Below are 55,771 nucleotides of genomic sequence, written 5' to 3' on the forward strand. Positions count from 1 at the left end.
GCCGGCAGGGAATTCGATTTTCTTCGTGAGGCCTGCGTCGATCACGCCCACGCCGCCGGCGATCATGATGGGCTTGTGGTAGCCGCGCTGCACGCCGCCGACTTCCTGCTCGTACTCGCGGAAGTAGCCTGCCAGGTTGGGGCGGCCGAATTCGTTGTTGAACGCCGCGCCGCCCAGGGGCCCTTCGACCATGATCTGCAGCGGGCTGGCGATGTGCTCGGGCTTGCCCACGGTGCTGCCCCAGAGCTTGGACACGGTGAAGCCCGTGAGGCCGGCCTTGGGCTTGGAGCCCCGGCCGGTCGCGCCTTCGTCGCGGATCTCGCCGCCCGCGCCCGTCGATGCGCCCGGGAAGGGCGAGATGGCCGTGGGGTGGTTGTGCGTTTCCACCTTCATCAGCACGTGCTGGGTGGCGCTACTCTTTTGATAGCTGGTAGCGCCCGCTGAATCAGCGGTAGAGGCCATTTTGGCCACAAACCGCTCGACCTCGCCGCCTTCCATGACAGAGGCGTTGTCCGAATACGCGATCACCGTGTGCTGGGGCGCCAGCTGGTGGGTGTTGCGGATCATGCCGAACAGCGATTTTTCCTGCGCCACGCCGTCGATGGTGAACTGGGCGTTGAAGATCTTGTGGCGGCAGTGCTCGCTGTTGGCCTGCGCGAACATCATCAGCTCCACGTCGGTGGGGTTGCGCGCGAGGCCGGTGAAGGCGTTGACCAGGTAGTCGATCTCGTCCTCGGCCAGGGCCAGGCCGAAACGGGTGTTGGCGGCCTCCAGCGCACCGCGGCCACCGCCGAGCACGTTGACATGCTCCATGGCGGCGGGCTGCAGCTCGGTGAACAGCGCTGCGGCGGCGGCGCGGTCGGCCACCACGGACTCGGTCATGCGGTCGTGCAGCAGGGCCGCCACCTCGGCCAGTTGCTCGGCGGTCAGCTCGGGCGTGCGGCCCAGCAGGCCGGACTTCAGGCTGATGCGGTATTCGGTGATGCGCTCCACGCGGCGGATGGCGATGCCGCAGTTGCGCGCGATATCGGTGGCCTTGGAGGCCCAAGGCGACAGCGTGCCCAGGCGCGGCGTGACGACGATGGCAGCGCCGTCTTCGGGCCCGGCGTAGGGGTCGCCGTAGGTGAGCAGGGCCGACAGGCGCTCTTGCTCGGCAGGGGTGGGGGCCGCATCCGTGGCGACCAGGTGCACGAAGCGCGCTGCAATGCCGTCGATTTTGGGGTGGATGGCTTGCAGGGCCGGTTGGAGTTGCTGGGCGCGGAAGGTGCTGAGGGCGTTGCCGCCCGCCAGCGTGGTCATGTGCAAGGTCACTGTAGCGGCCTGTTGGGTGTGAGGGTACGTGGTGGCGCTGACGCGAAGCCCCCGGCCGGTGGGCGGGAGCCAAGTGGTCAGCCCGGTATTTTACCGGGCTCACCGGGCGCCGCTGCAGCCGGCGGGGTGCGATGGGATAATTGCGGCATGAGCATCACCATCAAAAGCGCCGCGGACATCGAAGGCATGCGCCTGGCGTGCCGCCTGGCCTCCGAAGTGCTGGACTACATCGCCCCGCACATCAAACCCGGCATCACCACCAAAGAGATCGACCGCCTGGGCGCCGAATGCATGGCGCAGCAAGGCACCATCTCAGCCACCGTGGGCTACCAGCCCCCCGGCTACCCGCCCTACCCGGCCTCGCTGTGCACCTCGGTCAACCACGTGGTGTGCCACGGCATCCCCAACGACAAGCCTTTGAAGAAGGGCGACATCGTCAACGTGGACGTGACCGTGATCACCAAGGACGGCTGGTACGGCGACAACAGCCGCATGTACATCATCGGCGAAGGCTCCATCGCGGCCAAGCGCCTGTGTGCCATCACCTTCGACGCCATGTGGCACGGCATCGTGCAGGTCAAGCCCGGCGCCCACCTGGGCGACATCGGCCACGCCATCCAGAAGTTCGCCGAGGCCCAGGGTTTCTCGATCGTGCGCGAGTTCTGCGGCCACGGCATCGGGCAGAAGTTCCACGAAGAGCCCCAGGTGCTGCACTACGGCCGCCCCGGCACGCTGGACGAGCTGGTGCCCGGCATGGTCTTCACCATCGAGCCCATGATCAACGCCGGCCGCCGCGAGGTGAAGGAATTCGGCAACGACGGCTGGACCATCGTGACCAAGGACCACAGCCTGTCCGCACAGTGGGAGCACACGGTGCTGGTCACCGAAACGGGGTACGAAGTGATGACGCTGTCGGCCGGCTCACCGCCGCTGCCGTCCTTCGTGACCGCGACCAGGACCTGACCCCACGCCGGCCCCTGCCCGTCGGCGCGCACAACTCTTGCATGGCTTTTTGCATGGCCCTTCTTCATCGCGACGCCCGACGACCATGACCGACATCCAAGCCCTGCCCGAGGTGCGCCCCCTGGCCGACGTGCATGCCCTGCGGGATGCCTACCGCCGCGACAAGACCGCCCTGCTGACCGACCTGCAGGCCACGGGCGCCTCCACGCGCGGCATCCGCGTGCTGCTGCGCAGGCTCTCCACCCTGGCGGGCAACCTGCTGCAGACGCTGTGGCAGCGCGCCGAACTGCCGGCCGACATGGCGCTGGTGGCGGTGGGCGGGTTCGGGCGCGACCAGCTTTTTCCGTATTCGGACGTCGATGTGCTGCTGCTGCTGCCCGAGGGCGCGGCGCCGGAGGCCGGCAGCGTGCTGCGCACCCAGCTCGAAGGCTTCATCGGCAGCTGCTGGGATGCGGGGCTGGAGATCGGCTCGAGCGTGCGCACCGTGGCCGAATGCCTGGCCGAGAGCGCGGGCGACGTCACGGTGCAGACCTCGCTGCTCGAATCGCGCCTGGTGTGCGGCAACGCGGCGCTGTTCGCCGAGTTCCAGCGCCAGTACCGGCTGCAGATGGACCCGCAGGCGTTTTTGGTGGCCAAGACGCTGGAGATGCGCCAGCGCCACAACAAGTACGAGAACACGCCCTACTCGCTGGAGCCCAACTGCAAGGAGTCGCCCGGCGGGCTGCGCGACCTGCAGATGATCCTGTGGGTGTCCCAGGCCGCGGGCCTAGGCCGCAACTGGAAGGAACTGGCCGCCAGCGGCATGGCCACGGCCTTCGAGGTGCGCCAGATCGAGCGCAACGAGGCGGTGCTGTGCCTCATCCGCGCACGCCTGCACGCCGCCGCCGGACGGCATGAAGACCGCCTGGTGTTCGACCTGCAGACCGCCGTGGCCGAATCGTTCGGCTACCGATCGCAGGCGCCCGACGGATCGCGCCTGCCGATGCGCGCCAGCGAAAGCCTGATGCGGCGCTACTACTGGGCGGCCAAGGCGGTGTCCCAGCTCAGCCAGATCCTGCTGCTGAACATCGAGGAGCGTCTGAACCCCTCCACGCACGAGCCGCGGCCCATCAACGAGCGCTTCTTCGAGAAAGCCGGCCTCATCGAGGTGGCGAGCGACGACCTGTACCAGCGCGACCCGCACGCCATTCTGGAGACCTTCCTGCTCTACCAGACGACGGTGGGCCTGAAGGACCTGTCGGCCCGCACCCTGCGCGCGCTGTACAACGCCCGGGGCGTGATGGACGCGGCCTTCCGGCGCGACCCGGTCAACCGGGCCAACTTCATGCGCATCCTGCAGCAGCCCTCGGGCATCACGCATGCGATGCGGCTCATGAACCAGACCTCGGTGCTGGGGCGCTACCTGTGGGCGTTTCGCGGCATCGTGGGGCAGATGCAGCACGACCTGTTTCACGTCTACACGGTGGACCAGCACATCCTGATGGTGCTGCGCAACGTACGCCGGTTCTTCATGGCCGAGCATGCGCACGAATACCCCTTCTGCTCGCAACTGGCGGGCGGCTGGGACAAGCCCTGGCTGCTGTACCTGGCGGCGCTGTTCCACGACATCGGCAAGGGCCGCGGCGGCGACCATTCGGTGATCGGCGCTCAGGAGGTGCGCAATTTCTGCCGCCAGCACAGCGTGGACCGCGAGGACGCCAGGCTCGTCGAGTTCCTGGTCAGCGAGCACCTGTCGATGAGCCGCATCGCCCAGAAAGAAGACCTCTCGGACCCCGACGTGATCGCCGCCTTTGCGCGGCGCGTGGGCAACGAGCGCTACCTCACGGCGCTGTATCTGCTGACGGTGGCCGACATCCGCGGCACCAGCCCCAAGGTCTGGAATGCCTGGAAGGGCAAGCTGCTGGAAGACCTGTACCGCTCCACGCTTCGCACCCTGGGTGGCCGCGCGCCGGATGCCGCCGCCGAGATCGAGGCGCGCAAGCGCGAGGCGCTGGTACTGCTGGCGCTCAGTGCCCTGCCCTTCGAGGCGCACAAGGCCCTGTGGGCCACTCTGGATGTGAGCTATTTCATGCGCCACGAGGCGGCCGACATTGCCTGGCACACGCGGCACCTGTCGCGGCATGTGGGCACCGCCAAGCCGGTGGTGCGCGCGCGCCAGTCGCTGGCCGGCGACGGCCTGCAGGTCATGGTGTATGCCGCCGACCAGGCCGACCTGTTCGCGCGCATCTGCGGCTACTTCGACCGTGCCGGCTTTTCCATTCTGGATGCGCGCGTGCACACGGCCAACAACGGCTATGCGCTCGATACCTTCCAGGTGGTGGCCTCTTCCGCCGCCGCGCAGCCGGGGCACTACCGCGAGCTCACGCACATGGTCGAGAGCGATCTGGTGCGGGTGATCGAAACCGGCGGCCCGCTGCCGGAACCCGCGCGCCGGCGGGTGTCGCGCCGCGTCAAGAGCTTTCCGGTGGCGCCGCGCGTCACCTTGCGGCCGGACGAAAAAGCGCAGCGCTGGCTGCTGGCCATCTCGGCCAGCGACCGCGCCGGCCTGCTGTACCTGGTGGCGCGCATCCTCGCGCACCACCACCTGAGCGTGCAGCTCGCCAAGGTCAGCACGCTGGGCGAGCGGGTGGAAGACACCTTCCTGGTGCAAGGGCCCGAGCTGCAGAACAACGCGCGGCAGATCCAGATCGAGACGGAGCTGCTGCGCGAGCTGTCGGACTGACAACGAAAGCGCGCGCGGCGCTGCGGCTCTGTTGCGCTACTCAGTCGTCTTCGTCCGCGCTGATCTCGGGGAACAGCACTTCGGTGAAGCCGAACTGCGTGAAGTCGCGCACCCGCATCGGGTAGAGCTTGCCAACCAAGTGGTCACACTCATGCTGCACCACGCGCGCATGAAAGCCATCGACCGTGCGGTCGATGGGGTCGCCGTACGGGTCGAACCCGGTGTAGCGGATGCGCGCCCACCGCGGCACCTTGCCGCGCAGGCCGGGCACCGAAAGGCAACCTTCCCAATCCTCTTCCTCCTCATCGCCCAGCGGCGTGATCACCGGGTTGAGCAGCACCGTGGGCGGCACCACGGGGCGGTCCGGATAGCGGGGGTTGCGGTCGTTGGAGCCGAAGATCACCAGCTGCAGGTCCACCCCGATCTGCGGTGCGGCCAGGCCCGCGCCGTTGACGGCGCGCATGGTGTCGAACATGTCGCGCACCAGCAGGTGCAGTGCGTCGGTGTCGAACTCGGTGACAGGCTGGGCAATGCGCAGCAGGCGCGGGTCGCCCATCTTGAGGATGGTGTGAACGGTCATCGTGGGGGTGGTGAAGACATGGTGGAGCGGCTGCCCGGTGGGGCGCAGCATAGCGCGGCCGGCCTGGCGCTGCACACAGCGTGCCAAAAGAGCCGCTCCACCCCGACACAGGCCGACACAGGCCGGCACAGGCCGGCACCGGGCGACAATAAGCACCATGGCCAACAAGCCCCCAGACCCAGACATCGCCAGCGCCGCCCCTGACAGCGGCCCGCCGCTGCGCCCGCTGCCGTGGCCCGTGCGGTGGCTGCTGCTGGCGTTTGCCGTGCTGTGCCTGGTGATGGGCATCATCGGCGTGATCGTGCCGGGCCTGCCGACCACCGTGTTCATCCTGATGGCCGCGTGGGCGGCGGCGCGCAGCTCTCCGCGTCTGTACCAGTGGCTGTGGAACCACCGGCTCTTCGGGCCGCTGCTGCGCAACTGGGCCCAGGGCGGCAAGGTCAGCCGCCGCGCCAAATGGAGTGCGGCCATCTTCATGGCAGCCAGCGCCGCCGTGCTGTGGGTGGGCGGCGCACGCACCTGGGTGGCGGCGGTGGCGTCCGCCTGCATGGCGTGCGTGCTGGTGTGGCTGTGGCTGCGCCCCGAACCCTGACATGGCGAAGGAGTGCAGCGCTGCCATGGCCACCCGGCCCCACGCACCCATGCAGGCCACACGTCGATTGCGTGACGCGAGTTTTCAGAGCGCTATTTTTGTGTATATAATCTAAGTCTTGTTCCTCGATAGCTCAGTCGGTAGAGCGCCGGACTGTTAATCCGTAGGTCCCTGGTTCGAGCCCAGGTCGAGGAGCCAAGAATTTTGCAGGCCCTGCATGTGTACGCGGGGCCTTTCAATTAGTCAGTTGCAAGTCGTACCGATATTCCTCGATAGCTCAGTCGGTAGAGCGCCGGACTGTTAATCCGTAGGTCCCTGGTTCGAGCCCAGGTCGAGGAGCCACACGGCAAAAAGCCCACCATGCACGCCATGGTGGGCTTTTTTATTGCCAGGCCACCGCGCCTGCATGCGCTGGCACCCGAGCAGCGCAACATGCCGGACAATGGCCCATCATCCTGCCACTGCCTGCCTGACCCATGCCCCCGCAACTGCCCTGGCTGGAGCCCCAAGATCCCCTGCCCCACCCCGACCAGGCCTGGGGCCAAGACGACCCCGCCCCCGGGCTGCTGGCCGCGGGCGGCGTGCTGGATGTCGCACACCTGCAGGCAGCGTACGGCCAGGGGACCTTTCCCTGGTACGGCCCCGGGCAGCCCATCCTCTGGTGGGCGCCCGACCCGCGCATGGTGCTGCACGTGGCCGAATTCAAGCTGCACCGGTCCCTGCGCAGAACCCTGCAGGCGTTTCGCGCCAATCCGCGTGCCGAGATCCGCATCGACCACGCATTTGACGCCGTGATCACGGCCTGCGCGACCAAGGAGCGCGACGGCCAGGCAGGCACCTGGATCGTGCCGGAAATGATGGACGCCTACACCCGCCTGCACGAGGCCGGCCACGCGCACAGCGTGGAGACCTGGATCGATGGCCGGCTGGTGGGCGGGCTCTATTGCGTGGCCCTGGGGCAGGCCGTGTTCGGCGAATCCATGTTCGCGCACGCCACCGATGCCTCCAAGATCGCGCTGTCGGCCCTGGTGGCACTGTGCCGCCACCATGGCGTGCAGCTCATCGACTGCCAGCAGAACACCCGCCACCTGGCATCCCTGGGTGGCCGCGAGATCGACCGGCGCACCTTCGTCGCGCATGTGCAGCAGGCCCAGCGTTTGCCCGCACCCGCATGGAGATTCAACCCCGTATACTGGACCGAGCTGCTGCCCTCCACAGTCTTTACGGCATGACGCAACTCAACGACCTTCCGCTGCAGACCCTGCAGTTCTACGCGACGGCCCCGTATCCCTGCAGCTATCTGCCGGACCGGCAGGCGCGCTCGCAGGTCGCCACGCCCAGCCATTTGATCCAGAGCGACGTCTACTCGGACTTGGTCGCGAAGGGCTTCCGCCGCAGCGGCATGTTCACCTACCGCCCCTACTGCGACGGTTGCCACGCCTGCACACCGCTGCGCGTGCTGGTCAATGAATTCAAGCCCGACCGCAGCCAGCGGCGGTCCGTAGCCCGCCACGGCAACCTGCAGGCGCGCGTGCTGCGCCTGTGCTTCGTGCCGGAACACTACCAGCTGTACCTGCGCTACCAGAACGGCCGCCACGCAGGCGGCGGCATGGACCACGACAGCATCGACCAGTACACGCAGTTCCTGCTGCAAAGCCGGGTGAATTCGCGGCTGGTGGAATTCCGCGAGCTGGATGCGGACGGCGAGCCGGGTGCGCTCAAGATGGTGTCCATCCTGGATGTACTGGACGACGGCCTGTCGGCGGTGTACACCTTCTACGAGCCCGAGCCCCACTGCAGCTACGGCACCTACAACGTGATGTGGCAGATCGCGCAGGCCCGGTCCCTCGACCTGCCGCATGTCTACCTGGGCTACTGGATCGAAGCCAGCCCCAAGATGAACTACAAGGCGCGCTTTCACCCGCACGAACTGCGCACCGACGGACAGTGGCTGCGCACAGGCGACACCACCTCGCCCAACCCCTGACAGCGCGTTTGCATTTCACAAGATAAAATGCGGAGGTCGCCACAGCACCGCCGCCATGAAAAAAAACGATCCGAGCATTCCTGTCAAACCCAGCGTTCAGGTCCTTGAGCGCATGTTCACGCTGATCGATGTGCTGGCTTCGCGCGAGGAAGCCATCTCCCTCAAGGAAATCAGCGAGAAGACAGGTCTGCACCCGTCCACCACCCACCGGATCCTGAACGACCTCACGATCGGGCGGTTTGTGGACCGGCCGGAATCGGGCAGCTACCGCCTGGGCATGCGGCTGCTGGAGCTGGGCAACCTGGTCAAGGCACGCCTGAGCGTGCGGGACGCGGCACTCACACCCATGCGCAACCTGCACAAGCTGATTCAGCAGCCGGTGAATCTGAGCATGCGCCAGGGCGACGAGATCGTGTACGTGGAGCGCGCCTACAGCGAGCGCTCCGGCATGCAGGTGGTGCGCGCCATCGGCGGCCGGGCACCCTTGCACCTGACATCCACCGGCAAGCTCTTTCTGGCGCTGGACGACCCGCAGCGCGTGCGCGCCTACGCCACGCGCACTGGCCTGGCAGGCCATACGCGCAACAGCATCACCCAGCTCCCCCTGCTGGAGCGCGAGCTGGCCAAGGCGCGGCAATACGGCATGGCACGCGACAACGAAGAGCTGGAGCTGGGCGTGCGCTGCATGGCAGCCGGCGTCTACGACGACCAGGGCAAGCTGGTGGCAGGCCTGTCCATCTCGGCCCCGGCGGACAGGCTGGACGAAGGCTGGCTGCCCAAGCTGCAGGCCACAGCCAACGAGATATCCCACGCACTGGGCCACACCGCCAGCGCGGAGCTGACGGCCGACGCCGCGGCACGCGGCACCGGACTGGGCTGACGGACCGACGGACCCTGCGCCAGGCAGGGCCGCTCACGCGCCCGGCTTGCAGCGCGGCCGCGCGGCGTCGATGGCTGTGCCGTGCAATGCCTTGCCCCCCGGTGTACCGCCTTCGCGGATTGGCCCAGCAAAAAGGCCGGCCTGTGTTGCCACAGCCGGCCTTTTTTCATGGCCCCCCTTGCCGGGGTTCAGCCCATCCGGCAGGCAGATCGCACGTGGCGCCGCCTGCCCGTCTGCCTCTACTTCACCAAATTACTTCACCGCGGGGATCGCTGCACGGGCCTGCAGCGGTGCAGCCAGCGAGGATGGCAGCGTCTCGACCCAATGGCGCACGCGCTCTGCGTCTCCCAGGCGGCTGAATTTGCCTGCCGAGTCCAGGAACACCATGATCAGCTTGCGGCCGGAGATCTGGGTCTGCATCACGAGGCAGCGACCTGCCTCGGAGATATAGCCGGTCTTCTGCAAGCCGATGTCCCACGTGGGGTTCTTCACCAGGCCGTTGGTGTTGTTGTATTGCAACGTGCGCTGGCCCACTGCCACCTCGTATCCGGGCGAAGTGGAGAGCTCACGCAACAGTGGGTCGCCATGTGCGACGTTGACCAGGGTGGCCAGATCGCGGGCGCTGGACTGGTTGCGGCTCGACAGGCCGGTAGGCTCCACATAGCGTGTGTCGGTCATGCCCAGCAGCTTGGCCTTGGCATTCATCTGCGCCACGAAGACTTCCAGACCGCCGGGGTAGGTGCGGCCCAGGGCGTGGGCTGCGCGGTTCTCGCTGGACATGAGCGCCAGGTGCAGCATCTCGCCGCGCGTGAGCGTGGCACCGACCACCAGGCGCGAACGGCTGCCCTTTTCGGTGTCCACATCGTCCTGCGTGATGGTGATGGGCTCTTCCATGGGCAGCTTGGCCTGGGAAATGATCATGCCCGTCATCAGCTTGGTCAGCGAGGCGATGGGCAGCACGGCGTGGTCGTTCTTGGACAACAGCACTTCGTGCGTGTCCTGGTCGATGACGAGTGCGACGCTGGACTTCAGGTCCAGGGGGTCATTGACCTCGTGCAGGCCGGCGATCTGCCCGAAGGAAGGCTTGGCAGGCACAAAAGCGACCCGGGTGGCCGCCTTGGAGGTCTTGGCAGATACGCGCACGGGCTTGGTCGCCGTGGCAGCCTTGCGTGGCGCTACAGACCGCTTGGCGCTGGCGCCCGAAGCGCTGGTCTGCTGTTTCTTGACGGATGCTTTTTTGCGTTCCTGGGCGTGCGCGCCGGGCGCAGCCAGCGCCGCGCTCACGACAACAAAGCCCAAAAGCTGGAGAAAACGGTTCACTGCGGCGCGGCGGAGATGGTGCATCCAAATGCTCCAAACGGTAATAAGTGTTGAGCAGTGTACTGAATCAAAAAAAGTCGCGCAAGATCAATACCTTGCGCGACTTTCCGAGAAAGTGAATGAAATTATAAATTCACCGCTCAACCTTGTGCAGCCACCCGATCAGCTTTACTTTGTAACTTGTTCAGGGCGCTCAGGTAGGCCTTGGCAGACGCCACGACGATGTCCGGGTCAGCCCCCACACCGTTGACCACCCGGCCGCTGTTTTGCAGGCGCACCGTGACCTCGCCCTGGCTCTCGGTGGAGCCGCTGATCGCATTGACGGAGTACAGCACCATCTCGGCCCCGCTCTTGACGTGCGACTCGATCGCCTTGAGCGATGCGTCGACCGGGCCATTGCCGTCGGACTTGCCCTGCACTTCCCTGCCTTCGACCGTAAAAACGATGGTGGCCTGGGGACGCTCGCCGGTTTCGCTGTGCTGCGACAGCGACACGAAGCCGTACTGCTCCTTCTCGCTGGTCACGCTTTCATCGCTGACCAGCGCCAGGATGTCCTCGTCGAAGATCTCGCTCTTGCGGTCTGCCAGTTCCTTGAACTTGGCGAAGGCGCCGTTGATCTCGGTTTCGCTGTCGAGCTGAACGCCCAGCTCCTGCAGGCGCTGCTTGAAGGCGTTGCGGCCGCTGAGCTTGCCCAGCACGATCTTGTTGGCCGACCAGCCCACGTCCTCGGCACGCATGATCTCGTAGGTGTCGCGGGCCTTGAGCACGCCGTCCTGGTGGATGCCGCTGGCGTGCGCAAACGCATTCGCCCCCACCACCGCCTTGTTGGGCTGGATCACGAAGCCGGTGGTCTGGCTGACCATGCGGCTGGCAGCCACGATGTGCTTGGCGTCGATGTTCAGGTCGAGGTCGAAATAATCGCGGCGTGTCTTGATCGCCATGACGACTTCTTCCAGCGAGCAATTGCCGGCACGCTCGCCCAGGCCGTTGATGGTGCATTCGACCTGGCGTGCGCCGCCGATCTTCACGCCGGCCAGCGAGTTGGCCACCGCCATGCCCAGGTCGTTGTGGCAGTGCACGGACCAGATGGCCTTGTCGCTGTTGGGCACGCGCTCGCGCAGCGTCTTGATGAAGTTGCCATACAGCTCAGGGATGGCGTAGCCCACGGTGTCGGGCACGTTGATGGTGGTGGCGCCTTCGGCGATCACGGCTTCGAGCACGCGGCACAAAAAGTCCGGGTCGCTGCGGTAGCCGTCTTCCGGGCTGAACTCGATGTCGGCCACCAGGTTGCGCGCAAAGCGCACCGACTGCTTGGCCTGCTCGAGCACCTGCTCGGGCGTCATGCGCAGCTTCTTTTCCATGTGCAGCGCGCTGGTGGCGATGAACGTGTGGATGCGCGCGCTGTTGGCGCCCTTGAGCGCCTCGGCCGCCCGCGAGATGTCGCGGTCGTTGGCCCGCGAGAGCGAACAGATGGTCGAGTCCTTGATCGCATTGGCAATGCTCTGCACCGCTTCGAAATCACCGTTGGAGCTGGCCGCGAAACCGGCTTCGATCACATCCACCTTCAGGCGCTCGAGCTGGCGCGCGATGCGCAGCTTCTCGTCCTTGGTCATCGAGGCGCCGGGGGACTGCTCCCCATCGCGCAAGGTGGTGTCGAAAATGATCAGTTTGTCAGCCATGTCGTTCTCCTGGTATCGGTGGGTGGGGTCCCGCAACGTCAAAAATCTGGCGCCCAAAGCAAAAGGCCCGTTGCGGGTGCATACGGGCCTTTGAAGAAAAAGTGTGCGCGTGCGCCTACTGTCTCCGCCCGTGGGGAGGTAGCAGTAGCGCCAGAGCAAACGTGTTCATGCTGCGCAATGTAGCACAACTGCGCTGCGACAGCGGTGCGGGTCACTTGTGCAGCCCGCGCTCGTCCGGTTCATCGGTCGAAGTGCTGATCACGCTGCTGTGCTGGCCCTTGGCCTTGCGCCAGGCGTACACGCCATAGCCGCTCACGCCATAAAAAACGAAGACGCCGAACAGCACGATGGGCGGGTGGATGTTGATGATGGCAATGCCCAGCGCAATGAGCACGATGGCTGCAAAGGGGACGCTCTTTTTCATCTGCACGTCCTTGAAGCTGTAGAACGGCACATTGGTCACCATGGTCAGGCCCGAATACAGCGTGAAGGCGAACATGATCCACGTGATCTGCGACCAGCTGAGCCAACCGTCCTCGCCAGGGTGCACGCCCAATTCGGTCATGAGCCAGATGAAGCCTGCCACCAGTGCCGCAGCGGCGGGCGATGGCAGCCCCTGGAAGTAGCGCTTGTCCACCACACTCGTGTTCACGTTGAAGCGCGCCAGCCGCAAGGCCGCGCAGGCGCAGTACACGAAGGCAGCGATCCACCCCCAGCGCCCCAGGCCCTGCAAGGACCACTCGTACGCGATCAAAGCCGGTGCCGCGCCGAACGACACCATGTCGGACAGCGAGTCCATCTGCTCGCCGAAGGCACTCTGGGTATTGGTCATGCGGGCCACGCGCCCGTCCAGGCTGTCGAGCACCATGGCGCAGAACACGCCGATCGCCGCCTGGTCGAACCGCCCGTTCATGGCCATCACGATGGAATAGAAGCCACCGAACAATGCCGCCAGCGTGAACAGGTTGGGCAGGATATAAATGCCCTTGCGCCGCTTGCGCACGATCACGCCATCGTTGTCGGCGGACTCGTTGCCATCATGCATTCCATTGACCTCCAGCGCTTGCCTGTCTTGCGCAAGCCGCTATTAAATTTATAGTTCTTCAGCGCGCCCCCCGATGATCGGGTTCGGCGCCACACGCACAAAAGGCGAAGGCCGCAGTGTAGCGCCTGCGGGCGCTGCGCCCCGTGGCCGCAGCGATGGCGCCGCGAACCCCACAGCACGGCCATCACCCAGTCCGAGCCGCCCGGCGCACAGCAATACCGGCAACGAAAAAGGCCACCGAGGTGGCCTTTGTCGATGTTTCTTCCCGCAGGAGAAGAATCAGTTGCGGGTCTGGTCGACCAGCTTGTTCTTGGCGATCCAGGGCATCATGGCGCGCAGCTTGCCACCCACCACTTCGATGCTGTGGTCGGCGGTGTTGCGGCGGCGGGCCGTCATCGATGGGTAGTTCAGGCGGCCTTCCTGGATGAACATCTTGGCGTATTCGCCGTTCTGGATGCGCTTGAGGGCATTGCGCATGGCCTTGCGCGACTCTTCGTTGATCACTTCAGGGCCCGTCACGTACTCGCCGTACTCGGCATTGTTCGAGATCGAGTAGTTCATGTTGGCAATGCCGCCTTCGTAGATCAGGTCCACGATGAGCTTGAGCTCGTGCAGGCATTCGAAGTAGGCCATTTCTGGGGCGTAGCCGGCTTCGACCAGGGTTTCGTAACCCATCTTGATCAGCTCGACGGCACCGCCGCACAGCACGGCCTGTTCGCCGAACAGGTCGGTCTCGGTTTCTTCCTTGAAGTTGGTCTCGATGATGCCGGCCTTGCCACCGCCATTGGCTGCAGCGTAGCTCAGGGCCAGGTCACGGGCCTTGCCGGACTTGTCCTGGTGCACGGCGACCAGGTGGGGCACGCCGCCACCTTGCGTGTAGGTGTTGCGCACGGTGTGGCCAGGGGCCTTGGGGGCGACCATCCACACGTCCAGGTCAGCGCGGGGCACGACCTGGTTGTAGTGCACGTTGAAACCGTGGGCGAAGGCCAGCGATGCGCCTTGCTTGATGTTGGGTTCCACGTTGTTCTTGTAGACGGCTGCGATGTCTTCGTCAGGCAGCAGGATCATGACCACGTCGGCAGCCTTGACCGCGTCGTTGACTTCCAGCACGTTCAGGCCGGCCTTGCCGACCTTGTCCCACGATGCACCGCCCTTGCGCAGGCCGACCACGACCTTCACGCCGCTGTCGTTCAGGTTCTGTGCGTGGGCATGGCCCTGCGAGCCGTAGCCGATGATGGCCACGGTCTTGCCCTTGATCAGGCTCAGGTCGGTGTCTTTGTCGTAGAAAACTTTCATGGGTCGCTCCGGTAAAAATACGTTGTCAGGGGGAAAAACGGTGAATTGTCTTACATAGGATTGGGATGCGGCCGGATGGCTACGCGGGGAACCGCAGACAGTGCTTTGGCACGGCAAGGCTCCCCAACGACGCTAGCCGGTCGAAGGCAAATCCGTCATACGCGAAGAATTCGCTCGCCGCGGCCGATGCCGCTGGCACCCGTGCGCACGGTTTCCAGAATGGCCGTGCGGTCGATGGCCTGCAGGAACGCGTCGTTCTTGGACTGGTCGCCGGTGAGCTCGATGGTGTAGCTCTTTTCGGTCACGTCGATGATGCGGCCGCGGAAGATGTCGGCCATGCGCTTCATCTCCTCGCGCTCCTTGCCTACCGCACGCACCTTCACCATCATGAGCTCGCGCTCGGTGTAGGCACCTTCGGTGAGGTCGACCACCTTGACCACTTCGATGAGGCGGTTCAAGTGCTTGGTGATCTGCTCGATCACATCGTCGGAGCCCGTGGTCTGGATGGTCATGCGCGAGAGCGATGCATCCTCGGTGGGCGCCACGGTGAGCGATTCGATGTTGTAGCCACGGGCGGAGAACAGGCCCACGACGCGCGACAGCGCGCCGGGTTCGTTTTCCAGCAAAACGGCAATGATGTGTTTCATGGTGTCCAGATTCCTCTTTTCGCTGCCCTCCCCTGCGCACGGTAATGCGCAGGCTCGGCAGGCAATAGATTCGTCGAAGTGAAGCTATCGAAGTGATAGCAGGGGATGTTCCTGCAGCCACGGCAGGGCCGTCGCCGCAGGCGCAGCGGGAGCCGACAGCCTGTGTCTACAGATCCTCGGAGCCCAGCAGCATTTCGGTGATGCCCTTGCCGGCCTGCACCATCGGGAACACGTTCTCGGTGGGGTCGGTGCGGAAGTCCAGGAATACGGTGCGGTCCTTGAGCTTGCGGGCCTCGCGCAGCGCGGGCTCCACATCCTGAGGACGCTCGATCAGCATGCCCACATGGCCATAGGCCTCGGCCAGCTTCACGAAGTTGGGCAAAGCGTCCATGTAGCTGTGGCTGTATCGGCCGGAGTACTCGATCTCCTGCCACTGGCGCACCATGCCCAGGTAGCGGTTGTTCAGCGAGCAGATCTTGATGGGCGTGTTGTACTGCAGGCAGGTCGACAGCTCCTGGATGTTCATCTGCACCGAGCCTTCGCCGGTGATGCAGAACACTTCGGAGTCTGGCTTGGCCAGCTTGATGCCCATGGCGTAGGGGATGCCCACGCCCATGGTGCCCAGGCCACCGGAGTTGATCCAGCGGCGCGGCTCGTCAAAACGGTAGTACTGCGCGGCCCACATCTGGTGCTGGCCCACGTCGGACGTGATGTAGGTGTCGGCGTCCTTGGTCATGTTCCACAGCGTTTCGACCACGTACTGGGGCTTGATGACGTCGGGGCTGCCCATGCTGTACTTGAGGCAGTCACGCTTGCGCCAGCCTTCGATGGTGTCCCACCAGGCCGCCAGCGCACCCGCATCGGGCTTGGTGCTGCTCTCGCGGATCATGGAGATCAGCTCGGTGAGCACGTCCTTCACGTCGCCGACGATCGGGATGTCGACCTTCACGCGCTTGGAGATGCTCGACGGGTCGATGTCCACGTGGATGATCTTGCGGTCGTTCTGCGCGAAGTGCTTGGGGTTGCCGATCACGCGGTCGTCAAAACGCGCGCCGACGGCCAGCAGCACGTCGCAGTTCTGCATCGCGTTGTTGGCTTCGATGGTGCCGTGCATGCCCAGCATGCCCAGGAACTTGCGGTCCGACGCCGGATAGGCGCCCAGGCCCATCAGCGTGTTGGTGACCGGGTAGCCCAGCATGTCCACCAGGGTGCGCAATTCGTTGGTGGCGTTGCCCAGGAGCACGCCGCCGCCCGTGTAGATGTAGGGGCGCTTGGCCGCCAGCAGCAATTGCAGCGCCTTGCGGATCTGGCCGCCGTGGCCCTTGCGCACCGGGTTGTACGAGCGCATTTCCACGCTTTGGGGGTAACCGCTGTAGGGCACCTTCTTGAAGGAGACGTCCTTGGGCACATCGACCACCACGGGGCCGGGGCGGCCGGTGCGTGCGATGTGGAAGGCCTTCTTCATCGTCGCTGCCAGGTCGCGGGCATCCTTGACGAGAAAGTTGTGCTTGACGATGGGGCGGGTGATGCCGACGGTGTCGCACTCCTGGAAGGCGTCGAGCCCGATGGCGGGCGTGGGCACCTGGCCGGAGATGATCACCATGGGGATCGAATCCATGTACGCGGTGGCGATGCCGGTCACGGCATTGGTCAGGCCCGGGCCCGAGGTGACCAGCGCGACGCCCACTTCGCCCGTCGCACGGGCATAGCCGTCAGCGGCGTGGACGGCAGCCTGTTCGTGCCGCACCAGCACGTGCTGGATGGTGTCTTGCTTGTACAGCGCGTCGTAGATATAGAGGACAGCGCCGCCGGGGTAGCCCCAGATGTACTGGACGTTCTCGGCCTGCAGCGACTTGATGAGGATCTCGGACCCCATGAGGTCTTGCGAAGCCTGGGCCGAAGAAGCAGAGGAAGAGGGGGAGGTGTTGCCCTGCGAAGCAGCGGCAGCTGAGGAAAGTTCAGCCTTGGAGATTTCCATGATCGATCAACCTTTGTGAATTTCTCTGACGAAAAACCTTGGGTGCCCCTTGCACGCGCTCTTGTGAAGCCAGCTTGGAACTTGAGGCCAAGGACATGGGCGGGATGATTGCCGCGCCGGACCGTGACCCGTTTGCCTTTTGAATTGCAGCGCCGATTATCGCACTGCAACACATGTAAAACCGCAGCGCGCCAAAAAAATCACCAGCCGGTGCGATAATCACAGGCTTACCGGGCCAGTTAGCCACATTTTTGTGGAGACTTCGGCACCACTCCCTCCGCGGACCGACCTGTCTTGGCCACTGAACAAGAACTCTCCGATTTCCTCAAAAGTGTAGAAAAGCGCGCTTTCAAGCGCTCGGTCTACCACGTGCGCAATGAGGAAGCGGCTCTTGATATCGTGCAGGACAGCATGCTCAAGCTGGCGGAGCACTACGGCGACAAGCCGGCGGCAGAGCTCCCCATGCTCTTTCAGCGCATCCTCTCCAACTGCACGCTGGACTGGTTTCGCCGCCAGAAGACGCGCAATGCACTGTTTTCGAGCATGAGCGACTTCGAGGGCCCCGGCGAAGATGGCATGGATTTTGATCTGCTGGAAGCGTACTCGGGCCCGGAAGGCGGCGAGCGGGCCGAGAGTGCAGAAGACCTCACCCGCCGGGCCCAGACCTTTCACGAAATCGAAGCCGAAATCGCCGAGCTCCCACCACGTCAACGGGAAGCATTCCTGATGCGTTACTGGGAAGAAATGGATGTAGCAGAAACGGCAGCCGCCATGGGTTGCTCTGAAGGCAGCGTCAAAACGCACTGCTTTCGTGCGGTACAAACCCTGAGCAAGGCGCTGAAGGCCAAAGGAATCGAGCTATGAACACTGTACAGACCCCCTCTCCCCAGGCACTGGCCGCCGCCGACGTCTTTGCACGGCGGGTGACGGCACGTTTGTCCGGTGGCACCGACCAACTCCCGTACGAGATCGCCGAGCGGCTGCGCGCCTCGCGCATGCAGGCCCTGGCCCAGCGCAAGAAGGCCGCGGCTCCCGTGCGGGTGGCAGCCCCGGTGATCGTCAACGCCGGCGGCAGCGCCACCCTGGGACGCGGTGACAACGAGCGCGGCGGCTGGTGGAATGCCCTGGTCTCCGCGGTGCCCCTGATGGCGCTGGTGGTGGGCCTGGTGATGATCAATATCGCCCAGGACGAAAGCAGCACCAACGACGTCGCCGAAGTGGACGCCGCTCTTTTGACCGATGATCTGCCACCGGCAGCGTATGCCGACCCTGGCTTCGTACAATTTCTCAAGACTTCCGCGCAGCCCAACTGACTGAGTCGCCCGGCACTGCCCACCCCCGTACTGCATGCACCCAAGCCCTTCCGACGCTTCCCCCGCCCTGCCAGCCCTTGTGCTGGCTTTGGCGCTCTTGGGCGCGTTCGCCGTGGTCGGCGGCCAAGTGCTGGGGCAGATGCGCATGGTGCCCGGCACCGTGCTCTCGGCTGGTGCAGAAGCGGCCGTGGCAAGCCCCAACAATGCGCGCGCACAGTCGCGCCATGGCGCCTCGGCGGTGCCCCAGGTGGAGACCGGCCCTGGCTGGGAGACCCTGAACACCCCCCAGAAGCTGGCGCTCTACCCCCTGGCCGAACGCTGGGCGTTGATCAGCGAAGCGCAAAAACACCGCTGGCTGGCGCTGGCGGCCAATTTTTCCAGCCTGCCCGAGGAAGAGCAGGCCAAGTTCCATGAACGCATGACCGATTGGGCGAACCTGAGCGCGCAGCAGCGCAACCAGGCCCGGCTGAACTATGCGGTGACCAACCGCCTCGCGCCGGACGACAAGCGTGCCCAGTGGGAGGCGTACCAGGCGCTGTCCGAGGACGAGCGCCGAGCCCTGGCGGCCCGCGCCGTCCCCAAGCCCAAGGGAGCCGCCACGGCACTGCAACCTGTGTCCCCGAAAAAACTGGCCCAGGTGCCGGCGGCCACCGCAGCCAACCCCGCCCGCCCGAACGCCCCCAAGATCCCCCCGGTGACCGACCACTCGCCCCGCGTGGCTGCGCCGGTGCCCTCTTCGGTGGCCGCGCCTGCCGCGTCCAACCCCACCGCGGCGCCCCAGGCGCCTGGTGCTGCGGTGGTGGAGACGGCCCCTGTCTCCGTGCCCGTGGCCGTGCCGGCGGCCCTGCCCCCTCTGGGCAGCACCGCGTCAGAAGCGCCTGCGGCCCCGCCACCCGTCACGCCCGATAATTCCGGTCTGTACCCACAATGACCGTGCCGCCCGCCGGCACGGCCTGACCCGTTCACCGGATGATGACTGCTTCTTCTCCCGCCAGTGCACCGCAGGCCGGCTCCGCCAGCACCAGCGCCACCCCCTCCGACACCGCAACCCCGCCCCAACGCGCCATCACACCCAGCCTCTGGCGCCGCATGGCCTGCTGGCTGTACGAAGGCATGCTCATGTTTGGCGTGGTCTTCATTGCCGGCTACCTCTTCGGCACCCTGAGCCAGACGCGCAACGCCATGGACAACCGCCACGCGCTGCAGGCCTTCCTGTTCGTGGTATTCGGTATCTATTTCACATGGTTCTGGGCCAAGGGCCAGACGCTGGCACAAAAGACCTGGCTCATCCGCGTGGTCGACAAATCCGGGCGGCCCATCACGCAGCTGCGCGCCTTGCTGCGCTATGTCCTCAGCTGGGTGTGGTTCCTGCCGCCACTGGCGGCCTACCTGTTTGGCGTGCCGGTGCTGGAGGTGCTGGTCCTGCTGGGCGGCTGGGTGGCCATCTGGGCCATCCTGAGCCGCTTCCACCCCGAGCGCCAGTTCTGGCACGACGCACTGGCCGGCACGCGCCTGGTGCACTTCGAGCTTCCCAAAAAATAGCCCGCCCCGCCCCACCGTGTGGCGCAAGCTGTCATGCGGCTGCGAGACAATGCGGGGCATGTCCTTGCCTTCATCCGAGCCCGTGGCGCCCGCCAACCCGCAAAAAGCCCGTACAGGCCTGAACCGCATATGGCATGCGGCCGGCTATTCGCTGGAGGGGCTGCGTGCAGGCTGGGGTGAAAAGGCATTCCGCCAGGAGGCCATCGCCGCCGCGGTGATGCTGCCCGTGTCGCTGTGGCTCGGGCGCAGCTGGGTGGAAGTGGCGCTGCTCGCGGGCTCCGTGCTCATCGTGATGATGGTGGAACTGCTCAACACAGGCATCGAGACCGCCATCGACCGCATCGGTCCGGAGTGGCACGACCTGTCCAAGCGCGCCAAGGACATGGGCAGCGCAGCCGTGTTGCTCGCGTTGCTGCTGTGCAGCGGCATCTGGGCTGCGGCCCTTTTTCAGAGGTTTTTCCATGGCTGAACCCGCTTTTTCCATTTGTGTGTACTGCGGCTCGCGCCCGGGCGAGAACCCCGCCTTTGCCGAGGCCGCCAAGGCTGTGGGCCACTGGATCGGCGGCCATGGTGGCCAGCTCGTCTATGGCGGCGGGCGCAGCGGCCTGATGGGCACGGTGGCCGAGGCCACACGGCAGGCAGGCGGCCGCGTGGTGGGCGTGATTCCGCAGGCGCTGGTGGACAAGGAACTGGCGAATCGCCTGTGCGACGAGTTGCACATCGTGCAGACGATGCACGAGCGCAAGGCCATGATGGCCGAGCGCAGCGACGCGTTTGTGGCGCTGCCCGGCGGCATCGGTACGTTCGAGGAACTCTTCGAGGTCTGGACCTGGCGCCAACTGGGCTACCACGACAAGCCGCTGGGCCTGCTCAACGTGGCGGGCTACTACGACGCACTGATGGGCTTTCTGAACCACAGCGTGGCCAGCGGCTTCATGGGCGAGTGGCAGATGGGCCTGCTGCACTCCGGCAGTGACACCAGCGACCTGCTGCAAACCCTGGTCGAGCAAGCCGGAACAAATGCCCGCCACACCCCGCTGCGCTCGGTGATCTGAGGGCCGGCAAAAACTGGCGCGGCCCAGGCCTGCGACCGCCACGCAAGGGCCGCCCCAGCGGCATGGCGGCGTTTCACTTGCGTGCGCTGGCGGTGTCCCCTTTTTCCGAATGGCGCAGCCATTCAAGAGAAGGGGGAAGGCGCGAAGCGCCTCAGGGGGTTGTCAGCTCATACAGCCGCGTCGTCGAGGTCGCCCGTGCGGATGCGCACCACGCGCTCCACGGACGTGACGAAGATCTTGCCGTCGCCGATCTTGCCGGTGCGCGCCACGTTCACGATGGCGTCGACGCAGCGGTCCACATCCTCGGACTTGACCACGACCTCGACCTTCACCTTGGGCAGAAAGTCCACCACATACTCGGCGCCGCGGTACAGCTCGGTGTGGCCCTTCTGGCGGCCAAAGCCCTTCACCTCGGTCACGGTAAGCCCCGTCACGCCGCATTCGGCCAGGGCTTCGCGGACTTCTTCGAGCTTGAAGGGCTTGATGACGGCAGTGATCATTTTCATGGCGTGTCTCCTGAAAGATTTAAAAGAAAGAAGGCTGGGGGCGCAGCGCCAACCAAGCGCTAGCTAGGCCCTGAATTTGCTGGTGATAGGGTAACGCCAGTCCTTGCCGAAACTGCGGCGCGTCACCCTTATCCCTACGGGTGCCTGCCGGCGTTTGTACTCGTTGAGCTTGATGAGGCGCGTCACGCGCTCCACATCGGCGCGCGCAAAGCCGCTGGCGATGATGGATTCGATGGGCTCGTCATTTTCCATGTAGCGCGCCACGATGGCATCGAGCACCTCGTACGGCGGCAGGCTGTCCTGGTCCTTCTGGTCGGGCCGCAGTTCGGCGCTGGGCGGCCGGGTGATGATGCGCTCCGGGATCGGGCTGGCACCCTTGCCGTAGGGGTCGTTGGCATTGCGCCAGCGCGCCAGGTCGAACACCCGCGTCTTGGCCACGTCCTTGATCACCGCCAAGCCACCCGCCATGTCGCCGTACAGCGTGCAATAGCCGGTGGACATCTCGCTCTTGTTGCCGGTGGTGAGCACGATGGAGCCGAACTTGTTGGACAGCGCCATGAGCAGCGTGCCGCGGATGCGCGCCTGCAGGTTCTCCTCGGTCGTGTCCTCGTCCAAACCGGCAAAGTCGCTGGCCAGCGCGGCCTTGAAGGCCTCGAACTGGGGCTTGATGGAGATTTCGTCATAGCGCACGCCCATGCGGTCCGCCATGTCGCGCGCATCGATCCAGCTGATGTCAGCCGTGTAGGGCGACGGCATCATCACCGTGCGCACCTTGTCGGCGCCCAGCGCATCCACGGCAATGGCCAGCACCAGCGCCGAGTCGATACCGCCCGACAGGCCCAGCAACGCGCCCGGAAACCCATTCTTGCCCACGTAGTCGCGCACACCCAGTACCAAGGCATCCCAGAGGTCTGCCTCCAGACTTTTCTCGGGCGCCACTGTTGCTTCTATTTTGATAGCACCTTGCGCTTGCTGGACCTGCGCAAACACCAGTTTTGCTTCAAACCCCGGGCCGCGCCCAGCCACCGAGCCATCCGCATTCAGCGCGAACGATCGGCCTTCGAAGACCACCTCGTCCTGCCCACCGACCAGATGGGCGTAGACCAATGGCAAACCCGTTTCAACCACACGCTCGCGCATGGTGGCCTCGCGCTCGGCGCCCTTGCCCAGATGAAAGGGCGACGCGTTGATGACGGCCAGCAACTGCGCGCCGGCCGCGGCGGCATCGCGTGCAGGGGTGGCAAACCAGGCGTCTTCGCAGACCAGCACGCCCACGCGCACACCGTCCACCTCGAACACGCAGGGTGCACTGCCCGCGACGAAGTAGCGGCGCTCGTCGAACACCTGGTAGTTGGGCAGTTCGCGCTTGGCATACGTCTGCTCGACGCGGCCCTCGCGCAGCACGCTGGCCGCGTTGTGGCAGGGGCTGAAGGCCGGCGCATCGGGTGCCAGGGCTTGCGGGTGGCCCAGCAGGATGACCAGGCCTTTCAACCCTGCCGTCTCGCGGGCCACGGTTTTCACGGCATCATCACAGGCCGCGATGAAGGCGGGGCGCAGGAACAGGTCCTCGGCCGCATAGCCGCAGATCGCCAGCTCGGGAGTGAGCAGAAGCCGAGCGCCCTGGGCGTGGGCCTCGCGGGCCGCGGCAATGATCTTCTGCGCATTCCCGGGCATGTCGCCCACGACAAAGTTGAGCTGCGCAGTGCAAATGGAGAGCGTCATGGAACTGGAGTCGGCCCCTGTGGCCGGGTTGGATACCGCCAATGCAGGCCCGCACCGCAGTGGGCGGCACGGGAGAGCGCATGGCTGAGGAAGCTGCCATTATCGCCCGCGTCATCGCGTCCCCGCTCGATGTGGACGCAGCCGCCTGGAATGCCCTGCTCGCACGCCAGAGCCACCCCACGCCCTTTTTGCGGCACGAATACCTGGCCGCCCTGCACGAGAGCGGCAGCGCGGCGCCCCGCACCGGCTGGGCGCCGCGCTTCATGACGCTGTGGGACGGCGACACTTTGGTGGCCGCCTGCCCGCTGTACCTCAAGAACCACTCCTACGGTGAATATGTCTTCGACTGGGCCTGGGCCAGCGCCTACGAGCAGCACGGCGTACCCTACTACCCAAAAGCCGTGATCGCCGTGCCCTTCACCCCGGTACCGGGCAGCCGCCTGCTGGCACGCGACGACGAGACCCGGGCGCTGCTGCTGCAGGCGGTGTGCCAGTGGTGCGATGAGGAAAACGTGTCGTCGGTGCACATGCTGTTTGCGAGCGATGCGGACATCGAAGCCAGCGCCCAGCAGGAGCTGATGCTGCGACGCACCGTGCAGTTCCACTGGACGAACACCGCCCCGGCACACGGCGACGAAGCTCCCGCCGCGCCCCAGGCCGGGTCGCAAGCAGCGCCCATTGCAACGGCGCAACATGCCACCACCGCAGCACCGCCGGCGCAACACGGTGGCGGCCGGCCGTTCCACAGTTTCGAGGCCTTCCTGGCCAGCCTGACCCAGGACAAGCGCAAGAAGATCCGCCAGGAGCGCCGCCGTGTGGCCGATGCCGGGGTGCGCTTTCGCTGGGCGCGCGGCACCGACATCAGTACGTCAGACTGGGACTTTTTCTACCGCTGCTATGAGCGCACCTACCTCGAACATGGCAACCCGCCCTACCTCACCCGCGACTTCTTCGCGCGCATGGCAGCACACTTGCCGCAAGCGTGGTTGCTGTTCATCGCCGAACGCGACGGACATCCGATCGCTAGCAGTTTGATAGCAATCAGCGACCATCCATCCAGCGGCAGCGCAGCCAGCGGGCCTGAAAACACAACACCCATCGCAGCCTACGGCCGCTATTGGGGTGCCCTGGAGCGCGTGGACTGCCTGCATTTCGAAGCCTGTTACTACCAGCCTCTGCAGTGGTGCATAGAGCACGGCGTGCACCGCTTTGAAGGCGGCGCACAAGGCGAACACAAAATGGCCCGCGCGCTGCTGCCCGTGCAGGCCACCAGCGCACACTGGCTGGCGCATCCGGCATTCGCCGAGGCGGTGGAGCGGTTCCTGGAGCGGGAGACTGAAGGAATCCAGGGCTACTTGGATGATCTGAAGGAGCGCAGCCCGTTCAAACCGGGCGTGAGCACCACCGGCAAGGGACCGACGCCCAAACCATGACACGGCTACCGTGGCAACGACACCGGGAGTCCCCAGCGGTCACCGGTCAGCAGTCCCTGCGGCTGACGTAAAAAACACCATCGGTGTCTTCGTCCACCTCGAGCTCGATGGAAACAAGGCCCGTGGCGCCGGACAGTGACCACGCGGTGTCGGCAATTGTGCCGTGGTTGGCGACCACCAGGCCCAGGAGCTTGGCGACGTCGCTCGAAGGGTGGTGAGGCCAGGTGACGCCGATATCGATGTTCTTGCCGTCGTCACTGCAACTCAAGTGGATTCTTGCGTCGACGTCCGTGCTGCCAGGGCTGGGTTCGGCATGGCTGCGCAGCATCGATCTGACAACGTCCAGCGCGGCGCCGGGGTCTTCTTCGCCGACCATGGAGTCGCGCACTAGCGTGGGGTTGATGAAATGGGATTGCATGATGAGCCTCCTGTTTGAACCTGCGGCGGTAACCCAATGGCTGACGGGGCTCGCGTTGCATCGCATCGGCAGCGTCAGAAATGCACCTTGGCAATGGGCCCTGAAGTCCGTGGCCACCGGGTGTCGGTCTGATTCATTAGGGGTGTGCCGGCACGGGGGCGTTTGTCAGAAATAGACGCGCGCCTTGGTCAGACAGGCCAAGGTGGTTTGCACAAGCCGCACAGCAGCACCGACACCCTCAATTGCAACCAAAGGCAACAACTACGGGTCCTTCCCTGGTATCGCAGTTGTCTGACAGACGGGGGCTGCCCGGCTTGCTGAAATAACACCGTCGACCATTGAGGCGACGACCCAGGTCATTGAGACCTTCCCATTTTCCAAAGGACATCGCCATGAAACGCCACCCCATGCCGCCCGGAACGCGTGCTCTTGCTGCGTTTGTCGGTACCGTCGTTCTTGCCGTGCTGGCTGCTGCGTCTGTGATGACGCCGGACATCGCGGTTCAGTCGGCGGATTCCATGGCGATGCTTCCTGGCGGTGTGGACGAAATTCTGCCTGCGAACCTGTTTGAATAAGCAGATTGGCGAGGCGACTGGCGAGGGTGAAAGCGCCCTCATGGGCTTGGTCATTGGCTACCGGCGCAACAACAACTAGAAAAAACCATAGCATCGGAGTACCATTTGGCGCTGCACACCATGGTTTCCGATGGTGGCCCAGAAATGGAGGTCGATGATGAACTCACGTTTTCGCATCCCTGCAGGCCCCACTTTTCTCACGCTTCGAAACGCCTGGTCCATCGCAGCCATGGCTGTTGCTGCTGCGGTGTTGGGCTGCTCCAGCCCCCGTGACGGCAACCTGGACGAGTTCGCGCGATGGCATGAGGGTGCGCGGGCCCAGGCCCAGGCAGGCGCCCTGAGCTGGAGCGAGTTCTACCGGCAGAGTTTTGACCGGCTGACCGCGCTGCCGCCTTCGCTGCAGCAGGACACACGCCTTGAGAACACCGTGCTGCTGTTGTCCACCGCACGCAAATACGAAGCCCAGGAGATCAGCGCCCAGCAATTTGCCTTGGAGCGCGACCATATCGAGAGCCAATTGCAGGCGCGCCTGCGGTAAGCCGCTCGCACGGCAGGCAAGGTGCCGGCCTCACTGCGCTCAATGCGCGCAATGCGCTCCGTTCGCCACAGAGTGCATCCGGCGCTCGATGCCCCTGAATCGATCCGCCTGCGTGATCAGCGGCCCGGAGCGCCCTGCTCCAGGATGTCGATGCGCCGCTGCAGCGCGGCCGCGGCCTGTGAATCGCCCGCAGCCTCAGCCCGCTGTCGCTGAAGCACCAGCCACGCCATGAGCGGCCTGCGCCACCCCTGAGCGGAGGCGGTATCTACAGCCGTACCCATCACAGCCGGATCGGCGCGGCCCGTCTTGAACAGCACACCGGCAGCCACCAGCCGTGACAACGGGTCTTGCACCGCAGCCACGGCCGCCGCGTGGGCCGACACGGAGACCGCACGCTGCGGCTCGGGCAGCAGTGCCGCCTGGGCCGGCTGCAGTTGCCCTGCCAGGTAGTCGGCGTATGCCTGCTCGGCCGGCGCCGCGTCTGCGCGCAGCGCCTCGAAACGCTCGCAGGGCCCGGGCACGAGGCTGGCCACCATCGCTGCGCAGCGCACGAGTTCCAGGCGCGCCAGCAGGTCGGGCCGTCCCGTGCGCGCCACTTCGGCCCGTGCGCGGTCCCATTCGAGTTGCTCCACGCGTGCATTGCCAGACAGATACGCCTCCAAGGCCTTCTGGGCGGATGCATGGGCGTTCATCTGCCAATCCGGCACGGGGGGTTTGCTGGAGCAGGCACCCAGCATCCACAAAGCCGCAGCGGCAACCAGCGCTGCCCTCCCTGCACGGAATCGAATGGGCAAGGCAAGCCGGCCGCGCGTTGACATCATCGATGCAGCAGTCTTCATGGCAGCTTCAGTTCCGTGTCCCGCGCGAAGGGCCACTTGCGGTTGATCTCGTTGACCAGGCTTTCCACCTTGCGCAGATTGCTTTCCACCTCGGCGCGCAAGGCGCCCAGGTCGGTGGTGGCCTCACGGGCGTTGGCGCCGATGGCCTGCGCCTCGACCAGCACGGCATCCACCTTCTGCAGGCTGGTGCGGGTGTCGGCCAGCAGCCCATTGAGCTGGGCCACCGTAGCCCGCACTTCCGGCACCAGTGCGTCCTTGCTGCCGTCGCTGCCGAACACCTGGCGGTCCGCGCGGGCGGCCATGCCGTCAAGGCGCGCGAGCAAGGCGTTGGTGCGCTCCAGCGTGGTCACGATCTTCTTGGCATCGGCCTCGCTGCCCATCAGCACGCCCAGCACGCCCCCCGGGCCATTGAGCCTTTCGGTGAGCGTGCGCACCTGCGCCAGGCTCCCGCCCAGGGCCGCGTCCTGCGCCGTGAGAGCGTTCAGATTCGTGAGCAGTTCGCGCGCCGATGCCATGAGTTGGGGGATCTCGGCCGTGGCGTCGCCCCGCAGTACTGGGCGCACGGCCCCGTCGAGCAGAGGCTCATCGCCCAGCATGCCGGTGTAGGCGCGAATGTTGGTGCCGCCCACGATACCGCGCACCAGCGTGAACACGCTGGACTGGCGCAGCCAGTGCGCGTCCTTGCGCGGCACGTCGACGATGATGCGGGCATTGCCCTCGTCGGCCAGCTCGATCCGGCGCACACGGCCGATCGGAAAGCCCGAGAAGGTCATGTCCATGCCCACGACCACGCCCTCGGAGTCGTCGGCCGTCAGCACCAGGGTCTGCGTGGGCTCGAAGGCGCCGCGCGCATAGAGCAGGTACAGCCCCGAGCCCACGATGAGGGCGAGCGTGAAGATCAGCAGCGCCGCCGCCTTGATCTCCAGGTGCGCCACGGGCCGCAGGGTCTCCACGGAGGGCTCGTGCAGAGCGTCGGCCGGCGGGCCGGGCGCAGGGGTGCGGTGGGATGAGTCGTTCATAGGCCAGGAATGGGGGCAGGGATTTGCAGGCGATAGCGAAGGGCAGGCGGTGGCGGCCGGTGGCGGTCAGTAGTAGTTGCCCATGAGCGACGCCACTTCGATCAGCAGCAGCACCGCGAACATGCGCGCCAGACCGCCCAGTTCGGAATCAGGCTGCGTGCGATCGCCCGAGTCGTACAGGCCCGCGGCCATCGGTATCAGCGCCACGGCCAGCGCAAAAAACACCGTCTTCATCGCAAACACCAGGGTCACGCTGGGGCTGAACACCTGGCCGAACATGCGCGTGTAGCTCTGCAGCCCTGCGAGGTTGAAACCATACACCCCCAGATACGCCAGCACCAGCGACACCACGCAGCTGAGCGCAGCGAGCGTGATGCAGGCGAAAACGCCGGCGATCACACGGGGCAGCAGCTCGATGCGCACGGGGTCCGAGCCCTGCGCGCGCAGCGCGTCGAAGCGCCCGTTCTGCCGCAGGCGGGTGATCTGCGTGCCGTTGGGAATGGTGCAGCGCATCGCCACGAACAGTGCGGCGGTCAGCGGGATCAGCTCCAGCACCAGTACACGGATCACCATCTCGAGCGCATAGCGCGACAGGCCGTAGCTCAGGGCCGTGACCACCACGATGCGGGTGAGCACCAGGCTGATCAGCGCAGCCAGCACCGTGAAGCCCAGCAGCACCGGCGCGGTGTCCAGATAGAGGTGGCGCGCCAGTGCGCGGCGGGTGCCCCGGCCGTAGCTGGACGGCGACAGCACCAGCACCAGCATCACAGCGCCCAGGTACAGGATGCGCCACCACGCCAGCGCCCAGCGCCGCGCGGTGCTCCACACACGTTCGGGTAGGGACAGGCCGGGCAAGCGCGCAATCATGGGCAGATCATAGCGGGCGAGCGGTGGGCGGCCACTGCAGGAATGCACGACGTGGCCCTTGATGTTTTCAGGCCCTGCCGCTCGATCTACAAGCGCCAACAGCTATCAATTCAATAGCAAATGGCGGCACGTGAAACACCTGCTCACACCCCAGCGCCCACGTCGCCCACACGAGCGGGTCTGCACTGCCTTGCCGCAGCACTACACGTGCCGCTTGCCGACGCCCGTGCCACCCGAGGCCGCGGGCTGGGCGTCTGCGCGCGCGTGCAGGGCTTCGATGATGTGGCAATGGGTGTCCGATCCGTCGCAGCGGCCGCGCAGCGCCTGCAGGTCCGCTTCCAGCGCCTGCAGCTCCGCCAGCCGGCTGCGCACGTGCTGCAGGTGCTCATCCAGCGTGTCGCGCGCGGCTTCGCAGTCGGCCTTGCGGGACCAGTCCAGCGCCAGCAGCGTGCGCACCTCGTCCAGGGACATGTCCATGGCACGGCACAAGCGGATGAACCTCAGGCGGTGCACATCGTCTGCGCTGTAGAGCCGGTAGCTGTTGTCCTCACGCACGCCGGGCGCCAGCAGGCCTTCCTTTTCGTAGTAACGGATGTTGGCGGCCGACACGCCCGACTGGCGGGCCACCTCGCCGATGCGGTGCTGGGGAAGTTGCGCAACAGTCTGCGTCATGGCTTGACCTTCAAGTGACTTCAAGGTTTCCAATCATGCCATCGCATTGCAATACCTGCAGAGATTCACAGAAAGAAGGTCCTCATGTCCGCCAGTTGCCAGCACCACCATCACGACGACGGCCACGGGCACGGCCCCGCCAGTGCCGACCCGCGCTACCGCCGCATCCTGTGGGTGGCGCTGATCGTCAACGCGGGCATGTTCCTGCTGGAGATCGGCGCGGGGCTGCAGTCCGGCTCGGCGTCCTTGCTGGCCGACGCCATCGACTTCCTGGGCGATGCGGCCAACTATGCGCTGTCGCTGTGGGTTCTGTCCATGGCCCTGGCGTGGCGCGCACGGGCGGCGCTCGTCAAGGGCGTGAGCATGCTGGCCTTCGGCGTGGCCGTGGTGGCGCGCGTGGCCTGGGGCGCATGGCAGGGCGTGCCGCCCGAACCATTGACCATGGGCGGGGTCGGCCTGCTGGCGCTGGCCGCCAACCTGGGGGTGGCGGTGCTGCTGTATGCCTACCGCGACGGTGACGCCAACATGCGCAGCGTATGGCTGTGCACCCGCAACGACGCGCTGGGCAACATGGCGGTGATGGTGGCAGCGCTGGGCGTATTCGGCACCGGCACCGCCTGGCCGGATCTGGCGGTGGCGGCCATCATGGCCGGGCTGGCCATCAGCGGCGGCTGGAGCGTCATCCGCCAGGCGCGCCTGGAGCTGGCAACGGGCGCCCACGCCAGCAACGGTGCACACTGAATGCGCGTGCATCTGTCGACCCGCCTGGAGGCACCACCCGCATGGGTGGCCCGGCAACTGCAAAGCACGGCGGTCTTTCGCCACATCACCGCGCCGCTGATGCGGTTCAAGCCCACGGACGGCGCATCCTGGCCCACCGAATGGACGGCGGGCGAGCTGAAGCTGCAGATGTGGCTGCTGGGCGTGGTGCCGCTGGGCTCGCAAACCGTGCGCATCGCGATCGAGCCACCACCACAGGCGCAGCCCGGCCACTGGCCCACCCTGTGGGACCACGGCGACGGTGCGCTGATGCGCCGGTGGGACCACCGCATCACGCTGCAGGCCCTGCCCGACGGAGCCACCCTCTACACCGACGATATCGATGTGGTCCCCCGCCACATGCCTTGGCTGATGACGCCCCTGAGCGCGGTGTTTGCCCGCTGGTTCTTTGTTCACCGCCAACGCCGCTGGCGGGCACTGGCCGCCACCTTGGCGGCGCAGGCGCCAGCACCGGGTGCGGCAGCGCCGTCACCGGGCGACCGGCACCGCGCCGTCGACGACCTGCTGCACGGTTTTGCGAGCGCGAGCGAAGCGCCACCGGCCATGCGCTGGCAGTGGCTGGAGGCCGCCCACGTGCTCGGCCAGAACTCGCTGCACCTGCACTGGCGGTCGCACCTTGCGATGCTGCGCTATGCATGGGCGTTGCGAGACCTGCGCGAATGCCTGGGCCAGTTGCTGCGGCTTGCCCTGGTGCCCCTGGGCCACCTGCTGGCCCGGCTGCCCGCCGGAAACACCGGGCGTGCCCATGTCAACGCGTTCAAGCCCATGGCACCGGCGGACGAGATGGCCGCACTGATCGACCTGGCGCTCAGCGGAGCACTGCGCCCGCCGCCCACTGGTGGCGCATAGGCATTGCGGGGGGCGTCGGCCTCGGCCTGTGTCAGAGCCCGGCGCCCCCCCTGTCGGCTTGGAGCGCACGGCGGGCGGCGTGCGGCAGTTCGCTGCAACGCTCAAAAAAGGCTTCGAGCTCGGTGGACTTGTCGAACACGCCGTCGGCGCCCAGGGCCTTGCATTGGCGGCGCATGTCCGCCGTGGCGTAGTTGGACAGCACATAGACCTGCTGCCCCGGGTGGCCCTGCCGCGATGGCGGTTGTCGGGCCCAGAGCCCCTTTCTTTGCTGCAAGGCCTCCAGCACATCCATTCCGGAGCCCTCCTGCAGGAACAGATCCACCACCGCCAGTTGCCAGTCCTCGCGCCACTCGGCCAGCGCCTCGATGGCATCGCTGGCCGTGGCGGCAACGGCCACGACCTGTGCGTCCGCCAACTCTTCGAGTGCGGGTATCAGGGTTTCCTGGATGGTTTTGCTGTCTTCGACGAGGATGGTGCTGAGAGGCATCTGCGGGCCCTGCTGTCTGTTTGCCATGGCGAAGTCTAGAATCTCACCTCTTACGACATCCCGGCATGTAGGCGATTGCGCCGCGTCCCCGATGGGAGAAGTGAAATCTTCTGACTCAGAGAGACTTACATATGCCCAGCGCAGCCCCCACCACGCAGCCCTCCGACATGGCGAAGGTCTTGCACAACAACCAGGAAGCCGCAGAGCAGATCAAAGCCGCGGCCAACGATCTGGACGTGGTACATGCAGTGCTGACCACGCAGATTCCGGACGCAGCCCTGCAAGGCGATCTGCAGGCGGCGGTAGAGCGCACGGACCAGCTCGAACAGCAGCTGAGCGAAACCGCCCAGGCGCTGGACGAGTCCAACGAACTGCTGCAGCGCCACATTGCGGGCGACGCCAGCACCCACACCAAGGCCTAGGCGCCGCGCCCAGCCCCTGTCCATCCGCGCAAGCATATGCAGGGCAGGTGCAGACCGTGCCGCTATGCCCTGGGCCGGCCCCGGGCACCGCGGTTGGCGGCCACGCCCATGCTGCGGGGGCGCGGGCTGTTGGCCTGCTCCAGCCACAGCAGCGAGTCCATCTGCGACAAGAAGCGGCGCAGATAGTCGGGCGAGAGGTCCTGCATCAGGCTGAGCGAGCGCAGCATCAGCTTGTGGGGGTTCAGCGGCCCGGCATTCTCCGGTCCACGGTCGATGGCCTGCGCCACCTGCTGCTCGGCCGCGATGCGGGACCAGACCTCGCTGAACTGGCGCACGCTCTTCATGTCCGACGCACTGGCACCACCTTCGATGCGCACCCGGTCCGCATCCGCCTGGGCCCGCGCGTCGAGCTCGCGGTTGAGCAGCGCCAGGGGTGAAGGCGCCGCGGTGGCCGCTGTTGCCGCCGGTGCGGCGCACTCCCCCGTCTGCGCCGCCGTGCCGGCGCCCTGCGCATAGGCGGCCACGGCCCGCTGCAGCCGCTGCGCCAGCACCTGCTGCACCGCCGGGGGCTGGTGCTGCATGCGGCTGGCCATCACCTCCAGGTAGCGGTAGCGCACCGGGTCGTGGCCGTCGGCACCATCGGCCCGCAGCGATTCGAGCGTGGGTTCACTCATCGCGTACGGGCCGGGCGCCAGAGGCCTTGGGCACGGGGGCCATCTCCACCCGCCGGTTCTGCGCGCGGCCCTTCTCGTCCGCATTGGAGGCCACGGGCTGCTCCGCACCAAATGCCGCGGCGAACACCTGCGACGACGGCATGCCCTCGTCGATCAGCGCCCGCGCCACGGTCAGCGCCCGCTGTGCCGACAGCTCCAGGTTGTCGGCAAAGCGCTGCTGGCTGCCGCGCAGCAGCGTGGTGTCGTCGGTAAAGCCGCTGACCATCAGCATCTCGTCGCGCTCGCGCAGGTAGACCTGCAGCGGTTGCACCAGGCTTTTGAGCAACTGGCGCCCCTCGGGCCGCAGTTCGTCGGAGCCCGCCGCGAACAGCACGCTGCCGCTGATCCCGATGCGCCCGTCATTCACCGTGACGCGGCCACTGGCCAGGGGGCCGGCCAGGGCCTTTTCCAGCGCCATGCGCCGCTGCTCCTCGTGCTGGCGCTTTTCCACCTCGTGCTTGAGGCTGGCCACCAGGTCGACCTGCACCACCAGCACGCCCACCAGAATGAGCACAAAAGCACCCAGCAGGCCCGCCATCAGGTCACCGAACACCGCCCAGACCGGGGCGGTCTGCTCGGAGCCGTCGTCCACGCTGTCGATGGTGTCGTCCAGCCCCATCATCCGGCCACCTCCGGCTCGGCGGCGGCCACCGCCCTGCCCTTGAGCCGGCGCAGGTCTTCCACAATGCCCTGCTGCGACGCGATGCTCAGGTCGATCACTTCACGCGCCTGCGCCACGTAGTAGGCCAGTTGCTCGTCGCTGCGCGACAGGGACTGGCCGATGGCGCCTTCGATGCGCTGCAGGCTATCCATGAGCTTGTCGTTGCTGGCGGTGAACAGCCCCACGCCGTGTCCGAACGCCTCGCCCAGGCTCGACAGCTCCACTGCGCTGGCCGCCACGTGGGTCGCCGCTTCGTCCGCCTTGCCGACCTGGCTGTCCAGCGCCTGTGCAAACTGCGACGCCGCCTGCTCCAGCACCGACGCCGCCGTGCCCACCAGGGATTCGATGGCGCCGCGCTGCTGGGCTGCGGCTTCGTTGACGGACTGCAGCAGCGTGCCCAGTTGCTCCATCATGGCCGTGCGCTCGGCCAGCGCCACGTTGTCGCGCTCGCTCAGTTGCGTCATCTCGTGGCGCAGCTGGGCGATGACCTCGGCCGCAGCCTGCGGCACGTCAGATGCTGTTTGCAGCAGCCGGGTGAGAGGTGCCTCCAGCGCCGACCCCAGCGTGGCCAGGTGCTGGGCCACGGCCTCCTGCAAGTCCTCCAGGCGGTCGACCGCCGCACGCCCGCGTTCGGCCTCGGCATCGCGCAGCGCGGCCAGCTCGGTGCGCCACACGCCTGCCAGCGCATCCATGCGGTCGCCCTGCGCCTGCAGCCACTGGGCCTCCGCGTCGGTGCGGGTGCGCAGCAAGGCTTCGGACTGGTCCATCAGGCGCGCGGTACCGTCCAGCGTCTTGGCCACCTGCTCGCCCATGCGTCCGGTGAGCCCCGTCACGGCGGTCTCGAGGGCGTCGCACACGGCCTGCTGGCGCTCCAGCGTCTGGGTGCTCACGCGCTGCCATTCGGCCGTCAGCGACTGCGCAATACCCTCCATGGACGCGTTCCAACCGGCCAGGCGCGCCTGGTCGGCCGCCATCTGGGCGGTGTGGGAGTGCGCCACCGTGTCCTGCAACGACGACAGCAGCGCACCGGAGCGCTCGTCGAACGACTGCGTAGCTGCCTGCAGCGACTCGCCCAGCTGTGCGGCAGCACCTGCGAGCGCCTGCGCCACGCCCTGTTGCTGCGCTGCGGCCTGCTCGCCCGCGCGCTCCCATTGGGCTGCGATCAAGCGGGCGGTGTCTTCCATCGATGCGCGCCAGCCGGCAATGCGCTGCGCGTCGGCCGCTGCCTGGGCCGCATGGGTGTGCGCCACGGTATCTTGCAGCGATGCGACCAGGGCCGTGGAGCGCTGCTCGAAGGCCTGGGTGGCGGCCAGCAGGGACTGGTCCAGGCGCGCTGTGGCGCCCTCCAGCGCGTCGCGCATGCCCTGCTGCTGTTCCACGGCGCGTGCACCCGCCCGCTCCCACTGCGCGGCCAGCGTCTCGCCCATGCCTTCCATCGACCGCGTCCACCCTGCCAGGCGCTGTTCGTCGGCCGCCTTCTGGGCAGCCTGCGACTGCGCCGCGGTGTCCTGCAGGGCCGCGTGCAGCGCTGCGGAGCGTTGCTCGAACGATTGGGTCACCGACTGCAGCGCGCCATCGAACCCGCCCATCAGGCGGTCCTGCAGCTGCGTGTGCTTGTCCAGGGCCGATGTCCAGGTGTCCGACACCTGGCGTGCCGTGCCCTCCCACTGGGCTGCCAGCGCCTGCATCTGGGCCGCCGTGGCATCGGCCAGCCGCTGGTGCGCGCGTTGCGATTCCCGCGCCAGTTCGGCCATGGCCTGCTCGACCACGGGCCGCAGCGTTTCGCCGGCCACGCGGGCGCTGGCGCCCAGGCTGTCGTGCAGCGACGCCCCCACGGCGCCGGCCAACTGGGTGTAGGCCGACGACGCCTCGGTGTGAAAACCCTTTTGCTGCGCCAGCAATTGGTCGGCCAGCTGGTCGTGCCGTCGGTCCAGCCCGTCCACCAGGGCCTGCAGCCGCTCGGCGATCAGCGGCATCGCTTGCGCCTGTTGCTGCAGGGCCTGGAAGGTCTCTTCGCGGCGATGGCTGGCCGAGAACGCGCGGAACACGGTGGGAATGCGTGCGTCGAGCTGGCGCACGGCCGCCAGGCGCTCGCGGCGCGCCATGGCAGACAGCAGGCCCAGCATGGCCGATGCGGCCACGCCCGCCACCGAGGTGCCGAACGACAGGCCCAGGCCCTTGATGGGCTCGGCCAGGGCGGCGCGGATGCCCTCCAGGCTGCCCGAGGTCTCCAGCGCGAACACCGCGCCCTTGAAGGTGACCACCATCCCGAGGAAGGTGCCCAGCATGCCCAGCATGACCAGCAACCCCACCAGGTACGGCGTGAGGGCCGGCCCCGGCAGCACGGCACGCTCGCCCTCGATGCGCTGGCGCACCGGGTGGCGCAGGGCGGCGGGCAAGCGGTCGAGCCAGGGGCCCAGGTCCACCACGGGCTGCTGCGCGCCATCCGCCAGCGCGGTGGTCAGTGCCACCGTTCCACGGCGAAACTGCATCAGCTCGACCGCGCCCAGCACGTAGACCGCACCGATCGCCACCGTCATCGCCAGCGCCAGCGGGCTCGCCCCCACGAATCCCCACCCTACCCAACCCACTGCCGCCAGGCCCAGGGCAAATACGGCAGCCATCACACTCTTGTTCATTCGTGTCGTTCCAAGTTCTCGTTGCGGGCTGCTTCCAGCAGGCCCAGGATCGGTTGCAGCCGCACATGCATCTCGGCCAGAAGCAGCGCCTGCATGTCGCGCTCGAACGCGTGCAGCCACCCTCCGGGTTGCCGCCAGCGCTGGGGTTCATCCGGCAGCCCCTGGGCCGAAAGCCGCTCCTGGTGGGCGCGGCGCAATTGCACCAGGCGCCGGTCCAGGTGGGCGGACAAGGAGGCCCACAGGCGCTGCTCGCGCACAAAGCTCAGTTGTTCCATCACGGTGTCCAGGGCCGCCAGTTGCCTCAGGCCTCGGGAGCGTTGCGACACCCCGTGGCGCACCTGCGCGCGCAAACCCAAGAGCTTCGCATCCATCTGCTTTTGCAGGCCCAGGTAGCGCGGCGCATGAAAGCCGTACTCGGCCTCGGCCTGCAGGTTGGGCGCCTGGGCACGCGTGTTGTCGGCCCGCTCGCGTGCCGGCTTGGGGGGCACGGGTTTGGACGACGCCAGCGCCGTCAGCTCCGCCTGGGTGCGCTCGTACAGCGCCTGCAATGCCTGCAGGTCCGCCACGCCCGCACCAGGCGCCTCCCCGGCCGGAAAGGCATCGATGGCATGCAGCGACCGGCTGAGGGTGACCGCATCCACCGTGCTCAGCCACTGGCCCAGCTCTTGCGCCACATCGGCACGCGCAGCCGCGCCCGCATCGGCCTGCATCCATTGCTGGAGCAGGACCACGAGTCCTGAGCTGCTGAGTGTGTGTTGCGGATACATCCCTGAGAAACCATTCACTGCGACGGCCATCCCCCAAGGGGAGAAAGCACCAGGGAACCGGTCCCCCGCGGGCAAAACCGCCTATTTTCGCAGGAACCGGCCGACCGACCGCCGCGCGCCCCCCGGGGTTGCAGGTGTTACATCTGCGGCACACCGGCAACCCAGGGGGCAACCCATGGGCATTCCGCCCCACCCGCCCTTGATGAGCGACAAGTCCGGCACGCGTATTGCATGGTCCAATTCACGTCCGCACCCCGCACGGCCCTGCACTGCCCCATCCATGCCGAGTTCTCCTGCCAGCTCTGTCCCGTCCTCCACCCCAGTGCCTGTGGCCGCACCGCCCGCCGCCGTGCCGCACACGCTCACCGAGGACGCGGTGGCCATCTTCACCGGCGTACTGCTCATCTCTCTGGGCGTCGCGTTTTTCACCACCGCGGGCCTGCTCACCGGCGGCACCGCAGGCCTGGCTTTCCTGCTGCACTACGCCACCGGCATCGGTTTCGGCAAGATCTTCTTCGTGCTCAACCTGCCGTTCTACTGGCTGGCATTGCGCAAGCTGGGGCGTGCTTTCACGGTCAAGACCTTCATCGCGGTGCTGCTGCTATCGCTGCTGACGGAAATGCAGTCGCAATGGCTGCAGTTCGCGCAGTTGCAGCCGTTGTACGCCGCCATCGCCGGTGGCTTGATCACCGGCACCGGTTTTCTGGTGCTGTTTCGCCACCGCTGCAGCCTGGGCGGCGTGGGCATCGCCGCGCTGTACCTGCAGGACCGCTACGGCTGGCGCGCCGGCAAGGTGCAGATGGCTGTGGACTGCTGCATCGTGCTGCTGGCCCTGTGGACGGTGGAGCCCATGCGCGTGGCCTGGTCGATGGCGGGCGCCGTGGCGCTGAACCTGGTGCTGGCCATGAACCACCGGCCAGGGCGCTACATGGCGGTGTGAGGCGGGCCTTCGTCGCTGCCCGGCACGTTGCCCCGCGCGGCCGCTGCCCCACTGGTTGCAGGCGCCATGAGCCGCTGCTCGATCTCTTCCATGGGCACAGGCCTGCCCAGCAGGTAGCCCTGCCACAGGTTGCAGCCGTGGCGCTCCAGAAAGGCGCGCTGCTCTTCGGTCTCCACGCCTTCGGCGATCACGTCGATGTCCAGGCTGTGCGCCATGCCGATGATGGTCTGCACGATGAGCGCATCGGCCTGCTGGATGCCGATGTTGCGCACGAAGCTCTGGTCGATCTTGAGCTGGTCCAGCGGCAGCCGCGTGAGGTACGCCAGCGACGACTGCCCGGTGCCGAAGTCGTCCATCGAAAACCGCAGCCCCAGCGCGCGCAGGGCGTGCATCTTGTCGATGGTGTCGTCCACGTTCTCGAGCGCCAGGCTCTCCGTCAGCTCCAGCTTGAGCTGCTCGGGCCTTGCCCCCGTCTCGCGCAACACGGCCACCACCCGTTCCACGAAGTGCGCATGGCGGAACTGCCGGGCGCTCACGTTCACGGCCACCTGCAGTGACGATGTCGCCGGGTGGCCCTGCCAGCGCCGCAGTTGCAGGCAGGCGGTGCGCAGCACCCATTCCCCGATGGGCACGATCAGACCCGTCTCTTCCGCCAACGTGATGAACTCGAGCGGAGCCACCATGCCTCGCACCGGGTGGTTCCAGCGGATCAGCGCCTCAGCCCCCACCATGCGCAGGCCGCTGCCCATCTGCGGCTGGTAGTGCAGCACGAACTGACCCTGCTCCAGCGCCACCCGCAAGTCGCTCTCCAGCGCAGCGCGGGCGGTGACCGCCGCCTGCATCATGGGGTCGAAGAAGCGGATGCTGTTGCGCCCGGCGGTCTTGGCGGCGTACATGGCCAGGTCGGCATGCTTGACCAGGTCTTCCACCGTCTGGCCCTGTGCGTCGAACAGCACGGCGCCCACGCTGGTGGTGCTGTGCACGTGGTGGGATGCCAGCTGGTAGGACTGGTTGAGTGCCAGCAGGATCTTCTCGCCCACGGCCTGGGCCTGCTCGGCCGCCTCGGTGGCCTGCCCGCCCAGGTCTTCCAGCAGCACCAGGAATTCATCGCCACCGAGCCGGGCCACCGTGTCGCCCTCGCGCACGCAAGCCGCCAGCCGCTGGCCGACCTGCTGCAGCAGCACATCGCCCATGTCGTGGCCCAGCGTGTCGTTCAGCGTCTTGAAGTGGTCCAGGTCCAGGCACAGCAGCGCGCCCAGCATGCCCGTGCGGGCACTGGTGGCAAACGCCTGCTGCAGCCGGTCCATCATCAGGCGGCGGTTGGGCAGGTGCGTGAGGGCGTCGTAGAAGGCGAGTGTCTCGATCTCGCGGGCAGCCTGGGTGCGCTGGGTCAGGTCGCTGAGCATGCCGACGTAGTGCGTCAGCACGCCCCGCCCGTCGCGCACCGCCGTGATGCCCATGGAGTTCAGGCGCACCTCGCCGCTCTTGCAGCGGTTCCAGATCTCGCCGCGCCATTCGCCCGTGGTGTTCAGGCTGGCCCACATGGCATCGAAGAACGATTTGTCGTGGTGGCCGGACGCCAGCAGGCTGGCGGGGCGGCCGACGGCTTCTTCAGCGTCGTAGCCGGTGAGCCGCGTGAAGGCGCGGTTGGTGCGCAGGATGATGGTGTCCGGGCCGGTCACCATCATGCCCTCCTGCGAGTCGAATGCGATGGCTGCGATGCGCAGCTCGCGCTCGTCGCGCCGGCGCGCGGTGATGTCTTTGCCCACGCCCCGGTAGCCTGCGAAACGGCCTTCTTCGTCGAACACCGGCGTGCCGCTGACGGACACCCAGTATTCCTCGCCCGACGGGGCGACGCGCTGGAACTCGAAGTCGCGGAACTCCTCGTGCCGGGCCAGCTGCGCGCGGTGTTCTGCCCACTGCGCATCGCTCACGCCCGGAGAGTTCACCTCCCAGCGGGTCTTGCCGATGAGCTTGGCAGCCTCCTGCACGGGCGGGCTTTCGGAGCTGCCCTCCAGCCGCGTGAGGCGCAGTTGCGCATCCTGCTCCCAGTACCAGTCTGACGACAGCGCAGCCAGCGTGCGAAAGCGTGCGGCGTTGGCCTGCAGCTGCTCGCGCGCCTGGTAGGCGTCGGTCACGTCGCTGAACACCAGCACCACCCCCACGATCTGGCCCTGCGCGTTGCGGATGGGGGCGGCGCTGTCCGCGATCTGGTACTCGGCGCCATCACGCGCAATCAGGGTGGTGTGGTTGCTCAGCTCCACCACTTCGCCGCCCGTCATCACCAGCTGCACGGGGTCGAGCTGCGCCTGCCGCGTGCTGGCATTGACCACGCGGAACACATCCCGCAGCGGCCGGCCGATGGCCTCGGCCAAGGGCCAGCCCGTCAGGCGCTCGGCCACCGGGTTCATGCGCGTGATGTTGCCTGCCGCATCGGTGGCCATCACCGCGTCGCCGATGGAATGCAGGGTGATGGCAAGGTTTTCTTCGCTCTGGCGCAGCTGGACCTCGGCCGCCTGCCGCGTGCGGGCCATGCGGTCAAAGCGCCGGCCCAGCTCGGACAGCTCGGCCAGGCCCAGCGTGCGCTCCAGCGGCACATGGCGGCCCTGCGCCAGCTCGTCGGTGGCCGCAATCAGGCGCTGCAGGGGCCGGGTGACGGCGCGCCGCACACCGGCGCGCGCCAGCAGGAACGACAGCGCCACCCCCATCAGCAGGAAGGCCATGTCGATCCACATGTGCTTGTTGGCCTCGGCGTACAGCGCCCCCAGGGGCACCGTCAGGCTCATGGTGGCCACGGCCTTGCCGCGCGATTCGATCAGCGGCTGGAACACCACCAGGTGCGGCACCTTGGCCGTGGTGCGCTGCAGCACGCCCTGCCCGGACTGCAGCAGTGCGGCGCTGAACTCGGCGTCATCGTCCAGCACCGATCCCAGCTCGGCGGGGTCGGGCGGGAAGCGGGCCAGCACCTTGCCGTCCGGGTCGGTCACGCGGGCCACGGCGCCTTCGGGCAGGCCCAGGTCGGACAGGCGCCGGCTCCACCACTCCAGGCCCACCACCGCCACGGCAGCGCCCACCGGCTGCGTACTGCCGGGTGGAATGACGGGAACCGCAAAGTTCACGCTCGCCACCTGCGCCGCCCGGTCGATCTGGAAGGCCCCGACCGAAAATTCGCGTTCCGTCAGGGCCCGCTGAAAGTACGGCCGGTTGGCGACGTTCACCGGCGCCTTGAGCGGGCGGGCATTGCACAGCAGTTCCCCGTCGGCCCGCGGCACGCCGATGTTCACGTACAGGGGCTGCAGGGCCAGCACCTCGGCCAGAAAGACGCCGCATGCGGGTTGCGACGGATCGTGCACCTGCGGCAGCGTGGCCAGCTTGCCCAGGAAGTCCTGGGTGTACTGTATGAGCCGCTCCTGGCCCGCCACCACCGCGCGCAGGGTGAGCTGGGCCCGCTCCTGGGCGGCGGACACGCCTGCCAGCCGGTGCTCGCTGGCCTGGTGCACCACCAGTGCCGCGGCGGGGAGCGATGCCACCAGGATCAGCCAACGGATTCTGGCGGAGAGGGTGCTCCAGAGTGCGGCGATCCGAGGCGGCCACGAAGGCATCAGCGACCTTTCAGGGGGACGGGGCTTCTTTGCGGGGGGGCATGGTTGACCATCGACAGCGCCGGCGCCAGCGGCCGGACAGCGTTTGTCCATCCTAATCAACTCCGCGCGAAATATGTACTCATATTTGCGCATGGCATCGGCAGAGCCACGTGTAGGAAGACGCCCTCACGGCTGGCCGGGTGGCAGGCGTGCGGCAACGCAACCCCGTGCGGGGCTCCCTTATCATCACGGGATGCGTCGCGGCTTTTACTTCGTGCTGATGGTGGTGCTGGTCCTCAGGGGCCTGATGGGCACTGCCATGGCCACAGGCATGCTGCCGTCGGTACCGGCCGGCCCGGCAGCTGCCCCGGTGCACGGCGCCACAGGTGCCCACCCTGCGCCAGCCTACTCGTCCCAGGCCGCACCCGCGGCAGCGGCGCACGGTTTCAGCCCGGCCATCGTGGGCGTACCGGAGGCCGGCCATGAACATGGGCATGACCACGATCATGACCACGGCCACGGCCACGGCCACGGCCACGATCATGACCACGGCCAGGCGCCCGCAGAGGACTTGCCAGCCGTCGCCTGCCACGGTGCAACCGACGCCACAGGCGGCTGCAACGCGCACAGCCACCACACCAGCACCTGTTCGGCCTGCGACATCTGCCACTCGGCCATGCTCGAAGGCCCGGCGGCGCTGAGCCCCGCGCCCATACCGCAACGCTCGGGCCTGCCCCGCGCGTTCGCGCAGTTCGTCAGCGCCCCTGCGGCGCGCGCCATCAAGCCCCCCATCGCCTGATCTCCAACGCCCGAAGTGCGTCTGCACTCGGGGCCTGTGGCGCCGGCACGGCGTGACTGCGCAGTTGGAGCGGTGACTTTCCCCCTGCTGACCGAGGCACCAGCCTGCACACCGCAGCGCTGCAGCCCACGGGACGTGCGGGGCGGAAAGCGCCGAACACCGCGTGCGATCACACCACCAGGCGCCCCCAGGCCCCGACACCCCGGCTGCGTGCCTGCACCAGCCTGCAGCGCTCCCACGATTTCGTTGTCTGGAGATCTCCATGCGCTTTTCTGCACACCCATTTTTTCTGCGGACCTCGCGGCACACCGCGCACCTTGCGCTGATGGCGCCCTTGCTCGCGCCGCTGGCCCTGGCAAGCCCCGCAATTGCCCACGCTGCGGGTGCTGGCACCGAGCCCGCCGCCCACCACGGCGCCGCCGACCCTGATGCGCCCACCGCCCCGCTCACCTACCAAAACCTGGGGCCGCAACCCCCTGTGGCCCATGCCGCAGCGCAGCCCCTGCCCTGGCCACAGGCCAACCATGCAGTGGCCGCATTTCCCCGCGGCCACGCGGACATCCTGGCGTGGGAGACCCGCGAGCGAGCGGCGCGCCGGCCTGCCGCGCCCGCCGCGCCCGGTGCCGGGCCTCAACACCACCCCGCAGCACCGGGGGGCCAGCCATGAACCGCAGCACCCTCCCCGCCGCAACCGCGGTACGCGCTGGCCGCCACGCCCCCTGCCGCTGGAGCCTGCTGGCCGCGGCAGCCCTGCTCGCCGGCTGCGCCAGCGTGTCACCCGACGGCCTGCGGGGCTACGTGGCCGCGCTCACCGCCCACCGTACCGGCAGCACATCCCGGGCGGCATTGCCTCCCGTTGGCGCGGCAGCCAGTGCGCAGGCACAGCAGGCAGTGCAAGCGCTGCTGGCAACGCCCCTCACCCAGGATGCTGCCGTGCGCATCGCACTGCTGAACAACCCGGGGCTGCAGGCACGGCTGGCCGCGCTGGGTGTGGCCGATGCCGAGCGCGTGCAGGCCATCACGCTGCCCAACCCGCATGTCTCGCTCGCGCGGCTCCAGAACGCCCATGAGCGCGAGATCGAACGCAGCCTGGCGTTCAACCTGCTCGACCTCGTGACGCTGCCCTGGCGCACCGAGCGGCAGGCCGAGCGCCTGCAGATCGCCACGCTGCAAACAGCGCAGCAGGTGGTGGTGCTGGCGGCCGACACACGGCGCGCCTGGCTGCGCGCCGTGGCGGCGCAGGAGGTGGCCGGCGCGCACGACCGCATGGCAGCGGCCGCCCAGGCGGGCACCGAGTTGGCCCGCCGCATGGTGCGCGCAGGCAACTGGAGCCGCCTGCAGCTGGCCCGCGAGCAAGCCGTGCTGCACGCGGTGAACGCCCAACACGCCCGTGCCCGGCTGGCAGCCGCCACAGAGCGCGAGCAACTGAGCCGCCTGATGGGCCTGTGGGGCCTGGCGGCGCAGCAGTACACGCTGGCCGACCGACTGCCCGCGCTGCCTGCCGACCCGCTGCCTGCGGAGGGCCTGGAGGCCACCGCGCTGCGCGAGCGCCTGGACGTGCAGGCCGCGCGCCGCCAGCTGGACACGGACGCCCGCCAGCAGGGCTGGCGCCGCGCGGGCGCCGTGTTCGGCGACATCGGCCTGGCCTACCAGCGCAACACCGCGGCAGAGCGCGACACCGGCCACCGCGAGATCACCCGCGGGTGGGAGCTGGACCTGCCGCTGCCCTTGTTCGACTGGGGCGGCGCAGCCCGCAGCCGCGCCCAGGCGCAGACACAGCTCAGTGCAGCGCAGTTGCAGGACACCGCCGTGCGCGCCCGCGCCGAGGTGCGTGCCGCGTGGCTGACCTACCGCACCGCGCTCGACCTGGCGCACCAGCAGCAGGACGAGGTCGTGCCGCTGCGCCAGTTCATCACCGACGAGACCACCCTGCGCTACAACGGCATGCTCGCCAGCGTCTGGGAACTGCTGGCCCAGGCGCGCAGCAACACCCAGGCCGTGGCCGATGCGATCAACGCTCAGCGCGACTTCTGGCTGGCCGAGACCGACCTGCAACTGGCCCTCACCGGCACATCCACCGGTACATCGCCCGAGTCCCTGCAAGGCCTGGCTTCCGGCGCCGCAGCCCCCTCCACACCACAAGGCCATTGACCATGAACCGCCGCCATTTCTTCTCCGGCGCAGCCACAGCCGTGGCCGCCGCATCGGTGGGCACCGCGGCCCTGGCCGCGCTGCCCGAACCCGCCGTGCAGGCGAGCGCCGACACTGCGCCCCCGCTGCACCCGCCCACCGGCAGGCCCTACCACCCCGTGGTCACGCTCAACGGCTGGACCACGCCATGGCGCATGAACGCAGGCATCAAGGAGTTCCACCTGGTGGCCGAGCCCGTGGTGCGCGAGGTCGCCCCGGGCTTCGTCGTCAACATGTGGGGCTACAACGGCCAGAGCCCCGGCCCCACCATCGAGGTGGTCGAGGGCGACCGCGTGCGCATCTTCGTGACCAACCGGCTGCCCGAGCACACCACCATCCACTGGCACGGCCAGCGCCTGCCCAACGGCATGGACGGCGTGGGCGGGCTCAACCAGCCGGCCATCCAGCCGGGCAAGACCTTCGTCTACGAGTTCGTGGCGCGCCGTCCCGGCACCTTCATGTACCACCCGCATGCCGACGAAATGGTGCAGATGGCCATGGGCATGATGGGCCTGTGGATCACGCATCCCAAGGCTGCGCATCCGCTCATTGCGCCGGTGCAGCGCGACTACGCGTTCCTGCTCAACGCCTTCGACGTGGAGCCCGGCGCGCGCACCCCCAAGGTCAACACCATGCTGGACCACAACATCTGGTGCTGGAACAGCCGCGCCTTCCCGGCCATCAGCCCGCTGGTGGCGCGCCAGGGCGAGCGCGTGCGCATCCGCGTGGGCAACCTCACCATGACCAACCACCCCATCCACATCCACGGCCACGAGTTCGAAGTCACCGGCACCGACGGCGGCCCCGTGCCGCGCAGCGCCCGCTGGCCCGAGGTGACTACCGACGTGGCCGTGGGCCAGATGCGGCAGATCGAGTTCATTGCAGACGAGCCCGGGGACTGGGCCTTTCACTGCCACAAGAGCCACCACACCATGGGCGCGATGGGGCACGACGTGCCCACCATGATCGGCGTCCAGCATGAAGGCCTGGTCGGCCAGATCCAGAAGATCGTGCCCGACTACATGGTGATGGGCGAGCGCGGCATGGCCGACATGGGCGCGATGGAGATGCCCCTGCCGGAGAACACCTTCCCCATGATGACCGGCACCGGCCCCTATGGCCCGCTGGAGATGGGCGGCATGTTCACCACCTTCAAGGTGCGCGCCGACCAGGCGGCGGGCGACTACCGCGACCCCGGCGACTACCCGCAGCCGCCCGGCACCCAGGCCTATGAATGGCAGGGCACGCCCGCCAGCACACCCCCTGCCCCACGCACCAGCAACCCGGGCACCGCCCCGGGGGCGCCCAACGCCCGCAAGCCCGCGCCCGGCGGCCACGCGCACTGACCACGGAGATCCATATCCATGAATGCTATTCAATTGATAGCTGCTTGCGCTCTACTGGCAAGCGGTAGCGCCTCTTTTTCTCATGAAAACACACCGCACCACACCCGCAGCGCGCCCGCAGCCAAGGAGCAAAAGGCCTGGGGCATCGCAGGCGACGCCCGGGCGGTGGCCCGCACCATCACCATCCGCATGACCGACGACATGCGCTTCACGCCCAGCCGCATCGTGGTGCGTGAAGGCGAGACAGTGCGCCTGCGCGCCGAGAACAAGGGCCGGGTGCTGCACGAGATCGTGATCGGCACCCGGGCCGACCTGGATGCGCATGCCGAGCTGATGGCCAGGCACCCCGGCATGGAGCACGACGAGCCCCACATGGCCCATGTGGCCGCGGGCCGAAAGGGCGACATCGTGTGGCAGTTCAACCGCCCCGGCGAGTTCGACTTTGCCTGCCTCATTCCCGGCCACTACCAGGCAGGCATGACCGGGACCATCACGGTGAGCCCCCCCTGAGGCGCTGCGCGCCTTCCCCCAGAGGGGGACGCCACCGGTGGCCCGGCAAAGCCGGTTCCACGGTGGCACTGGCGTTGTGCTGTGCCGGTTTAGACCGGCGGTAGCGCACTGAGGTCCCACGGACACGGAACATTCACGAACGCAGAGAGAAAGAAGGCATCCCATGCAACACCCCACAACCGGCAACCGCCGCACCTGGCTGGCCCGCAGCGTGGGCCTGCTCGTCGCAGGCGCCCTGCCCCTGGCCACACCTGCAGCGGCCCCCACCCCCCTGGAAGTCTGGAAAGACCCGAACTGCGGCTGCTGCCAGGACTGGCTGGACCACATGCAGGCCCATGGTTTTGCCGTGAAGGTCCATGACACGGGCAACAACGCCGTGCGCGCCCGCCTGGGCCTGCCGCCCCGGCTGGGCTCGTGCCACACCGCGCTGGTGGGCGGCTATGTGGTCGAAGGCCATGTGCCCGCCAGCGACGTGCGCGCCCTGCTGCAGCAAAAGCCCAAGGCGCTGGGCCTGGCGGTGCCCGGCATGCCGGTGGGCTCGCCCGGCATGGACGGCGCCGCCTACGGCAACCGCCGCGACCCGTACGACGTGCTGCTGGTGCTGCGGGACGGCAGCACCCGCGTGTTCAACAGCTACCACCGCAAGGCATCCACATGACGAACATCGCCATCACCCTGGCCGCCAGCCTGCTGATCCTGGCGTCGGCTCCTGTCCTCGCGCAGGCCCCGGCACAGGCCTCTGCAGCCACGGCGAGCGACAGCCACAGCGCCCAGGGCGCCCACGGCACCCACAGCACCGACGGCGCGCAGCAGCCGGCATCGGCGGCCGCACAGGCACCGCTGAGCGAGGGCGAGATCACCCGCTGGGACCCGCGGACCCTGCGCGTCACGCTGCGCCACGGCGAGATCCAGAACCTGCAGATGCCGCCCATGACCATGGTGTTCCGCGTGCAGGACGCGGGCGTGGTGGGCAGCCTGCAGGCGGGCGACAAGGTGCGGTTCCGGGCCGAGCAGGTGGGCGGTGCCTACCATGTGGTGCACATCGAAAAGGCGCCATGACCTGGGCCGCCGGGCATTGACGCAGCGCCAGCGCGGCGCGGCACCAGGGCTCCATAATCGGCAGCCATGAGTTCCCACGCACTGGCCGGCGACGCCGGCAGCATCACCCGCGTGGCCGGCATCGAAGTCGGCCACTTCACCGAAACCCGCCGCCCCACCGGCTGCACCGTGATCATGACCCGCGACGGCGCCGTGGGCGGCGTGGACGTGCGCGGCGCAGCGCCCGGCACCCGCGAGACCGACCTGCTCGACCCCTCCAACCTGGTGGACAAGGTGCACGCCATCATGCTGGCCGGCGGCAGCGCCTGGGGGCTTGATGCGGCCAGCGGCGCGGTGCGCTGGCTGGAGGAGCGTGGCATCGGCTTCGACGTAGCCGTGGGCCGCCTGCCCATCGTGCCGGGGGCCGTGCTGTTCGACCTGCTGGTGGGCGACATGCGCATCCGCCCCGATGCAGCAGCCGGCTACGCGGCGTGCGACGCCGCCTCCACCGCCGACCCGGCCGAAGGCAACGTGGGCGCGGGCACGGGCGCGGCGCTGGGCAAAATCTTCGGCATACAGCGCGCGATGAAAGGCGGCATCGGCACCGCGTCCGTCACGGTGGATGGCGTGACGGTGGGCGCGCTCATTGCCTGCAATGCGCTGGGCGACGTGGTGGACCCCGACACCGCCCAGGTGATCGCCGGCGCCCGCACCGACGACGGCCTGCGCCTGCGCGACACGCGCCGCGCCCTGCTGCGGGGCGACCCGCCCCAGCCCCTGCTGGCGGGCACCAACACCACCATCGGCGTGGTCGCCACCGACGCCGTCATCACCAAGGTACAGGCGCACCGCCTGGCCGTGGCTGCGCACGACGGCCTGGCGCGCAGCATCAACCCGGTGCACACCATGTCCGACGGCGACACGCTCTTCAGCCTGGGCACCGGCCGCGCCGGCAAGAGCCTGGGCATGATGGTGCTGGCCACCATGGCGGCAGAAGCCACCGCCATCGCCACCGCGCGCGCTGCGCGCGCTGCGCGGTCCATCACGACGGCCGAAGGGCTCTACCTGCCTTGCGCGGGCGACCTGGGTCGATGAATGGCCGGGCGCCGCCGCCCTGCTCCTGTCTTCTCCATACCGCCGCGCCGAGCACCTGCATGCCGGCGTGCGCGATCCGGTAGCTCAGCCGGTCGGCCACCCGGGGGCCGAAGCATTCACAGACCCAATGCCACGGTGGTTGGAAGCGTTCACATGCGTCCCGTGCGGCCGGCGCGCCGCGCGCTGCGCCGGGCCAGCCACAGCACCACGCCCGTCACGCAAAGCACCGTCACCGCCACACCCAGCACGGTCACCAGGATGCGCCCCGGCAGCCCCGCGATGCGCCCGGAGTGCAGCGGAAACTGCAGGCGCATGAACAGGTCTCCCGCGCTGCCCTCGCCCGGCACGCGCTGCCCGGCCAGGGCGCCGGTATCGCCGTCGAAGTACAGGCGCGGCGGGCCCAGGCCCGCCCGGCTGACGCCGGGCACGTAGAAATCGACGCCATACAGGCCGAACGCAGGCCGGTAGGTCAAAAAGCCCGGCGGGTCGGGCCAGCCGCGGCGCAGGCCTTCGGCGCGCGCACGCTCCACGATCTCGGCCTTGTCGACGGCTGGTGGCACGGCGCGCTGCGCGGGGCCGCGCGGTACCCGGTCATCGAAGGGGCTCGGGCTGGTGCGCGAGACCAGGTTGACCAGCGGCTCCATCACCTCGTCGTGCAGGTTCATCGCCACCGACGAGACGGCCAGCACCAGCATGAGCGCCCAGGTCCACACGCCGCCCGAGCGGTGCAGGTCGAAGTTGATCGCCTGCCCGCCCCGCGCCCACCGGAATCGCAGCGACTTGCGCCAGGCCGACAGGCGCGGGAACGACAGCCACAGCGCGATGAAGCAGTCCACCGTCCACAGCATCGCCACCGCGCCCAGAAACCACACCGCCCAGTCCACACCCCAGGCGCGCGGCAGGAACAGGGTGTGGTGCAGCTTGTACAGAAAGGGCACGATGTTCTCGCGCGCCAGCGACGCCTCGCCCCAGGTGCGCCGGCCCTGCAACTGCGCGGTGGCAGGGTGCACGGCGATCTGGTCGAACCCCAGCGTGTACGGCTTGCCGGTGGCGGGGTCGGCGCGGGGCTCCACCATCATCACCAGTGTCTGCCCCGGCGGCGCGGCCAGGGGCAGAAAGCTCACCTGCCATTGCGGGTGCGCGGCCTCCACGCGGCGCGCGACTTCGGTGGCGGTCAGCCGCGGCGCGTCCGAGGGGACCGCACGGTGAAAGCCGGGGTTGAGCCAGCGGTCGAGTTCATGCTCCCACGCGATGACGGAGCCCGTGAGCCCGGCCACCGCCAGGAACACGGTCATGAACAGGCCCACCCAGCGGTGCAGGAGTACCAGCAGCTTGCGCATCAATTTGTCCGATGGAGGTCGCACCCGCCTGAGGCCTGCGCGCTGGGCGAGGCCCACGCCAGCGACCGCCGCGCAAGGGCCGCCCCAGCTGCACAGCAGCGTTTCACGTGCGTGCGCTGGCGGTGTCCCCTTTCCCGAATGGCGCAGCCATTCGAGAGAAGGGGGAAGGCGCGAAGCGACTCAGGGGGATGCTTTAGAACCGGTACGCGGCGGCCACCCGCACCTCACGCCCAAACCCCAGCGCGCAGAACTGCGCACCGCCCCGGAAGGTGTTGCACTGGGTCTTGTAGCGCTTGTCGGCCAGGTTGGTCACGTTGACCGACAGGCGCCAGGCGCCGACGTCGTAGGCGGCCATGGCGTCGAACAAGGTGTAGCTGTCGTTCATGGGCAGCGGGCCGGTGGCCACGCGCAGCTCGCCGGGCGCGGCGCTGATGTGGCGCGCGCCCAGGGCCAGCTCCAGCGGGCCGCGTTGGTACTTGCCCCAGAGCGACGCCACGTGCTCGGGCGTGGCGCCGGGGCGCTCGCCCACTTCCAGGGCGTTGTTGCTGCGGGTGACCTTGGCGTTCAGGTACGTGTACGCGCCGATCACCGAGAAGCCGCCGCCCACATCGCCCGAGCCCTGCAGTTCCAGCCCGCGGCTGCGCACTTCGCCGGTCTGCACGTCAAAGCGCGGATTGATGGTGGACGGCGTGCGCACGTTGCGCTTGCGCAGGTCGAACGCCGCGGCGCTGAGCGTGTAGCCCGCGTTGGCCGGCGCATAGCGCACGCCCACCTCGGCTTGTTTCGCCGTCTCGGGCTCGTACGGCGCGCCGTTGGCGTCCACTGCCGTCACGGTGGTCAGCGGCGGCTGGAAGGCGGTGTTGAAGCTCACGTACGGCGCCAGGCCGTTGGGCGCCAGGTAGATGGCGCCGGCCCGGCCGGTGAAGGCGCTGTCGCGCCGGTCCACATGCGTGGTGGCGAAGGGCGCGGTGCCGGTCAGCCGCGCGTCGTACCTGGTGTCGATGTGCGCCGTGTCGTAGCGGCCGCCCAGGCTGACCACCCAGCGCTCGGAGAGCTTGATCTGGTCCTGCAGGTACAGGCCCACCTGGTTATTGCGCGCCAGGGCCCGGTCGCTCAGGAAGTTGTCGGCCCAGTCGGGCTGCACGTACACGGGGTTCACCAGGTCGATGGGCGCCACCGCGCCGTTGAGCGACTGGATGCGCCAGTCGAGCTTGGAGTGGTAGTAGTCCAGGCCCGCCAGCAGCTGGTGCGAGACGTCACCGCTTTTCAAGCGCGCCTCCAGGTGGGTGTCCACCACCAGGGTCTTTTCGGCATCGGGCCGCACCATGGCCAGGCGCGCCATGCTGCGCTGGTCGGCCAGCAGGCCTCGGTTGCGCATCTCCAGGCGGTGGTTGCTGCCATCGAGGTAGCGCAGGTTGTGGCGCACCGTCAGCGCGTCGTTGAAGGAATGCTCGAGCAGGTAGCCCAGCGAGTACGCGCGCTTGTGGTGGCCGGAGCCGGCGCCGTTGACGTTGATGCGCTCGTTGGCTGCGCCGAACGGCGTGTTGCGGTAGTAGGGAATGACGTAGCCGGTGTCGTCATCCTGGTAGTGGGCCAGCAGCGTGAGCGTGGTGCGGTCGCCCTGCAGGGTGAGCGCCGGAGCCACGTAGGTGCGGTCGGCGCGCAGGCCGTCCCATTGCGTGCCGGCCTCACGCCCCAGCACCGTGAGGCGGCCGAGCACGGTGCCCGATGCGTTGAGCGCGCCGCCGATGTCGGCAGTGACCTGGCGCCGGTCATGGCTGCCCAGCTCCAGCCCCACCTCGCGCTGCATGCCGGCACGCGGGCGCTTGGTCACGGCGTTGATGAGACCGCCCGGGGCCGACTGGCCGTACAGCACCGAGGCCGGGCCGTGCACCACCTCCAGCCGCTCCAGGCCATAAGGCTCCAGGTTGGTCATGAAGCCGTTGTGGATGAGGCGCATGCCGTCGCGGTACAGGCCGGTGCCGGTGAGGTAGAAGCCGCGCACCGAGACGTCATCGTCGGTGATGCCGTAGTCCGCGGGGCGCACGCCCGCGCTGTAGCGCACGGCCTCGGCCACGCTGGAAATCGCCTGGTCGCGGATCTGCGCGGCCCCGATGGTGGAGACCTGCTGCGGGGTCTCCAGCACGGGCACGTCCATCTTGGTGGCGCCCGCGCCGCGCGTGGCGCGGTAGCCCTCCACCGGGCCCCAGGCGGATTCGCGCTCGGCCGTCACGCGCACGGCGGGCAACTGGGTGTCGGTGCCGGATGGCGACGACGCTGCGGCCGGACTGGCGGCTGCGCGGCGCAGCGTGTAGCCGCCACCCGAGCGCGCCACCGCCTCCAGGCCCGTGCCTGCCAGCAGCCGAACAAAGCCTTGTTCCACCGCCACGCTGCCCTGCAGCCCCGTGCTGCGCAGGCCGTCGGTCAGCGCAGGCTCGAACGACAGCGTGACGCCCGCAGCCCCCGCAAAGCGCGACAGCGCCGGGCCCAGGGGGCCTGCGGGAATGTCGTAAGTACGCGGTGCGGGGGCGGCCACGGAGCCTGCAGCGCCGGCGCCAGATGACTGGGCTCCTTGGGCCATGGCTTGGAATGGCAGTGAGGAGGCCGTCAGAGCCAGGCCGAGGCACAGTGCCTGTGCGGCGCGTGCGGGCGCTGTGGCCACAGCAGGGCGTGGATGGTGGTGGGCCAGCGGCGGCTGGCCGCGCAAAGCGTGCGGCAGGTGCGGCAGGTGCGGCAGGTGCGATGCGTGTGATGGGTGCGCCATGCGCGTTCTCCTCGGAGTTGGTATCGGTCAGAAAGCGGTGTTCCGATACCTGCCGTGTGAACGCGAAGAAAGTGACACGGTCTTCATGATATTTTTCAAAAGCCGTCCATGGCGATGGACCCCATGCCCCGAACACCCCTCCCCTCGCCGTACGCCGCGACCGGTCGCAGGGCCGGGCCTCGTCAGGCCGGAACCAGGGTGACCCAATAACGCGTGCGCATGACCACCTGCACGGGCAGGGTCTCGCGCAGCATGGCCAGGATGTATTCGGTGTCCTGCAGCTGGAACGCGCCGGAGATGCGCAGACCCGCGACCTGCGGGTCGCAGCGCACCACGCCCGGACGGTAGCGCGAGAGCTCACTCGCAAAGTCGCTCAGCCGCATGCCGTCCGCATACAGCACGCCCTGCGTCCATGCCAGCGCTTGTTCGCTCAGCGCCGCCACAGCCTGCACGCCATCCTGAGTGAAGCTGCACTGCTCTCCAGCGCGCAGCACCCGGCCCGTGCCCTGGTGCGGCGTGATCTCCACCGCACCCTCGGCCACCCCCACGCGCGCCTCGCCGGCATCGCCCAGCCGCACCGCAAACCGCGTTCCCAGCGCACGCAGCCAACCCTGGGGTGTCTCCACGCGAAAGCTGCGGTGGCCGCCCGCATCGGCCCCGGTGGTAATGAGCACCTCGCCCGCCCGCAGGCGCACCAGGCGCTCCTGCGGGCTGAAGGCGGCGTCCAGTGCGGTGGCGGTGTTGAGCATGACGCGCGAGCCGTCGGCCAGGACCACGCTGCGCTGCTCACCGACAGCGGTGCGGTGGGCGGCCGTCCACTCCTGCCAGGGCAGGTGGCGCCAGCCCAGGAAGGCGGCCGTGGGGGCCGTGCCCACCCATGCCAGCACGCGCAGTGCGGCGCGCCGGTTGGCCCCGCGCCGCGCGGTGGCCAGCACGGGCATCCCCAGAGGCGCGGGCACTGAGCCAAAAGTGCGGGACAGCCGCTCTGCCCGCTGCCAGGCCATTTCGTGGGCAGCGTCCTGCGCGCGCCAGCGTTCAAGCGCCTGCCAATCGGCCGGCTGCGCCTGGCCTGAATGAAGGCGCACCAGCCACTGCGCAGCCTCTCGCAGCACGGCGCGGCCAGGCGCGCTGGCGTCGTTGTCTGGTGGGCGGGCTGGGGATGCGCCCCGCCCTCGCCCTGCACCTTGCGGGTCTGCGTGTGGCGGCCCGCCGGCGCGGCCGTTCATGCCATCGCCAGCAGGCAGCATTCGAACCCCTGCGCCATGTAGCGCTTGACGGTGCGCTCGCTCACCTGCAGTTGTTGCGCGATCTCGGCATAGCCCAGTCCTTCCAGCTGCGACAGCAGGAATGCGTGCCGTGCCTTGGGCGCCAAGCCCTCCAGCATGGCGTCGATGGCATGGAGCGCTTCCAGAATGAGCGCGCGCTCTTCGGGCGATGGCGCCATGGGTTCGGGCATGAGCGCCAGCGCATCCGCATAGGCCTGCTCCAGCGCCTGGCGGCGCCAATGGTCGCAGACCAGGCCCTTGGCGATGGTGGTGAGGTAAGCGCGAGGCTCGCGCAAACTTTGCAGCACCTGCGGCCTCAGCAACACCCGCACAAACGTGTCCTGCGCAAGGTCGGCCGCCTCGTCCCTGCAGCCGAGCCGCCGGTACAGCCAGGCACGCAGCCAGCCGCTGTGGTCGCTGTACAGCGTGTGCGGAGAGTGAACCTGACTGGCGTCAGCGGCGGTCATGCAGATCCAAGGGACAGAGGTGATGTTGCCGGAATTATATTGAGAATAATTCTCAATACCAAACAATGTCACCCCTCTTACGTCACCTATCGCATGTAAACGCAAGGAATATCCGCGCAAAAAAAATGTAAATAACAATACAAACAATTGATTATTGGCCGCAACTATCAATTAAAAACTGGACGTACGCACCGTTGCAGTGCACCCTGAGGCTGGACAGGTTCACCACGCAGGGCGCGCGTCAGTGTGTCTTGGCGTTTCTTCTTCAATTTTTTGTGGGGAGAAGGCAATGCGAGCATCACAAAGAGCGCAACGACCGGTTGGTTCATCAACGACTGCAACGACAGGCGCCCGTGCGCACGGACTGCCAAGCGTGCAGAAGCTGCGGGGCGCCGGCATCATCCTGGCCTGCTGCGCATGGGCGTGCACCGCTGGCGCGGACACCCTCACCGGCAATCTGCAATCCCAGATCCAGCTCACGGCCGGCTGCATGATTGCCGGCAGCTCCGGGGCGGCATCGGGGGTCAACTTCGGTACGCTCGACTTCGGCACACGGCCCAGCACCTTTACCGGCACGGTGCAGGCCTCGGCATCGGGCGGCGAGAGCGTGTCGGGCCCTACGCAGCTGGTGTGTTCGCCGGATGTGCTGGGCATCAGCATCCAGGTCGGCCCTGGCAATTACGCGGGCCTGGGCGGTGCCATCGGTGCCGGCACCCGGGCCATGCGCAACGGCAACACAGCGGCCTATATCCCCTACGACGTCTTCCGCGACTCCGGCCACACCCAGGTCTACCCGCTGGCCGCGGCCATCAACGGTATCGCGGTGCCCGCCAACGGCGCGGCGTTTCCGCTGCCGATCTACGGTCAGATCAACAAGACCGACCCCACGGCACTGCCAGCAGGCATGTACATGGATACGCTGCAGGTCACTGTGACCTACTGATTCTTTCGTGCCTCTTCCACCGTAGGGCACGGGTGGGACTTCCCACCACCCAGAGCCCCCCGGCAACACCACGGCTGCGCACGGCAGCCACAGAGAGATCCCGATGAAGAAAATCATGCAGGCCATTGCAGGGGTGAGGCTGCGCGCGAAGCGCCTCACCAGTGCGCAAACACCGCTCCAGCTGGCGCGGGCATCGCGCCTGGCGCTGCTGGTGCTTCCAGCGGCTGCGCTGGCGGCCACCATCCCGACCAGCCCCACGTTCACGGTGTCGGCGTCGGTGGTGCGGGGCTGTGTGGTCTCCGGCAGCACCAGCCAGGTCAGCGGCATTGCGTTTGGCAGCATCAACTTCGGCAGCCACCCTGCGCTGCAGTCGGGCACCATGCAAACCATGGCCGGCAGCAGCATGGGAGGCCAGGCCAAGCTGGTGTGCACCCCGGGCACCGCCGTGCAGATCAGCATCGACGGCGGGCAACACGGACAGGGCGTGCAACGGCGCATGTCCAACGGCGCAGGCAAGTACGTCCCCTACAACCTGGATCTCGTGCAGGGCGCGCCAGCCCCGCTGGTGCCCAATGTGCCGGTGGGCCTGGTGATCGACGCCACGCCGCTGGCCCTGCCCGTGCGCGGCACCGTCACGCTGCCGGGCTCTACGGCCGCAGCGGGCATCTATGCG

General features: G+C 67.7%; 54 protein-coding genes and 2 tRNA genes (2 of these 56 cut by a window edge). 31 read left to right on the top strand and 25 right to left on the bottom strand.

The annotated features are described in order from the left end of the window. Nucleotides 1–1,311, bottom strand: partial view of a phosphoribosylformylglycinamidine synthase gene (gene purL, locus ASG27_RS15500; protein WP_056421227.1) — the start only. The gene continues 2,697 nt to the left of window position 1, outside the view; 1,311 of the gene's 4,008 nt are visible here — the first part of the coding sequence; it begins with the start codon at nt 1,309–1,311; its stop codon lies beyond the left edge, outside the window. Between the two features lie 147 nt (nt 1,312–1,458). Here purL and map point away from each other — a divergent pair, with 147 nt between their 5' ends. Then, on the top strand, nt 1,459–2,274 hold the full coding sequence (gene map, locus ASG27_RS15505; protein ID WP_056168032.1) for a type I methionyl aminopeptidase: 816 nt from the start codon (nt 1,459–1,461) through the stop codon (nt 2,272–2,274). A gap of 85 nt (nt 2,275–2,359) precedes the next feature. Then, the gene (locus tag ASG27_RS15510) at nt 2,360–4,996 is read left to right on the top strand and encodes a [protein-PII] uridylyltransferase (RefSeq protein WP_056421226.1); all 2,637 of its coding nucleotides are present in this window, start codon (nt 2,360–2,362) and stop codon (nt 4,994–4,996) included. 40 nt (nt 4,997–5,036) lie between these two features. Here the strand turns inward: ASG27_RS15510 and def are convergent, their stop codons facing one another. After that, nucleotides 5,037–5,576, bottom strand: coding sequence for a peptide deformylase (def, locus tag ASG27_RS15515; protein ID WP_056421319.1), 540 nt, complete (start codon nt 5,574–5,576; stop codon nt 5,037–5,039). A 157-nt stretch (nt 5,577–5,733) separates the two neighbouring features. On the opposite strand from def, the gene ASG27_RS15520 reads away from it, so the two are divergent. The 6 genes from ASG27_RS15520 to ASG27_RS15545 all read left to right on the top strand — a co-directional run bounded on the left by ASG27_RS15520 (nt 5,734) and on the right by ASG27_RS15545 (nt 9,035). Further along, nucleotides 5,734–6,168, top strand: a complete 435-nt coding sequence (locus ASG27_RS15520) for a YbaN family protein (protein WP_082486089.1) — start codon at nt 5,734–5,736, stop codon at nt 6,166–6,168. Between the two features lie 122 nt (nt 6,169–6,290). Next, nucleotides 6,291–6,366 (top strand) — tRNA-Asn (locus ASG27_RS15525). 68 nt (nt 6,367–6,434) lie between these two features. After that, a tRNA-Asn gene (locus tag ASG27_RS15530) sits at nt 6,435–6,510 on the top strand. A 134-nt stretch (nt 6,511–6,644) separates the two neighbouring features. Further along, nucleotides 6,645–7,400: a leucyl/phenylalanyl-tRNA--protein transferase gene (gene aat / locus ASG27_RS15535; protein ID WP_056421225.1), complete on the top strand. Its 756-nt coding sequence runs from the start codon at nt 6,645–6,647 to the stop codon at nt 7,398–7,400. Then, nucleotides 7,397–8,155: an arginyltransferase gene (locus tag ASG27_RS15540; RefSeq protein ID WP_056421224.1), complete on the top strand. Its 759-nt coding sequence runs from the start codon at nt 7,397–7,399 to the stop codon at nt 8,153–8,155. The genes aat and ASG27_RS15540 overlap by 4 nt, the downstream gene beginning before the upstream one ends. Before the next feature lie 55 nt (nt 8,156–8,210). Further along, complete coding sequence (locus tag ASG27_RS15545; RefSeq protein ID WP_056421223.1) at nt 8,211–9,035, top strand: IclR family transcriptional regulator; 825 nt, start codon at nt 8,211–8,213, stop codon at nt 9,033–9,035. Between the two features lie 252 nt (nt 9,036–9,287). Here the strand turns inward: ASG27_RS15545 and pbpG are convergent, their stop codons facing one another. The 6 genes from pbpG to ASG27_RS15575 form a co-directional block, all read right to left on the bottom strand. Next, nucleotides 9,288–10,379 (bottom strand): D-alanyl-D-alanine endopeptidase, encoded by a 1,092-nt coding sequence (pbpG, locus tag ASG27_RS15550; RefSeq protein WP_056421222.1) that lies wholly within the window; start codon nt 10,377–10,379, stop codon nt 9,288–9,290. 116 nt (nt 10,380–10,495) lie between these two features. Then, nucleotides 10,496–12,034: a 2-isopropylmalate synthase gene (locus ASG27_RS15555; RefSeq protein WP_056169201.1), complete on the bottom strand. Its 1,539-nt coding sequence runs from the start codon at nt 12,032–12,034 to the stop codon at nt 10,496–10,498. Between the two features lie 211 nt (nt 12,035–12,245). Further along, nucleotides 12,246–13,079: a CDP-diacylglycerol--serine O-phosphatidyltransferase gene (gene pssA, locus ASG27_RS15560; RefSeq protein WP_056421221.1), complete on the bottom strand. Its 834-nt coding sequence runs from the start codon at nt 13,077–13,079 to the stop codon at nt 12,246–12,248. 279 nt (nt 13,080–13,358) lie between these two features. After that, nucleotides 13,359–14,375, bottom strand: a complete 1,017-nt coding sequence (gene ilvC, locus ASG27_RS15565; protein ID WP_056168011.1) for a ketol-acid reductoisomerase — start codon at nt 14,373–14,375, stop codon at nt 13,359–13,361. A gap of 155 nt (nt 14,376–14,530) precedes the next feature. Next, entirely contained in the window at nt 14,531–15,022 is a 492-nt protein-coding gene (gene ilvN, locus ASG27_RS15570) for an acetolactate synthase small subunit (RefSeq protein WP_015013659.1), read from the bottom strand. A 166-nt stretch (nt 15,023–15,188) separates the two neighbouring features. Then, on the bottom strand, nt 15,189–17,000 hold the full coding sequence (locus ASG27_RS15575; RefSeq protein WP_056421220.1) for an acetolactate synthase 3 catalytic subunit: 1,812 nt from the start codon (nt 16,998–17,000) through the stop codon (nt 15,189–15,191). 294 nt (nt 17,001–17,294) lie between these two features. Between ASG27_RS15575 and ASG27_RS15580 the strand changes: the two genes are divergently transcribed. From ASG27_RS15580 to ASG27_RS15605, 6 genes are read left to right on the top strand one after another with little or no spacing between them, the layout of a single operon-like run. Then, nucleotides 17,295–17,864, top strand: a complete 570-nt coding sequence (locus tag ASG27_RS15580) for an RNA polymerase sigma factor (protein ID WP_056421219.1) — start codon at nt 17,295–17,297, stop codon at nt 17,862–17,864. Beyond that, the gene (locus tag ASG27_RS15585; RefSeq protein ID WP_056421218.1) at nt 17,861–18,313 is read left to right on the top strand and encodes a DUF3619 family protein; all 453 of its coding nucleotides are present in this window, start codon (nt 17,861–17,863) and stop codon (nt 18,311–18,313) included. Before ASG27_RS15580 ends, ASG27_RS15585 begins: the two co-directional genes overlap by 4 nt. Nucleotides 18,314–18,347: 34 nt before the next feature. After that, nucleotides 18,348–19,244 carry a DUF3106 domain-containing protein gene (locus ASG27_RS15590; protein ID WP_056421217.1) on the top strand — a complete coding sequence of 299 codons (897 nt, stop codon included), beginning with the start codon at nt 18,348–18,350 and terminating at the stop codon, nt 19,242–19,244. Between the two features lie 38 nt (nt 19,245–19,282). After that, nucleotides 19,283–19,855 carry an RDD family protein gene (locus ASG27_RS15595; RefSeq protein ID WP_056421216.1) on the top strand — a complete coding sequence of 191 codons (573 nt, stop codon included), beginning with the start codon at nt 19,283–19,285 and terminating at the stop codon, nt 19,853–19,855. Nucleotides 19,856–19,913: 58 nt separating this feature from the next. After that, a complete protein-coding gene (locus ASG27_RS15600) occupies nt 19,914–20,324 on the top strand; it encodes a diacylglycerol kinase (protein WP_056421317.1) in 411 nt (136 codons plus the stop codon). Beyond that, entirely contained in the window at nt 20,317–20,910 is a 594-nt protein-coding gene (locus ASG27_RS15605) for a TIGR00730 family Rossman fold protein (RefSeq protein ID WP_056421215.1), read from the top strand. The genes ASG27_RS15600 and ASG27_RS15605 overlap by 8 nt, the downstream gene beginning before the upstream one ends. Nucleotides 20,911–21,077: 167 nt before the next feature. Here ASG27_RS15605 and ASG27_RS15610 read toward each other — a convergent pair whose 3' ends face one another. Beyond that, the gene (locus tag ASG27_RS15610; protein WP_056167991.1) at nt 21,078–21,416 is read right to left on the bottom strand and encodes a P-II family nitrogen regulator; all 339 of its coding nucleotides are present in this window, start codon (nt 21,414–21,416) and stop codon (nt 21,078–21,080) included. 63 nt (nt 21,417–21,479) lie between these two features. Further along, complete coding sequence (locus tag ASG27_RS15615; protein ID WP_056421214.1) at nt 21,480–23,138, bottom strand: NAD+ synthase; 1,659 nt, start codon at nt 23,136–23,138, stop codon at nt 21,480–21,482. A gap of 80 nt (nt 23,139–23,218) precedes the next feature. On the opposite strand from ASG27_RS15615, the gene ASG27_RS15620 reads away from it, so the two are divergent. Further along, the gene (locus tag ASG27_RS15620; RefSeq protein ID WP_056421316.1) at nt 23,219–24,571 is read left to right on the top strand and encodes a GNAT family N-acetyltransferase; all 1,353 of its coding nucleotides are present in this window, start codon (nt 23,219–23,221) and stop codon (nt 24,569–24,571) included. Nucleotides 24,572–24,617: 46 nt separating this feature from the next. Here the strand turns inward: ASG27_RS15620 and ASG27_RS15625 are convergent, their stop codons facing one another. Then, nucleotides 24,618–24,989, bottom strand: coding sequence for a hypothetical protein (locus tag ASG27_RS15625; RefSeq protein ID WP_056423215.1), 372 nt, complete (start codon nt 24,987–24,989; stop codon nt 24,618–24,620). 392 nt (nt 24,990–25,381) lie between these two features. On the opposite strand from ASG27_RS15625, the gene ASG27_RS15630 reads away from it, so the two are divergent. Both ASG27_RS15630 and ASG27_RS15635 read left to right on the top strand, forming a co-directional pair. After that, nucleotides 25,382–25,564, top strand: a complete 183-nt coding sequence (locus ASG27_RS15630) for a hypothetical protein (protein WP_056421212.1) — start codon at nt 25,382–25,384, stop codon at nt 25,562–25,564. Nucleotides 25,565–25,721: 157 nt separating this feature from the next. Further along, on the top strand, nt 25,722–26,102 hold the full coding sequence (locus ASG27_RS15635; protein WP_056421315.1) for a hypothetical protein: 381 nt from the start codon (nt 25,722–25,724) through the stop codon (nt 26,100–26,102). Between the two features lie 116 nt (nt 26,103–26,218). Here ASG27_RS15635 and ASG27_RS15640 read toward each other — a convergent pair whose 3' ends face one another. The 4 genes from ASG27_RS15640 to ASG27_RS15655 form a co-directional block, all read right to left on the bottom strand. After that, nucleotides 26,219–26,794, bottom strand: a complete 576-nt coding sequence (locus tag ASG27_RS15640) for a hypothetical protein (RefSeq protein ID WP_442854105.1) — start codon at nt 26,792–26,794, stop codon at nt 26,219–26,221. 143 nt (nt 26,795–26,937) lie between these two features. Continuing rightward, nucleotides 26,938–27,960: an MlaD family protein gene (locus tag ASG27_RS15645; RefSeq protein WP_056421211.1), complete on the bottom strand. Its 1,023-nt coding sequence runs from the start codon at nt 27,958–27,960 to the stop codon at nt 26,938–26,940. Between the two features lie 66 nt (nt 27,961–28,026). Then, complete coding sequence (locus ASG27_RS15650; protein WP_056421210.1) at nt 28,027–28,827, bottom strand: MlaE family ABC transporter permease; 801 nt, start codon at nt 28,825–28,827, stop codon at nt 28,027–28,029. Between the two features lie 201 nt (nt 28,828–29,028). After that, nucleotides 29,029–29,499, bottom strand: a complete 471-nt coding sequence (locus ASG27_RS15655; protein WP_056421209.1) for a Cd(II)/Pb(II)-responsive transcriptional regulator — start codon at nt 29,497–29,499, stop codon at nt 29,029–29,031. Between the two features lie 84 nt (nt 29,500–29,583). Here ASG27_RS15655 and ASG27_RS15660 point away from each other — a divergent pair, with 84 nt between their 5' ends. Both ASG27_RS15660 and ASG27_RS26010 read left to right on the top strand, forming a co-directional pair. Further along, the gene (locus tag ASG27_RS15660; protein ID WP_056421207.1) at nt 29,584–30,240 is read left to right on the top strand and encodes a cation transporter; all 657 of its coding nucleotides are present in this window, start codon (nt 29,584–29,586) and stop codon (nt 30,238–30,240) included. Then, nucleotides 30,241–31,128 (top strand): DUF3703 domain-containing protein, encoded by an 888-nt coding sequence (locus tag ASG27_RS26010; RefSeq protein WP_082486087.1) that lies wholly within the window; start codon nt 30,241–30,243, stop codon nt 31,126–31,128. A gap of 31 nt (nt 31,129–31,159) precedes the next feature. On the opposite strand, the gene ASG27_RS15670 is transcribed toward ASG27_RS26010, so the two are convergent. After that, nucleotides 31,160–31,615, bottom strand: coding sequence for a response regulator (locus ASG27_RS15670; protein ID WP_056421205.1), 456 nt, complete (start codon nt 31,613–31,615; stop codon nt 31,160–31,162). A gap of 131 nt (nt 31,616–31,746) precedes the next feature. Between ASG27_RS15670 and ASG27_RS15675 the strand changes: the two genes are divergently transcribed. After that, the gene (locus ASG27_RS15675) at nt 31,747–32,037 is read left to right on the top strand and encodes a hypothetical protein (RefSeq protein WP_056421203.1); all 291 of its coding nucleotides are present in this window, start codon (nt 31,747–31,749) and stop codon (nt 32,035–32,037) included. A gap of 62 nt (nt 32,038–32,099) precedes the next feature. On the opposite strand, the gene ASG27_RS15680 is transcribed toward ASG27_RS15675, so the two are convergent. From ASG27_RS15680 to ASG27_RS15695, 4 genes are read right to left on the bottom strand one after another with little or no spacing between them, the layout of a single operon-like run. Beyond that, complete coding sequence (locus ASG27_RS15680) at nt 32,100–32,711, bottom strand: DUF2894 domain-containing protein (RefSeq protein ID WP_056421201.1); 612 nt, start codon at nt 32,709–32,711, stop codon at nt 32,100–32,102. Next, nucleotides 32,704–33,372: an OmpA family protein gene (locus ASG27_RS15685; RefSeq protein WP_056421199.1), complete on the bottom strand. Its 669-nt coding sequence runs from the start codon at nt 33,370–33,372 to the stop codon at nt 32,704–32,706. Before ASG27_RS15685 ends, ASG27_RS15680 begins: the two co-directional genes overlap by 8 nt. Further along, a complete protein-coding gene (locus tag ASG27_RS15690) occupies nt 33,369–36,035 on the bottom strand; it encodes a DUF802 domain-containing protein (protein WP_235504128.1) in 2,667 nt (888 codons plus the stop codon). The genes ASG27_RS15685 and ASG27_RS15690 overlap by 4 nt, the downstream gene beginning before the upstream one ends. Nucleotides 36,036–36,046: 11 nt before the next feature. Further along, nucleotides 36,047–36,847 (bottom strand): DUF3348 family protein, encoded by an 801-nt coding sequence (locus tag ASG27_RS15695; RefSeq protein WP_327019746.1) that lies wholly within the window; start codon nt 36,845–36,847, stop codon nt 36,047–36,049. A gap of 250 nt (nt 36,848–37,097) precedes the next feature. Between ASG27_RS15695 and ASG27_RS15700 the strand changes: the two genes are divergently transcribed. After that, nucleotides 37,098–37,757, top strand: coding sequence for a YitT family protein (locus tag ASG27_RS15700; protein ID WP_056421193.1), 660 nt, complete (start codon nt 37,098–37,100; stop codon nt 37,755–37,757). Here the strand turns inward: ASG27_RS15700 and ASG27_RS15705 are convergent. Then, nucleotides 37,742–41,287 carry a bifunctional diguanylate cyclase/phosphodiesterase gene (locus ASG27_RS15705; RefSeq protein WP_235504126.1) on the bottom strand — a complete coding sequence of 1,182 codons (3,546 nt, stop codon included), beginning with the start codon at nt 41,285–41,287 and terminating at the stop codon, nt 37,742–37,744. The two genes, ASG27_RS15700 and ASG27_RS15705, sit on opposite strands and share 16 nt — an antisense overlap. A gap of 307 nt (nt 41,288–41,594) precedes the next feature. On the opposite strand from ASG27_RS15705, the gene ASG27_RS15710 reads away from it, so the two are divergent. The 8 genes from ASG27_RS15710 to ASG27_RS15745 all read left to right on the top strand — a co-directional run bounded on the left by ASG27_RS15710 (nt 41,595) and on the right by ASG27_RS15745 (nt 48,319). Further along, complete coding sequence (locus tag ASG27_RS15710) at nt 41,595–42,140, top strand: hypothetical protein (RefSeq protein WP_056421191.1); 546 nt, start codon at nt 41,595–41,597, stop codon at nt 42,138–42,140. 325 nt (nt 42,141–42,465) lie between these two features. After that, complete coding sequence (locus ASG27_RS15715) at nt 42,466–42,807, top strand: hypothetical protein (RefSeq protein WP_082486109.1); 342 nt, start codon at nt 42,466–42,468, stop codon at nt 42,805–42,807. Beyond that, on the top strand, nt 42,804–44,291 hold the full coding sequence (locus ASG27_RS15720; protein ID WP_082486085.1) for a TolC family protein: 1,488 nt from the start codon (nt 42,804–42,806) through the stop codon (nt 44,289–44,291). Before ASG27_RS15715 ends, ASG27_RS15720 begins: the two co-directional genes overlap by 4 nt. Nucleotides 44,292–44,293: 2 nt before the next feature. Next, on the top strand, nt 44,294–45,676 hold the full coding sequence (locus tag ASG27_RS15725) for a multicopper oxidase family protein (protein WP_056421189.1): 1,383 nt from the start codon (nt 44,294–44,296) through the stop codon (nt 45,674–45,676). A gap of 18 nt (nt 45,677–45,694) precedes the next feature. Next, nucleotides 45,695–46,186, top strand: coding sequence for a cupredoxin domain-containing protein (locus ASG27_RS15730; RefSeq protein WP_056172227.1), 492 nt, complete (start codon nt 45,695–45,697; stop codon nt 46,184–46,186). Between the two features lie 163 nt (nt 46,187–46,349). Further along, nucleotides 46,350–46,844 (top strand): DUF411 domain-containing protein, encoded by a 495-nt coding sequence (locus ASG27_RS15735; protein WP_082486084.1) that lies wholly within the window; start codon nt 46,350–46,352, stop codon nt 46,842–46,844. Further along, on the top strand, nt 46,841–47,245 hold the full coding sequence (locus ASG27_RS15740) for a copper-binding protein (RefSeq protein WP_056421187.1): 405 nt from the start codon (nt 46,841–46,843) through the stop codon (nt 47,243–47,245). Before ASG27_RS15735 ends, ASG27_RS15740 begins: the two co-directional genes overlap by 4 nt. Before the next feature lie 66 nt (nt 47,246–47,311). Further along, nucleotides 47,312–48,319, top strand: a complete 1,008-nt coding sequence (locus ASG27_RS15745) for a P1 family peptidase (protein ID WP_056421185.1) — start codon at nt 47,312–47,314, stop codon at nt 48,317–48,319. Between the two features lie 149 nt (nt 48,320–48,468). Here the strand turns inward: ASG27_RS15745 and ASG27_RS15750 are convergent, their stop codons facing one another. The 4 genes from ASG27_RS15750 to ASG27_RS15765 all read right to left on the bottom strand — a co-directional run bounded on the left by ASG27_RS15750 (nt 48,469) and on the right by ASG27_RS15765 (nt 54,155). Next, complete coding sequence (locus ASG27_RS15750; RefSeq protein WP_056421183.1) at nt 48,469–49,659, bottom strand: PepSY-associated TM helix domain-containing protein; 1,191 nt, start codon at nt 49,657–49,659, stop codon at nt 48,469–48,471. A 193-nt stretch (nt 49,660–49,852) separates the two neighbouring features. Further along, nucleotides 49,853–52,423, bottom strand: a complete 2,571-nt coding sequence (locus ASG27_RS15755) for a TonB-dependent siderophore receptor (RefSeq protein WP_082493309.1) — start codon at nt 52,421–52,423, stop codon at nt 49,853–49,855. A 182-nt stretch (nt 52,424–52,605) separates the two neighbouring features. Then, on the bottom strand, nt 52,606–53,649 hold the full coding sequence (locus ASG27_RS15760) for a FecR domain-containing protein (protein ID WP_082486108.1): 1,044 nt from the start codon (nt 53,647–53,649) through the stop codon (nt 52,606–52,608). Next, nucleotides 53,646–54,155 (bottom strand): sigma-70 family RNA polymerase sigma factor, encoded by a 510-nt coding sequence (locus tag ASG27_RS15765; protein WP_056421179.1) that lies wholly within the window; start codon nt 54,153–54,155, stop codon nt 53,646–53,648. The genes ASG27_RS15760 and ASG27_RS15765 overlap by 4 nt, the downstream gene beginning before the upstream one ends. A 373-nt stretch (nt 54,156–54,528) precedes the next feature. Between ASG27_RS15765 and ASG27_RS15770 the strand changes: the two genes are divergently transcribed. Continuing rightward, nucleotides 54,529–55,098, top strand: a complete 570-nt coding sequence (locus ASG27_RS15770) for a Csu type fimbrial protein (RefSeq protein ID WP_235504124.1) — start codon at nt 54,529–54,531, stop codon at nt 55,096–55,098. A 103-nt stretch (nt 55,099–55,201) separates the two neighbouring features. Continuing rightward, on the top strand, nt 55,202–55,771 hold the 5' portion of the coding sequence (locus ASG27_RS15775; protein WP_156370887.1) for a Csu type fimbrial protein. It continues 30 nt past the right edge of the window; the window shows 570 of its 600 coding nt (coding positions 1–570); its start codon is at nt 55,202–55,204; the stop codon falls past the right edge of the window.

The sequence above is a fragment of the Acidovorax sp. Leaf191 genome (assembly GCF_001424425.1).
Classification (GTDB): domain Bacteria; phylum Pseudomonadota; class Gammaproteobacteria; order Burkholderiales; family Burkholderiaceae_C; genus Acidovorax.

Coding starts and splice junctions, on each gene's coding strand:
- map (WP_056168032.1), top strand. CDS start 1,459: ATGAGCATCACCATCAAAAGCGCCGCGGACATCGAAGGCATGCGCCTG.
- ASG27_RS15510 (WP_056421226.1), top strand. CDS start 2,360: ATGACCGACATCCAAGCCCTGCCCGAGGTGCGCCCCCTGGCCGACGTG.
- def (WP_056421319.1), bottom strand. CDS start 5,576: ATGACCGTTCACACCATCCTCAAGATGGGCGACCCGCGCCTGCTGCGC.
- ASG27_RS15520 (WP_082486089.1), top strand. CDS start 5,734: ATGGCCAACAAGCCCCCAGACCCAGACATCGCCAGCGCCGCCCCTGAC.
- aat (WP_056421225.1), top strand. CDS start 6,645: ATGCCCCCGCAACTGCCCTGGCTGGAGCCCCAAGATCCCCTGCCCCAC.
- ASG27_RS15540 (WP_056421224.1), top strand. CDS start 7,397: ATGACGCAACTCAACGACCTTCCGCTGCAGACCCTGCAGTTCTACGCG.
- ASG27_RS15545 (WP_056421223.1), top strand. CDS start 8,211: ATGAAAAAAAACGATCCGAGCATTCCTGTCAAACCCAGCGTTCAGGTC.
- pbpG (WP_056421222.1), bottom strand. CDS start 10,379: ATGCACCATCTCCGCCGCGCCGCAGTGAACCGTTTTCTCCAGCTTTTG.
- ASG27_RS15555 (WP_056169201.1), bottom strand. CDS start 12,034: ATGGCTGACAAACTGATCATTTTCGACACCACCTTGCGCGATGGGGAG.
- pssA (WP_056421221.1), bottom strand. CDS start 13,079: ATGCATGATGGCAACGAGTCCGCCGACAACGATGGCGTGATCGTGCGC.
- ilvC (WP_056168011.1), bottom strand. CDS start 14,375: ATGAAAGTTTTCTACGACAAAGACACCGACCTGAGCCTGATCAAGGGC.
- ilvN (WP_015013659.1), bottom strand. CDS start 15,022: ATGAAACACATCATTGCCGTTTTGCTGGAAAACGAACCCGGCGCGCTG.
- ASG27_RS15575 (WP_056421220.1), bottom strand. CDS start 17,000: ATGGAAATCTCCAAGGCTGAACTTTCCTCAGCTGCCGCTGCTTCGCAG.
- ASG27_RS15585 (WP_056421218.1), top strand. CDS start 17,861: ATGAACACTGTACAGACCCCCTCTCCCCAGGCACTGGCCGCCGCCGAC.
- ASG27_RS15590 (WP_056421217.1), top strand. CDS start 18,348: ATGCACCCAAGCCCTTCCGACGCTTCCCCCGCCCTGCCAGCCCTTGTG.
- ASG27_RS15595 (WP_056421216.1), top strand. CDS start 19,283: ATGATGACTGCTTCTTCTCCCGCCAGTGCACCGCAGGCCGGCTCCGCC.
- ASG27_RS15600 (WP_056421317.1), top strand. CDS start 19,914: ATGTCCTTGCCTTCATCCGAGCCCGTGGCGCCCGCCAACCCGCAAAAA.
- ASG27_RS15605 (WP_056421215.1), top strand. CDS start 20,317: ATGGCTGAACCCGCTTTTTCCATTTGTGTGTACTGCGGCTCGCGCCCG.
- ASG27_RS15610 (WP_056167991.1), bottom strand. CDS start 21,416: ATGAAAATGATCACTGCCGTCATCAAGCCCTTCAAGCTCGAAGAAGTC.
- ASG27_RS15615 (WP_056421214.1), bottom strand. CDS start 23,138: ATGACGCTCTCCATTTGCACTGCGCAGCTCAACTTTGTCGTGGGCGAC.
- ASG27_RS15620 (WP_056421316.1), top strand. CDS start 23,219: ATGGCTGAGGAAGCTGCCATTATCGCCCGCGTCATCGCGTCCCCGCTC.
- ASG27_RS15625 (WP_056423215.1), bottom strand. CDS start 24,989: ATGCAATCCCATTTCATCAACCCCACGCTAGTGCGCGACTCCATGGTC.
- ASG27_RS15630 (WP_056421212.1), top strand. CDS start 25,382: ATGAAACGCCACCCCATGCCGCCCGGAACGCGTGCTCTTGCTGCGTTT.
- ASG27_RS15635 (WP_056421315.1), top strand. CDS start 25,722: ATGAACTCACGTTTTCGCATCCCTGCAGGCCCCACTTTTCTCACGCTT.
- ASG27_RS15640 (WP_442854105.1), bottom strand. CDS start 26,794: ATGAACGCCCATGCATCCGCCCAGAAGGCCTTGGAGGCGTATCTGTCT.
- ASG27_RS15645 (WP_056421211.1), bottom strand. CDS start 27,960: ATGAACGACTCATCCCACCGCACCCCTGCGCCCGGCCCGCCGGCCGAC.
- ASG27_RS15650 (WP_056421210.1), bottom strand. CDS start 28,827: ATGATTGCGCGCTTGCCCGGCCTGTCCCTACCCGAACGTGTGTGGAGC.
- ASG27_RS15655 (WP_056421209.1), bottom strand. CDS start 29,499: ATGACGCAGACTGTTGCGCAACTTCCCCAGCACCGCATCGGCGAGGTG.
- ASG27_RS15660 (WP_056421207.1), top strand. CDS start 29,584: ATGTCCGCCAGTTGCCAGCACCACCATCACGACGACGGCCACGGGCAC.
- ASG27_RS26010 (WP_082486087.1), top strand. CDS start 30,241: ATGCGCGTGCATCTGTCGACCCGCCTGGAGGCACCACCCGCATGGGTG.
- ASG27_RS15670 (WP_056421205.1), bottom strand. CDS start 31,615: ATGCCTCTCAGCACCATCCTCGTCGAAGACAGCAAAACCATCCAGGAA.
- ASG27_RS15675 (WP_056421203.1), top strand. CDS start 31,747: ATGCCCAGCGCAGCCCCCACCACGCAGCCCTCCGACATGGCGAAGGTC.
- ASG27_RS15680 (WP_056421201.1), bottom strand. CDS start 32,711: ATGAGTGAACCCACGCTCGAATCGCTGCGGGCCGATGGTGCCGACGGC.
- ASG27_RS15685 (WP_056421199.1), bottom strand. CDS start 33,372: ATGATGGGGCTGGACGACACCATCGACAGCGTGGACGACGGCTCCGAG.
- ASG27_RS15690 (WP_235504128.1), bottom strand. CDS start 36,035: ATGGCTGCCGTATTTGCCCTGGGCCTGGCGGCAGTGGGTTGGGTAGGG.
- ASG27_RS15695 (WP_327019746.1), bottom strand. CDS start 36,847: ATGGCCGTCGCAGTGAATGGTTTCTCAGGGATGTATCCGCAACACACA.
- ASG27_RS15700 (WP_056421193.1), top strand. CDS start 37,098: ATGCCGAGTTCTCCTGCCAGCTCTGTCCCGTCCTCCACCCCAGTGCCT.
- ASG27_RS15710 (WP_056421191.1), top strand. CDS start 41,595: ATGCGTCGCGGCTTTTACTTCGTGCTGATGGTGGTGCTGGTCCTCAGG.
- ASG27_RS15715 (WP_082486109.1), top strand. CDS start 42,466: ATGGCGCCCTTGCTCGCGCCGCTGGCCCTGGCAAGCCCCGCAATTGCC.
- ASG27_RS15720 (WP_082486085.1), top strand. CDS start 42,804: ATGAACCGCAGCACCCTCCCCGCCGCAACCGCGGTACGCGCTGGCCGC.
- ASG27_RS15725 (WP_056421189.1), top strand. CDS start 44,294: ATGAACCGCCGCCATTTCTTCTCCGGCGCAGCCACAGCCGTGGCCGCC.
- ASG27_RS15730 (WP_056172227.1), top strand. CDS start 45,695: ATGAATGCTATTCAATTGATAGCTGCTTGCGCTCTACTGGCAAGCGGT.
- ASG27_RS15735 (WP_082486084.1), top strand. CDS start 46,350: ATGCAACACCCCACAACCGGCAACCGCCGCACCTGGCTGGCCCGCAGC.
- ASG27_RS15740 (WP_056421187.1), top strand. CDS start 46,841: ATGACGAACATCGCCATCACCCTGGCCGCCAGCCTGCTGATCCTGGCG.
- ASG27_RS15745 (WP_056421185.1), top strand. CDS start 47,312: ATGAGTTCCCACGCACTGGCCGGCGACGCCGGCAGCATCACCCGCGTG.
- ASG27_RS15750 (WP_056421183.1), bottom strand. CDS start 49,659: ATGCGCAAGCTGCTGGTACTCCTGCACCGCTGGGTGGGCCTGTTCATG.
- ASG27_RS15755 (WP_082493309.1), bottom strand. CDS start 52,423: ATGGCGCACCCATCACACGCATCGCACCTGCCGCACCTGCCGCACCTG.
- ASG27_RS15760 (WP_082486108.1), bottom strand. CDS start 53,649: ATGAACGGCCGCGCCGGCGGGCCGCCACACGCAGACCCGCAAGGTGCA.
- ASG27_RS15765 (WP_056421179.1), bottom strand. CDS start 54,155: ATGACCGCCGCTGACGCCAGTCAGGTTCACTCTCCGCACACGCTGTAC.